Genomic DNA, 57,671 nt, shown 5'->3' on the forward strand with positions numbered 1-57,671 from the left:
TCTTATAGTTAATAGCTATATAAACGCCAGATATCCTGAAATCAAAGTATTTTTGTGTTATGTATTGTAGAATTCTATTTGCCACACGAAAGGATTCGTGCGGCAGCGGGGGAGGAGCTACTGGAAGTGAGACTGTCTCAGTAACAGGATTAGCTTCAACAACATTTGGCGGAAAAGAATTTAATGCAGGATTACGTGATGTTAAGTATAATAAGTCAGAAATAACACAATCAGGAACTAATGGTGCCTATGGTGAGATTATGATACCTGCTTCTAATATTTATTCTCTGCCAGGAATGAAGCATTTCCCAGGAGTTAACGTACAGGGAAATTGGATTAATGTTAAGTCTGATGGAAGTGGAGCAACTCCTCTTTCTCGGATGGGACTATATCCATTAAAATATAACCATAGTTATCCACCTTTCAGCCCTAAAACTAAATAAAGAATCATATGTTATATAAAAGAAAAGGAATATGTATACTGTTGTTTATTACATTTTTACTGAATGTTAAGTGTAAAGGGCAGGAGACAGAAGAGAAATTATGTAAGGAATCATTTTCAAATGCTGTAAAAAAAATAAATAGTTCGTATTTACCAGAAGAAAGTAGAGAGGGAAATCTATTAGAAGCTTTGAAATATTTAGAAATTTCAATTAAATGTTTGGATAGAAGGATTCAATCCGTTGATTTAAAAATTGAAATTTTATTAGGATTAGGAAAATATAAGGAAATATTTCTTTTTGTAAATAGTCTAGAAGAAAAGGATTTTAAAAGGACTTATACAAAAGAAATGTATTTAAACTTGGCTCAAGGTTTTTTATGCCATAACGATGTTAATTGTAGAGAGAAATACTTTTCAAAAAGTTTAGAAGCGATTGAAAAGTATCAAGAGCAAGAAAATGTTTTTAAAGAAGAGGTTTTCTATGATTTGTTTTTTATTAAATCTAAAGTGCTTTCTAAAGAAGAGTTTATGAAACAGGGAGGTATATATATGAAGAAATATCCACAGCATAAAGAGTTTTTCGAAATATTAGGCAATTCTTTTTTTGAAGATGTGCAGACAAGTTCTTCAATGTAAAAATAGTCCCCGCTCGCTCCAGCATCTTGCTAGTGCGCACAAATTGTTCCCCGCTACCGCGAGAAATGCAATGCGACGAAGTCAATCCCTTCGTGTGGTACGAATAAACAAAAAATCCCAACTTTTTACGGTTGGGATTTTTGTATTTATACCTATTTAGAATATGCTTTTCGGGTTTTGGCATCTCTGACTAATCCGTCTATAGTATAGAGTATATGTGCTTTATCTTCTTCAGGTAAATCTTCAATTTCATTGAGTCGATGTAGCATTTCGGGATTTTTGAGGATGTTAATTTGAGCGGTTTCTCCAAGTAAGTATCCTATGGTAGTACCTAATTCATCAACCAATCTTTTAACTACATCAATGGATGGTTTTCTTTTTTCAATTGGAAAAAAAGTTTATTTTTATAGAGAGGGAAATAGGTTCTTTGCAAATATGAAGTGACGCGCGAAGCAAAAATGGAGTAGAAGTGGTTCAACGTAGACCCGTTAGCGGAGCAAACCATGGATGGACACCCTACCATTATGTTCACAACAATCCAATCAATTTGATTGACCCGACGGGGATGAGTGCAGTTGATGGAGATTATTTTAATAAACAAGGGAATTATTTAGGAAGTGATGGTATAGATGATAATAAAATTTATATCTCTGAAGGAAATACATCGAATTATTTAAATGCAGATAAGAATGAAGTTCAAGGAGGGCTTAGTAGTCTTTCAGCAATAAGAACATCGTTAACGATGACAAATTCTCCTAGTAATCATAAATTTTCACCTGATACAAAAGGAGGTTTGCATGAAGTGAGATTTGATATACAATTAAATGGTAAAGGAACTAGATTTACAGAAGGGGGAGTAGCTAGTGTTAATAATGGTATCATGGAAGGGTCTATAACCCTGCTCGCGCACGAATCCAAAACCTCCTATTTATTGCGTTCGATCAATTGTTCTAATTTCTGCATCATCGCATCTTTTTCTTGAAGCATACGTTCGTAAAGCGCAATTTTTTGCTCGTGGATTTCAATGATTTTATCCACGGGATGAAAAGTAGGGTAGTTGCTTATAGCTGCTGAATTATCGTGAAAAATGTTGGAGATAATATTTATGGCCGATTCTTCATCAAAATTTTCAATAGCTTCTACGGGTATCTTCAGTATCTCAGACACCTGACGTAAAATACCAACTTCTATATCTTGTTTTTGTTCGAGTACCGATATTTTTTTCTGATTCCATTCTTCACCGAGTTCAAAGGCCAAAGCCTCTTGCTTGATACCGAGCATTTCACGGAAACGTTTTATATTTCGACCTTGATGTATTTTTGACTGTGACATAGTACGAGCTGTTATGCAATCAAATATAGTATTTTTAGTTTAAAAATACCAAGTAGGCTTGGGAATAAAATGCCATTTTAACAATCGATAGGTTATAATACGCCAAAACTTAGTAGGAAAAAGCTAGAGTGTTGGGAATTAAAGAAATATCCTTTTACCTTTGTATAGTGATAAAGATATTAGTAATAGAAGACGATACCCGCATGGCTGAATTGCTCAAGCGCGGTTTAGAGGAGCAGGCCTATGACGTTACCGTGGCCTATGATGGGTTTATGGGGCGCAAACTGGCTTTGCAGCATGCCTATGACTTGATTATAACCGATGTGATTCTACCACAGATCAACGGTATTGACTTGTGTAAAGAATTAAAGCAGCACTTGCCACAAACTCCGATCATCATGCTTACGGCATTGGGAACTACCGACGATAAGGTGGAGGGTTTCGATGCCGGAGCGGAAGACTATTTGGTCAAACCCTTTGAGTTGCGAGAATTGCACGTTCGCGTTCGCGCTTTACTGAAGCGTTTTGATACCAACCACAAACCCGTGTCCCACTTGTTGACCTATGCTGATTTGGAATTGGATCTCAACGCCAAACAATTGAAAAGGCAAGGAATTGAAATTCATCTGACACCCAAGGAGTTCAATCTGTTGCAATACATGATGGAACATGCCGAAAGAGTCTTAACGCGTACCGAAATTGCCGAGAAAGTTTGGGATACCCATTTTGATACCGGTACCAATTTTATAGATGTGTACATCAATTATTTGCGCAAAAAGGTAGACCGTGATTTTGATAAAAAACTAATCCATACCAAAGCCGGTATGGGCTTTATCTTGAAGGCCAATGAAGATTAAAATCCGTTTGACCATATTATTTACCGTATTGGCAGTGGCGATTTTGCTTGTCTTTGCTGCGGTGCTCTATTGGTCGTCGGAAAAGAGTCGCGAGAAAGAATTTTATCTGGTTTTACAAAAGGAAGCCATTACCAAGGCCAACCTTTTTTTAGGAGCACAAATCTCTCCCGAAACCCTACATCAAATTTACAGCAACAACAGACAAATACTACACGAAGTCGAAGTAGCGGTTTACGATACCTCATTTCACTTGCTGTATCACGATGCGGTTGAGATTGATATGGTTAAGGAAACGAAGGCTATGGTCGATGATATTTATGAAAAAGGATCTTTAAAATTTTATCAAGACCGTTGGCAGGTTATCGGTTTAAAATACCGTTTTAACGATCAGGACTATGTTGTCACCGCTACGGCTTTCGACGAATACGGCTATAAAAAACAAGAAAATCTATTAAAAAACATACTGTTGATGACTTTGGTATCGACGGTATTTATTTTTGCTGCGGGATATTTTCTGTCCAATCGCGCGCTAAAACCCGTTCAGGATATCATCGATGAGGTCAATAAAATTTCGGTGACCAATCTGGATTTACGCATCAAGCCACCGCGTTATAAAGACGAACTGTTTCGCTTGGGACAAACCTTTAATGCCATGCTCGACCGATTGGAAGATTCGTTCGACGCCCAAAAACAATTTGTTTCCAATATCTCTCATGAATTGAGAACGCCATTGGCAGCGATTATCGCCGAATTGGAATTGTCGCAACAGCGCGATCTCACGGTGGATGAATATGTCAGTACTATCAACAACGCCTTACTAGATGCCGAGCGTATTGTCAAATTGTCCAACAGCTTGTTGGACTTCGCCAAAGCGCATTACGACCGCTCCGAAATAGCCTTTAAAGAAATACGGGTTGATGAGGTTTTGCTAGACGCCTGTCAGCAATTACAACAATCTCAGGCGGACTATAAAATTCACTTGAATTTTCAAGAGGACTTGGAATTGGAACAATGGATATCGGCCTATGGCAATCCGTATTTACTTCAGGTCGCTTTTGTCAACTTATTGGAAAATGCCTGTAAATTTTCAGACGACCATCAATGTAGTGTGTTGATCGCGTCAGACGAATCGGATATGACGCTGACCTTTACCGACCGCGGTATCGGTATCGCTGCTGAAGAGTTGGAACATATATTTACGGCTTTTTACCGAGGCAGTACAGCCAATTCTTTTGCCGGAAACGGCATTGGACTTTCGCTGACCAAAAAAATCATTGAACTTCATCAGGGACAAATCAACGTGGTTTCTCAAAAAAATCACGGAACCACCTTTACCATAACCTTACCACATCTTTAATCTCTAATGAGATTCTAATTTTTTTCTAAGGGCTTTCTAACAGCTCCTTTTTTGTGTATCCTATACATTTGCAACATCAAAAAAAAAAACATGGAAGCAGATCCCAATAGGACGAAATTTAATTAGTAAATCAAAATCATGACGCAGTTGTGTTTTTGATGAAACACAAAAAAAGAGTTATGGTTATTACAGAATTTATTTTCCGATTAACATTGGCGTTTATATTGGGAACCTTGGTTGGAGCCGAACGCCAATTCAGACAAAAAAGTGCAGGACTTAGAACCAATACCTTGGTTGCTGTAGGTGCTGCGAGTTTTATACTGCTGTCCCTTTCCCTTACGGGTATAGAGGGCGATCCTTCTCGAGTAGCTGGACAAATTGTTACCGGTATCGGTTTTCTTGGAGCCGGGGTTATCATGAAATCCGGGATGAGCATCCGCGGACTCAACACCGCAGCAACCATTTGGTGTTCTGCTGCTGTGGGGTCATTATCCGGAGCCGGTTTATGGCAACAAGCTGTTTTTCTAACACTAATCATTGTATTTATTCACATCAGTATGCGTTCGTTGGGCAATCGCATCAATCGGATATCGTTTGCTAAGGTCGACAGTAATGAACCGCTATACCAATTGATTGTCGGTTGTAAAGAACAGGTTGAAAATCATGTTAGGGTATTGCTTCTCAGTGCTTTAAAAAGTGAGCCAAATCTACAACTTCGCTCGTTAAAGAGTAGTGATAATGGTAATCCGGCCTATTCCTTTCTAACCTCCGAAATTTTAGCCAATGGTAAAAACGACGAAATGATGGAGCAAATTGCACGTCGCTTGTCGCTGGAGTACGGTGTTTCCGAAGTGAGTTGGGAACTGATCAGTCATATAAATGAATAAAAACGGTTGTTATGAAAACGAACAAAACCACCCATACAACACCGTTTCCTTGGAAACAAGACTCAAGTCAAGTAAGTCATCTTTTTCAAATCATGCCGCTTTTAAAGAAAATGCCTGCACTAGCTGTTAGCGATGTATTGGCTGCGGTAGATAATGCCGTATTGCAGGAGTTGCTTCATGAATTTGAAATTGAATTTCAGCTGCGAATCTTTACCCTTTTTAGCCTTGAAAAGCAATTATCCTATTTTCAACACATCAGCAAAATACAATTTGCGCTTTTATTTGACAACATGAGTTCGGATCAGCGAATAAACTGGTTCCAGATGCTAACAGTACAGGAGCAAATCGATTTATGGCCACATATCATACCGAGAAAAGGGGAACAATTGATATTGTGGAGTTCTTATAAAAGGATAAAAAGAGGAAAGAAAACGGATACTCTTCAGAGGGTATCTTCAGAATTGTAATCGGACGAAATCCGTGTCATTAATAATAAATTCAAAACCATTATTTCACCAAAAACAGAGTTACCATGATTAAAAAAGTACTAGTTGGAGGATTATGTTTTTTGTTTGCCTTCTGCAAACAGAAACCAATTTTAGAAGAAGAAACACCCTTTGAAGTTTCCGATCAGGTTATAACACTTCGGGAGGGGTCCCATGTGAAAACAAGAATTAAAACGACTGTGGTTAGTCAAGAAGAATTTAGTTTTCATTTAGTTACGGCTGGAGTAGTCACCACTATTCCAAATAATTATGCCGAAATCGCTCCACCATTTGCTGGGAGAATTCAAAAATCGTTTGTTCGTGTTGGACAGAAGGTGCAAGTCGGTACCCCGCTTTTTGAAATTAGTTCACCGGATTATTTTGAAGCACAAAAAGATTACTTTGAAGCCAAGCAGGAGTTTAAACAGTCGGAACTCAATTTAAAGAGACAAAGAGACCTGTTAAGAAACGGGGTTGGTGTTCAGCAAGAAGTCGAAGAAGCTGAAACGGAATTTATAACTAAAAAAGCCACGATGACACAGGCAGGAGCGGCACTAAAAATTTTTAGTATTGATCCGGATCAGGTCGTTTTGGGTCAGCCGTTAATCGTCCGCGCACCTATTGCGGGTGAAGTGGTTAGTAATATGATTGTTCTGGGGCAATATATTAAAGAAGATGCCGAGCCTATTGCTATTATCGCCGCTTTGGAAAAAGTATGGATTGTTGCTAAGGTTAAGGAAAAGGATATCAAACATTTGTCCAAATTACATCAGGTTCACATTGAATTGTCGGCCTATCCTGACCAATCGATTGTAGGGACTATCTACCATATCAATGAAATTGTGGATGAAGAAACCCGAAGTGTTGAGGTGATGATTGAAGTGGAAAATCAAGATCGCAAGTTAAAGCCAGGTATGTATGTCAATGTCAACTTTATGGATAAACCCGAAGAGGTCATTTTTATTCCAACCAAGGCGTTGATGCAAGATGAGGACAGTTCGTTTGTTTATGTAAAAGTGGCGGAAGATAAATACCGTCGTCAAGATGTGGTCAGCGCGGGGAGTTCGGGAGAAAGAACCATAATTATAGAAGGCTTGACTACCGACGCTGAGGTCATTAGCGAAGGCGGAATATACCTATTACAAGCCAAATAAAAACGAAAAGCAAGCGATGAAAAATTTATTACAAACAATTATAGAAAAAAGAGGTTTGGTCATCTCCTTATTTCTTTTGTTGGGAATCTTCGGTTATTTTTCTTGGAAACAATTGTCGATTGAAGCTTATCCGGATATTGCCGATGTAACGTCACAAGTAGTGACTCAGGTGCCTGGACTAGCCGCAGAAGAGATGGAGCTGCAAATTACCATACCTATAGAACGAGCGTTAAACGGTATGCCCGGCATGCATGTTATGCGAAGTAACAGTACTTTCGGATTATCGATGATCACCATCGTTTTTAAAGATGGAGTGGACGATTACTTTGCCAGACAACGCATACAAGAACGACTCAATGATTTGGAGCTTCCCTATGATGCAGTTGCCGAATTGGACCCGTTGACCTCTCCCATTGGAGAAGTATATCGATACATCATCGAAGGAGACGGTTACAGCCTGCGCGAGTTAACCGATATTCAGAATTTTACCATTATTCCGAAGATCAATCAGGTTTCCGGAGTTGCCGAGGTAACTAATTTTGGAGGAATAACCACCCAATTTCAAATTGAACTGGATCCGCATAAATTAGAACAATATGGGCTTTCGCTAAGCGATGTTGTCGAAACCGTAGAAGATAATAATGTCAATGCGGGTGGAAGTGTTTTAACCCGAGGAGATTTAGGTTATGTTGTAAGGGGTATTGGACTGATTAAAAATTTGGAGGATCTCGGTCGAATTGTAGTCAAGGCGGAAGATGGAGTTCCTGTTTTTCTAAATGATTTGGGTAATCTCAAATACGGAAATTTGGAACGTAAGGGAGTCTTGGGATACACCGATCGCAAACGAAACTATTCCGATAGTATAGAGGGAATAGTGTTGCTGTTAAAAGGACAGAACCCATCAGAAGTACTTGAGGGAGTTCATCGGGCTGTAGCGGAACTCAATAACGGTATCTTGCCCGAAGGGGTGAATATCCATGTGTTCTTAGATCGCACCGATTTGGTCGACACTACTTTAAATACGGTATCCAGAACCTTGATTGAGGGAATCGCTTTGGTAATCATTGTCTTAATTGTCTTTTTAGGCAGTTGGCGTGGAGCGTTGCTAGTGGCAGTAACGATTCCTTTATCGCTTTTAATGGCTTTCATATTGATGCATTTCACCAATATTCCAGCGAATCTACTTTCTTTAGGAGCTATTGATTTCGGAATCATTGTAGATGGTGCGATAGTCATGATGGAAAGTATACTGAAAAAGCGGGAAGAGAAACCCGATGAGGTATTAAAAGAGAAATCCATAGCCGATCGAGCCAAGCAGGTAGCAAAACCGATATTCTTCGCTACTCTGATTATCATCACGGCCTATTTACCCCTATTTGCGTTTGAGCGTGTAGAGAAAAAATTATTTACACCGATGGCTTTTACCGTGGGTTATGCCTTATTAGGAGCTCTTGCAGTAGCTTTATTCCTGATACCGGGCTTGGCTTATATGGTTTATAAAAAACCTAAAAAAGTATATCACAACCGTTGGTTGGAAAAATTAACCGCACGTTATGCTAACCGTGTCCAAAAAATCGTAGCCAAACCCAAACAGGTTTTTTTACCCTTATTGATTATATTGATTGGAACTGTGGCCTTGACGATGAAGGTTGGGAAAGATTTTTTACCGCCCTTAGACGAAGGCTCCATTTGGTTGCAAGTACAGCTTCCTCCGGGAATCTCTATAGAGAAGTCCAAGGAAATGAGCGACACCCTGCGAGCGCGAACCATGAAATACGATGAGGTAACTTACATTATGGTTCAAGCTGGACGTAATGATGACGGAACCGATCCGTTTACACCATCACATTACGAATGCTCTGTCGGATTAAAACCGTATTCGGAATGGCCTAGTGGTAAAACTAAAAATGATTTAATCGAGGAGCTTTCAGCAGAATATGCCACTGTACCGGGTATGACTGTCGGTTTTGCTCAACCGATGATTGATGGGGTTATGGACAAAATTGCCGGTGCTCACAGTGAATTGGTAGTCAAAGTATATGGGGAGGATTTCCATGAAACCAGACGTATTGCTAATGATGTGATGAAAACGCTTAAGGGCGTTGAAGGTGCTGTGGATTTGGCGATCGATCAGGTGCCGCCTTTACCCCAACTCCAAATTCACGCCAACCGAGAGAAGATTGCACAATTTGGATTAAACGTTGCTGATGTAGCGGAATTGATCGAAGTAGCTATTGGAGGGAAAGCCATTTCTCAGGTCTTTATAGGAAATAAGGTTTATGAAATCAGTTGTCGTTATAGCGAAGAAAGCCGAGATACCCCAGAGAAGATTGCCAATCTGATGTTGACTTCAAGTACGGGTGCTAAGATTCCTTTGTCACAAGTGGCAGAAGTAATTACCAGTACAGGAGAAAGCACCATAACCAGAGAGATGAATCGACGTCATTTGACGGTAAAACTCAATGTGCGAAATCGCGATTTGGGCTCGCTACTGAAGGACGCTCAAAATCAAATAGAGCAAAAAGTACAATACGACCACGAGAAATTTAAAATCGAATGGGGTGGGCAATTTGAAAATCAAAATCGCGCTTATGACCGACTGATGATCATTGTACCGCTGACCTTGTGTCTGATGTTTGTACTGCTGTATGGGGCCTTTGGTAAATTTAGACAGGCGGGATTGTTGATGATTGTAGTGCCTTTAGCATTATTCGGAGGGATGTTGGCTTTGAATATTCGCGGAATGTCTTTAAACGTTTCCTCTGCTGTCGGATTTATTGCCTTGTTTGGAGTCGCTATTCAGAATGGAGTTATTATGATTTCTCATATCAACCAAAAGAGAAAGAAGCACACCAAGTTAAAAGATGCTGTTTTGTTGGGGGCTAAAGAACGTTTTAGACCGGTTTTAATGACGGCAACAGTAGCCGTTTTAGGATTATTCCCAGCTTCCTTAGCTACGGGTATCGGTTCGGATGTACAGCGGCCATTGGCAACAGTTATTGTTTATGGACTCTTGTTTGCAACCTTATTAACCCTGTTTGTTTTGCCGGCTCTGTATTACCTGGTTGAGAAGAAATGGGGTCATGAGAACGACTTTTTAAAAGCGGAAGATTTAGAAGAAAAATAGTTGTTGGAACCGCCTTTAGGCTATAAGGAGTTGAAAGCCCATTTTGTAGCATGAGGCGGTATCACAGCAACTTAAAAAAATACAAATAATAGCGACGTATGAAAAATAAATGGATTTCCCTGTTGGTAACTTGTTTTTTGCTGCTATGGGTTACACCGAAAGGCCTGGCTCAGGTGCAAAAGCCTCAGTTGGCAGCACAGAAAATTACATATCACGATTTCTTAAATCGAATAGGGACACAGAATTTAGGGTATTTAGCTGAGCGATACAATTTGGATATAGCCGATGCAGAAGTGGAAGCAGCTAAAATATTTCCAGACCCAGAGCTGAGTTTTGGATGGGTTGATAATGGAGAGCGAAGAATGGAAATGGGCTACGGTTTTGAAGCGGAATTAAGCTGGGATCTCGAACTTGGCGGAAAGAGAAAAGCGAGAAAAAATTTGGCAAATAGTCAAAAAGTCCTCGCTACGCTAGAATTACAGAATTTTTTTCACGAATTGAGAGCGGAGGCGACCATTGCTTTTTTAGAAACCTTACAGCACAAAATGCTGGTTGATGTCAAGCAGGATTCCTATGAATCGATGAAACAAATATCGAAATCCGATAGCATTCGCTTCTCGCTGGGTCAAATCAGTAAAGTCGATGCAGTACAAAGTCGATTGGAAACCAGAGCGATGAAAAACGAGGTAGCGGATGCAGAAAATGATTGGGAGAATAGTTTATTGGAACTCAAAAAAATGTTTGCTTCTCGCCAAACGGATTCACTGTATATACCCGAAGGAAATTTGGAGAAGTTTGATCGTCTTTTTAATTTGGAAGAATTAGTAAGTACGGCCAGGAATCAACGTACGGATTATCTGGTTGCCAAACAAAATCAAACGGTTTCTAGTAATGAAGTTAGATTGGCACAGGCAGAACGCGTAGTGGACTTGGGATTGAGTTTGGGAGTAGAAAACAACTCCTTTGTTCGAAATGCAGTAGCGCCAACTCCGGGACATACTGCTGTAAAAGCCGGTATATCTGTTCCACTGAAATTTTCCAACAAAAAAGATGCGGGACTGAAAACGGCCTTGTATGAGCAAAAGCAAGCCGAACTCGAATATCGTGATGTGGAACTCGAATTGGAAAAAGAAATCGCACAAGCCCTTCGGACCTATTGGACCAAGCAAAAGCAAATTCAGCAGTTTGAAAATAGCATGTTAGAAGAGGCCAAGGAGGTTTTAGATGGAATTACTTACAGTTACCAACGTGGTGCGAGTAGTCTTTTAGAGGTTTTAAATGCACAAAGAACCTATAATGAAACGCGAGAGGCTTATGTTGAAGCGCGATTTGACTATGCGGTGGCATTGGTAGAACTCGAAAAAGCAGTGGGTATTTGGGACATTGAATTTTAAAATATAAGGATGATGAAAAAAGAAATAGTAATCGGCTTTTTTTTATTGCTGACGCCTTTATTAGGTTTCGCACAAGATGGGAATCAAGCCAAGGGAAATACTTCATTCGGAATCAAAGCCGGATGGATCCAATCGGATTTATTTGGTAAACATTTAGATCAATGGGCCGTAGATGGTAAAACCGATAAACAAAATAGTTTTTTTGTCGGAATCAGCGTTTCCAATTTGGTGGGCAAACATTTCGCATTAAGGCATGAGCTCTTTTATCAGCAATATGGAGCCGGTTTTGATCGAGAGTTGGAAGAGGATGTTGTAATCGATGCCCAATTAAAAATGAAGGGATTAAGGATAAATCCCATTTCGCCAACTTTTAAATGGGGTGGATTGGAAATTTATGCGGGTCCTTATATCAACGTACTGCTCGAATCGTCAATCACGGCATTGGATGAAAACGGAAACAAATATAAGGATTACGAAATATTTGGCACAGGACCCGAAGACACGGAAGACTATAAATACTTACAGAAAATGGATTACGGTTTTGTAGCCGGGATTGATTACATTTTTAAAAAGCGATTTTCTATAGGAGCCTATTATTCTAGGGGGTTTGCACCGATATTTGACAATGCAAATTCCTATGGACTAGAAAGTACACCCGGGATAAAAACCCTAAAAATATACAATGAATCCTATGGTGTTTCTTTGGGGCTGCAATTCTAATAGCAGACGCAGTTTAAAACGCCAAATGAGATAAAAAACAGAAAAAGAAAGGAGCAATGAAAAAAGCCCCTATTACACGAGTAATAGGGGCTTTTTAATTGCTGTTTTTTCTAGCCGTATTTTAAAACTTTTCAATAATTTCAGACAACTTTTTTACGGTCGAAAAACGCGGATGAACAATCTCATGATCAATGCGTTCGTGTGCCCAGGTTGTGTGGAAAGGAACGTGTATAGCACTCGCGCCTATATTCAAAACGGGTAATACATCCGATTTTAAAGAATTTCCAATCATGATAAACTCTTCGGGTTTAACTTCCAAGCGCAATAATAATTTTTCGTAATCGATCTCCCGTTTGTCCGACATCACTTCGATATGGTGAAAATAACCACCTAAGCCGGAATGGTGGAGTTTTCGGTGTTGATCTTTTAAATCACCTTTGGTAGCAACAACCAATTTGTACTTTTGTTGTAGTTGCTGTAATATATCTTCAACATCGTCTAAAAGCTCTACGGGTTTGGTGAGCAGGTCTTTTCCGATTTGTATGATTTTTTCAATCACACGAATACTCGCTGTATTGTTAGATACGGCATAAGCCGTCTCTATCATCGATAAAACAAAACCTTTGATTCCGTATCCATATAACGGTAAATTGTCAATTTGAGTTTTAAACAAGGCTTGAGACAAACCCTGATGTGATAAATAGTCTTCTAATAAGATACAGAATTTTTTTTCCGCTTCGTTAAAAAAAGGTTCGTTGTTCCAAAGGGTATCGTCAGCATCAAAAGCGATAACTTTAATCTTGTTCATAGACTTTTTAATAGGTTACACACAAAGATATTCATTTTATGGCTTATTGATTTTCTTCAAGACGGCAAAAACAAATAAGGATATAACATTTAGCTAACAGCAAATAGTTTAAAATACTTTAATTTTGTCACTACCAAATGCTATTTTCAAATCGTACTTAACTGGGTTTAATTGGAGCGGTGTTTGGGAAGCACGACTATTATTGCTAATTTTATTGCCGATTAATCATAGGCTACGGCGCTCTATTTAGATGGGGTGATTTTACGGTAATTAACCTGATAATGATGTTGTTAAATCAAAAAATATAATACTAAGATATGAATTTAAAGTCCGGTTTTTTTGTAACGGTTTCACTATTTTTTTCCATCTCGCTTTTTGCACAAACTGCGCTGCCAAAACCTAAATTAGTAGTGGGTGTGGTCGTTGATCAAATGCGTTGGGATTATTTGTATCGATTTTATGATCGGTATGCGGATAATGGTTTTAAACGTCTTCTAGATGAGGGTTTTTCTTGTGAGAATACGTATATCAATTACGTTCCTACCTATACGGCTATTGGACACAGCTCGATTTACACAGGTAGTGTTCCGGCGATACATGGAATAGCTGGTAATGATTTTATAATACAAAACACGGGAGAAGAGCGTTATTGTACCCAAGATGATGGTGTTGTAGGAGTGGGAGTGACGGGAAAAGTAGGGATGCAATCACCTAAAAATCTATTGGCTTCTACGATTACCGATCAATTGAAATTGGCGACGAACTTTCAATCCAAAGTAATTGGTATTGCAATGAAAGATCGTGGGGGTATTTTACCTGCAGGTCATTTTGCCGATGCGGCGTACTGGTTTGACGGCGAATCGGGGAAGTGGATTACGAGTAGCTTTTATATGAAAGAATTACCGAAATGGGTTTTGGATTTCAATGCGGCAAAACCAACTGAAAAATACCTTAATCAAACTTGGAATACCCTATATCCTATAGAGACTTATACTTTAAGTACTGCAGATAATACGGTTTACGAAGGTAAATTTAAAGGAGAAGAAGCACCGGTTTTCCCTAGAGATTTAGAGAAACTCAAAAAAGATAACGGCCTGGATTTAATTAAGGGAACGCCATTTGGAAACACCTTGACTTTGGACTTGGCCAAAGCTGCTATAGAAAATGAAAGTTTAGGTAAAAATCCTGAAGGAGTAACCGATTTCTTAGCAGTGAGTTTGTCTTCAACGGATTATATCGGACATCAATTTGGTATTGATGCTATCGAAATTGAGGATACTTACTTGCGCTTGGACGCTGATTTAGCTGGTTTAATTACGTATTTGGACGAGCATGTGGGAAAGGATGAATACACTTTGTTCTTGTCTGCCGATCATGGCGCAGCACATAATCCGCGTTATTTTAAAGATAAAAAAGGAAATGCTGGATACTTTGATACTAAAAAACACAAGGCTGAAATCAATATGATGTTGGAATTGAAATTTGGTGAAAGGGAAATAGTCAATAGTTTGATGAATTACCAAGTGCATTTAAACAATGCATTGATTGCCAATGAAAAATTAGACGAATCGGATATCCGCGAGGCAGTGGTGGCTTATATGAAAAAAATTGAAGGGGTCGCGTTTGTGACTGATATGGACAAAACAGCAATGGCTTCTATTCCTGCGCGAATCAAAGAACGAATCATCAACGGTTATCACATCAAGAGAAGTGGCGTTATCCAGTATATCTTAGAACCACAATGGTTTAGTGGTAAAGAAAATGGCACGGGAACCACTCACGGAACTTGGGGGTCTTACGATGCACATATCCCTTTAGTTTTTATGGGTTGGGGAGTGAATAAAGGGAAAAGCAATCGAGAAACACATATGGTCGATATCGCTCCAACTTTAGCTGCAATTCTAAAAATTGAAGAGCCAAACGGAAATATTGGAATACCGATTGAAGAGGTTATTAAAAAATAAGCCACTCCGTCTTTTAGAATAAAAAAGCCCTTTTGATTTGATCAAAAGGGCTTTTTTTATAAATATTGTTTTGTAAACAACTGAAATATATGGCGTTATATTTTATGGCGAGGTGTTTTTTAGGAGTCGTTATGCCTATTTGGTATGTAATATGACGCTTAGAAACCCATACTGTATAATAGCAGGATTTTTGAATAAAACACCGACAAAATCTTTTAATTATGGGGCATTTTACCGCGCTTTGTTTGCCGATTTCTTTTTTTTGATGTCGATTTAGTAAAAATGATCGCAGCTAATATTTTTTTTTGCACAAAATATAGTTATAGCCTTAACTTTGTTGGCTGTAAAGAGAACCACATCAAATGAAAACAGATTTAATAAAACAGTTACCCTTAGTAGCGCTTGTTTTGTTTTTCCAAATCCCCTTAGGAAGTTATGCACAAGAGTTGCATTTGTCTATTTCCGAATTGTTTGCGCTGACTTCAAAGAACAGTGAGCGAATCAAATTAGCTCAATGGAGTGTTGAGCAGTCCAAAGAGAAGATCGGTCTGGCTAAATCCGCGCGATTACCGGAAATAGAAACGGATATTTCGTATTCGTATCTATCGGATATCACCATTTGGGATCCGCATTTCAACAACAGAGAAATTGCTGCAATGCCTCATAATGGAATGAAATTCGGTTTAGAGGCCAGTCAAATTATCTTTGCAGGGGGAAGAATTAATAAAAATATTGAAAGGGAGAGTCTAGCGAGTCAAGTGGCCTATCTTAATTTGGATAAAGACGAGGCTGATGTTAAATTATTATTGGTTGGGAAATATTTGGACTTGTATAAATTGATAAAACAAAGAGTGGTTTTTGAACAAAACATCAAATTGAGTTTGTTGCGTTTAAAAAACATTAAGAGTTTAAATGCAGAGGGAATGGTTACCCATAACGATATTACTCGAAGTCAATTGCAATTGTCAAGATTAGAGCTCAATCTAGAGGAAGTCGACAATTCGATTGAGATCATCAATCACGAGCTTTGTGTCACTTTGGGATTAGCTGAACACACACAAATCTCTCCAGAAGAAGTAGATGAGCGCTTAATTCAGTCCGAACGTACTTATGGTGATTGGATTGCAGAAGCGGTATCCAAGCTTCCAGAAAACAAAATTAGTGCACTTCAACTACAATTGGCTCAGAATGAGCTGGATTTGGTTAAGGCAGAACGATTACCCGTTTTAAATTTTTTCGCTGATAATCACCTACAACGACCATTGACCATAGTGGTACCGGCTCAAGATATCTTTTTAAATGAATATCAGATCGGATTTAAACTGAAATATGATATTTCCTCACTATATCATGTCAGGGAAAAAATCAGTTTGGCTAAACACGGTATTTCGTATTCAGAAACGGCTGCAAAACTACAGTTGCAAGAAATAGATCAACGGGTCCACCATGCTTACATCAAGTATAAGGAAGCTAATTCAAAAATGGATACCTATCGAAAAAATGTGGAGTTGGCTCAAGAAAACTATAATCAAATAGAAGTAAAATATTTTAATCAATTGGCCTTGCTTGTCGATATGATTGATGCGAGCAACGAAAAATTAAATGCGGAGTTACAGTTGCAAAACGGCCAGGCGGAGCGCATTTTTAATTTTTACAAACTCGAACGAACAACGGGTAATTTATAAACAGACGGACAGCAAATGGAGGCTAAAATAAAAAACAAAAAGCGAATCAAGATTATCGCAAACGGCTTAAGTATTTTAATTGTTGTAGTAGTGCTTATATGGGCGGTGGTATCTTTTTTTCAATTGGGAGAGAAGGGCTATACCAATGATGCTCAGGTGGAAGAATTTATCAATCCCGTCAGTAGTAGAATATCGGGTTATGTCAGTGAAATTCGTTACAGAGAACATCAAGCGGTGAAGAGAGGTGATACTTTGGTGATTTTGGACCGTCGGGAATTTACGATTCAGCGCGAACAGGCAGTGAGTAATTTGCTTGAGGCTCAGTCGGGTAGTGCTGTGGTTTCCGCGGGATTAAATACGGCACAAAACAATATTTTAGTTGCGAAATCCAATATAGCCGAACTCAAAGCGCGCTTGGATAATGCTGAAGACAATCTAAAGCGCTATGCGAACTTGTTAGAAAAAGATGCAGTGACCAAATATCAATACGATCAGGTAAAAACGGAGCAATTGGCCTTACAGGCCAAATACAACAGTTTGGTAGGTCAAGATAAAAGCAGTCAATTAACTTCGGCGGAGGCAGGACAGCGCGTCAGCGTCAGTGCCGCGACCCTAAAGCGTGCTCAAGCACAATTAGACATGGCGGAGTTAAACTTGTCTTATACCATTATTGTAGCGCCTTACGATGGTACTATGGGGCGTATGTTGTTGCAGGAGGGACAATTGATTCAGGCGTCACAAGCTATAGGAACCATTGTCAAAGGCGATGAAAAATGGATTACGGCCAATTATAAAGAAGGCGATGCGGCCAAACTGATTGTTGGAGACCGGGTCAACATTCGTGTTGATGCCTTGTCTGGATTGAAACTGTCGGGTACTATTACGGCTATTTCTGCTGCCACAGGAGCCAAGTACTCGAATATTCCCATCGACAATTCTGCGGGAAACTTTGTTAAGGTAGAGCAGCGAATACCGGTTAGAATCGATTTTGATAAGGACACTATAGTAGCGATAAAAAACCTGAGAGCAGGAATGAATGTCGAGGTAAACCTAATTCAATAAACATGTATAATACCGGTGTTTTTGAAGATTGGGTACCGCGTTGGTTGGTTGTCGTATTGGCTTTTGCGTTAAATATTCCGATTTGTATGGTTGTGGGAACCTATGCGGGTATTGCAACGGTCTTAACCAGCGAATCTGGGAATATTCAGGAGGTGTATACCTATGCATTTTACGCAACTTATATCGGTATGGCGGTAGTAGTGCCGTTGTTTTTTCAGCTCAAGAGGATGTTGAAAACCCGTACAATACTCTTGAGAACCTATTTAAGTGTAATCGTGTTATTGTATATCACAACGGTTGTCACAGCGCCCTATTTGATTGTTTTACTAAGCTTTCTAGCAGGAGCCATGCGGATGATAGCCGTACTTGAAATATTGGGCTTGCTAACACCTATTTTGGCGCCAAAGGGACAACCCTTTATCAAGTACAGTTTTTTATACCCAATTATAATCGCTTTTGGACAAATCGGAAATTATGTAGTGGGAGTATTGGCTTTTATGTATAATTGGAAATACGGATATTATGCGATACTGTTTCTACAGCTGATTCCGATTCTAATCGTCTTAATTTTTGTTCACAATAAACCCTATACTAGAAAAATCAAATTTCATATGTTTGATTGGTTTAGCCTGTTCCTAACCACGGCAATCTTAATGCTTGGAGCCTATGTCGCGACATTTGGAAAAATAAGAGATTGGTTAGACGCACCGGAGATTATTGTGGCAATCGGCTTACTGCCGCTATTGATTTACACGTTGCAAAATCGTTTAAGGAAATTAAAACACCCCTTTATTAAAATTGATTTGTTTTGGAACAAACATTTTAACTATGCACTGTGCTTTATGTTTTTGATTTGTATGTTTTACTCCAGTACCAGTTTGCAAACCGTGTTTTATAGCAATCTTTTACAATACAATATACAAACGCAGGCTGAACTGGGCATGGCTATGATACCCGGAATATTGATTGGGGCAGGAGTGAGTTTTTATTGGTTTAAAACCGGCAACAACTTTAAGGGGATTTATTTGATAGCGATTTGCGCTTATATGATATCCCATATTCAATTTTATTATTTGATGGATCCTTATATCGCAAAGGAACAATTGTTGGTTCCCATAGCATTTAGAGGAATGGGATTGGGTATTTCTTATATAGCTATTGCCACTTATGGAGCTCAAGGTTTTACCGTACGTGAGGGGTTGTCTTCTGTTTTTTGGTTGATTTTAGTGCGTTCTGTTATTGGTCCGGTGTTATTTGCGAGTATATACAGCAATTTGTTAAACTACAAATTGGTGGATTTTACGACTCGTTTGTCTTCAAAAGTCGATTTCACACAGCCACAAACCTACCATATATACTTACAAACCTTTAATAAGGCACTGAGCACCGGAGTAGATCGGGTACAAGCGCATCAATTGGGAATACAACAGCTTTATCTGTCGATTAAAACCGAAGCGACCATGTTGTCGTTGCAATATATTTTCGGAACGGTGATTTTAGCGGGATTTGTCTTAATTTTACTGACGCTCCTGATTAAAGTACCTCCAATCAATACCCGAAAAAAGGTTCGATGGAGACAGGCGCTAAGAGGAGATTTTATTCGAAACCATATTTAAACGTCGCAGACCATGGCCACCAAACAAAAGAGAAGTGTTTTTTCGGAGATTTTTGAAATGTCCAATTTAACCGGATCAGCTTATCGAATTTTAGTGCGTCGCAGATTTAAGGAAGCACAAATTGATTTGACCGTAGAGATGCTTCAGGTGTTGGGGTGCCTATGGCAGCAAGATAATCAGAGTCAACAAGAATTGGCAGACCGGTTGCTTAAAGACAAAGTGAGCATGACCTATTTGATCAATAATTTGAGTAAACGACAACTTGTGGTACGTTGTGATACGGAGTCGGACAAAAGGGTTAAATTGATTCAACTCACGCCAGAAGGAATGGCTATGGAAGAACAAGCACAGAAGATTTTGGCCGAATTGCGATCGTTGGTGATTGGAGATATACCTGCTGAAACCATGCGGGTGGTTTTGGATTATTACGATCAGTTTAACCGTAATATTCAAGAACAGTTGGCTAAATAGGTTTTCTTTTACTTAAGTTTAACCTATTTTTTTTGATGTTTTATTCAGAATTTCCTATATTTAAGAAACAAAAATAGCAGCGATGAGTGATAAAATAAAATTTGGAAAGTCGGACTTAATGGTCGCACGAGTGTCTTTTGGCGGTAACGTATTGGGTTGGACTTTAGATGAAAAGGAATCGTTTAGAATGTTGGATGCCTTAGTGGATAACGATTTGAATTTTATAGATACAGCCAATAATTATTCGTATTGGGTTCCTGGTCATCAAGGCGGGGAGTCGGAAGCCATTATTGGAAAATGGTTTAAAGAATCGGGTAAGCGCAACAAAATTATTTTGGCAACTAAAGTCGGTGGGCAGATGGGAGACGGCTCAAAAGGTTTAAAGGCCGATTATATACGGCATAGTGTTGAAGCCTCTTTAAAGCGCCTTCAAACCGATTATATTGACCTATATCAGTCTCATTATGACGATATGGAAACCGATCAGTCCGAAACCATGGGTATATACAATCAATTGATACAAGAAGGGAAGGTTCGTTTTATTGGAGCTTCCAATCTAGAACCCCAACGAATAACTACAGCCAATGAAATTGCACGGCAAAACCATTGGGCAAGCTACATCAGTGTACAGCCATTATATAATTTATACGATAGAGCAAAGTTCGAAAACGAATACTTACCCATAGTACAAGAAGGTGATTTGGCGGTAATGAGTTATTTCGCTTTAGCCAGTGGTTTTCTCAGTGGAAAATACAGAACAGCAGCAGATTTGGAAGGAAGCAAGCGAAAGGATATGGTCAAAGGATATCTCAATGAAAGAGGACTCCGTATTCTCGATGCTTTAGAGAAAATCGCTCGTGAACATCAAGTTTCTATGGCTACTTTGGCCACGGCTTGGCAGATCAATAAGCCAGAGATTACAACACCTATAGTCAGTGCTACAAACAGTACACAATTGCAAGATATCGTCAAAGCAATGGAGCTTAAGCTGACTTCTGAAGATAAGGATGCGTTAAATCACGCAAGTCGATATTGATAATTCTGACAAACCTTTTTTGTTAGGGGATTATAATTAAAAATCCATAAGTACAAGCTTTTACCAGCTCCTACCTATGGATTTTTATTGTATGGAAAGAGATGTTAAACTATTTGTTTTGAAGGTCCTTTGCTGCTTTCAATTTTTGTTCAATTTTATCTAGGGTTTTTTTGGTGTTATTATTGATCGCTTTTTGAATACCAGCCTGTAAATTCTCATAGTGAGGTGGTGTTTTCCAATCGTTTTTTATTTTTTCGGTGTTTAATTGTACTTCATTAAATATAACAGTATTATAATTTAGATCAACAACAGTTACAGTTACTTCAGAAAATGCATTTCTACCGATTTCGATGGCACCGTAGTAGTCTAGCGCTAAGCCATATTTGTTTTCTATCACGATGATTTCGTCCAAACCATATTTTGATTTTATCTTGCGCAAATCCAATTTGTAAAATCTTTTTTCGCTGGAATTTCGAATTTTATAGGCGGGGTATACTTCTGAAAATTTTTTAATAGGATAATTGGTTTCTAGATTAGTTACCGTTTTGTTTATAGCTTCAAATCGTTTGGTGATCTCGGCCGAAATGAGTTCAGAGCTCGAAAAATCAAGTTGGATGCTTTTTAATGGCTCTCTGTATTTTTTGCCAGATGAAATAGCCATGTCCAATAGCCCTTGAGCACCCGCTTTAGTGAGTGAAATGGAATCTACAACAGAAATAATACCCACCTTCGAATGCTTCTGGTAATATTCCTTACTCATTGGAATTGATTGACAGGAAGTAATTAGTGTTAAAAAGGCTAAGGCGATTAGAAAGTAGTGTTTTTTCATAATAATGATTTGAAATTTAGTTTGGAATGTAAAACAAAGTATAGCCTCTTGCGCTTTGTAGGTAATTGGCATTGCGTTAAGAGGCGTGTTTTCGTAGTGAAATTAACTGCGATTAAGGTGGAAACATCAAGACTGGCTTTTTGAAAGAATCCTTAACATCTATTCGAATTCAAAAAAGTTATATTGGTTGATTGTAGTATCGTAGTAGCCCAAATACATTTTTTGTTGAAATTGAAATACAATTTCCGATTTATAGCTAGACTTTTTTGAAAGGAGATGGGCGTTTATATTTTGATATACCGTTGGTTTAATAGTACCCGGGATGGATGTGAAATTTGGGTCTGTAAGCATGGTAGCCGTGATTCCTCGCGCTTGAGAAAAAGCCTGCAATTTTTGCATGGGCGGATTGCTAGGCCAGTTATAGTATATTTGGTAAATTAGTGTTTCTATCATATTACCGTTTAGAGCGGACGAAAGTTCAACATCTTTATTCTGAGGGTCGATCCCTCCAAAAGTGATATTGAAGCCCTCGTCATTTTTAGAACAAGTAACCGCAATAGAGTTGTTTTTGAGATAATTTAAAAGTACCGATGTCTTTTTTATCTCTCTTGTATTTCCATTTCTTTTATTGAATTGTAAAGTTGGCTTTTCAGCGATAAAAGGGATCTCTTCTCTTTTGTTTACACTGTATTCGGCAATCAAACCGCCTTCTAAATTTTTTATGGTTAAAAATAATTTGGATTCAGAAGTCTTGACTTGTACGAGATTTTTTTGGTATAAAAAGGAATTGCTATTAATTTCATATCTAGATTCGACTTTTATAGATGGTTTCTTAATGTGCAATTGATTGACTTTGTATGTGGCTAGGTCAATTTGGATTATTTCAGTGTAGTCCATATGATGATCAAAGGTGATCATCAGTGTATTATCCTCAATATAGAATTTTTTCTTATTTGTAGCTAAACCTAGTGGCGTAGGAGATGCATTGTCTATTTGCAGCAACTCATAGGACTCATATCCTGTTTTTTCGAGTGAAAATGAGTACTTTAGAAATTGATCAAGATTCTGTTTTTTGTAATCCTTATCGTAAAAAACAAGAGAATTCAGGTTTATTAGCTGTGATCTAACCGTTTTAGAGTCGGTAAACCTATACGCTTTAATTAAGTTGCTGTCGTCGAGTACTGTAAATATGAAAAGTTGGTTTGCTGCTGTAAATTGACACAACACCTTTTCCTTTTTTAGGTTTATTTCAAATTCATGAGTGTCGTATAGGTGATTTTTAAAATCAAATTTTTGAGAGATAAAGGCATTTTTGCTTTTTGTTGACCAAAATAATACAGGTTGCCCATTCTCTATAAGTGAACCGGAATTCACCTTATATTTTGAATCGATTTTGGTGTGAGGTATCGAGTCTTCAACCTGCATTTTAGCATTTAATTTATAAATGTTGGAGGTTGATTTGTTATTGATTAATAAGTAATTCAATAGTTGCTCTTGGTCAGAAAATTGGTTAACTACTGAGTTGCCTTTGATGTCTAAATTGAGATTGTTAATTTTTTTTTGACCAAAAACTTGGGATACCGATAAAAGTATCCCAAGGATTAAAAGAGTATATTTCATTTGAAGATATTAACTTATAGTAGAGCCATTACTAACTGCTTCAGCGTCTGGGTTGACAAAAACCAATTTGCCGTCTTTGTTTTCAGTCATTAAAATCATGCCTTCGCTTTCGATACCTCTTAGGTTTCTAGGCGCTAAATTAGCCAAAACAGTAACCTGTTTCCCAATGATTTCTTCTGGAGAGAAATGCTCTGCAATTCCTGAAACTATAGTTCTTATATCAATTCCGGTATCGACTTTTAAGATTAATAATTTGTTGGCTTTTGGCATTTTTGCAGCTTCAATAATAGTACCTACACGTAGGTCCAATTTGGCGAAATCTTCGAATTGGGCCACTTCTTTTTGAGGTTCAACTACCTTAGATTCTGCAATATTGTTCATTTTTATGTTCTCAAGCCTATCGATTTGTTTTTGAATTTCTTCATCTTCGATTTTAGCAAACAACAAAGTTGCTTGTCCAATGGTATGGTTGGTCGGTATTAAATCCGATTTTTCCGTAATCGATTTCCAAGTAAGTGCTGTTTGGAGATTTAAGATCGACTTTAGTTTTGTTGCTGTAAAAGGTAAAAACGGTTCTGCCAAAGTACTCAATGCAGCGGCTATCTGTAAGGCTACATACATTTGAGTTTTTACGCGTTCCGGATTTTCTTTAATCATTTTCCAAGGCTCTTCATCCGCTAAGTATTTATTACCCAATCGAGCTACATTCATCATTTCACCAAGCGCTTCTCTAAAACGGTAACGGTCAATAGAACTGGAAATCACATTTGGATAGGCTTTTAGTTCTGCTAAAGTGGCTAAATCAACTTCAGAAAATTCGTTGGGTTGAGGAACATTTCCCTCATAGTATTTATGAGTCAATACCACAACACGGTTGATGAAATTTCCGAAAATCGCTACTAATTCGTTGTTGTTACGAGCTTGAAAGTCTTTCCAAGTAAAATCGTTGTCTTTGGTTTCTGGAGCATTCGAGGTTAAGGCGTAGCGCAAAACATCTTGTTTCTCCGGAAAATCAACTAAATACTCGTGTAACCAAACCGCCCAATTCTTAGAGGTAGAAAGTTTATTGCCTTCTAAATTTAAAAACTCATTGGCCGGTACATTATCGGGTAAAATATAACTGCCTTCGGCTTTTAGCATAGCTGGAAAAATCACACAATGGAAAACGATATTATCCTTTCCGATGAAATGTACCAATTTGGTATCTGCTGATTTCCAATACGGCTCCCAGTCTTTTCCTTCACGTGCTGCCCATTCTTTTGTAGACGAAATATAACCAATAGGTGCATCAAACCATACATAAAGCACTTTGCCTTCGGCTCCCGGAACCGGAACGGGGATTCCCCAGTCCAAATCACGAGTCACCGCACGCGGTTTTAAACCGTCTTCTAGCCAAGAACGAACCTGTCCGTAAACATTCGGTTTCCAGTCGTTTTTGTGTCCTACCAAAATCCATTCTCTTAAGAATGCATCGTATTGGTCTAAGGGTAAAAACCAGTGTTTGGTCGATTTTAAAGTGGGTTTACTTCCCGATATAGCCGATTTGGGATTGATTAAATCGGTGGCATTTAGTGAAGTTCCACATTTCTCACATTGGTCACCATAGGCTTCCTCATTGCCGCATTTAGGGCAAGTACCAATAACAAAACGATCGGCCAAAAATTGCTGTGCTTTTTCGTCGTATAATTGATCGGTAACCTCTTCGATAAACTTCCCATCATCATATAGCTTTTTGAAAAATTCAGAAGCGGTATCGTGATGAATTTTTGAGGAAGTACGCGAGTAATTATCAAATGAAATTCCAAAATCCTCAAAGGATTGTTTGATGATTTGATTGTATTTGTCAATAACCTGTTGAGGACTAATGCCCTCTTTCTTGGCTTTCATTGAAATAGCTACTCCATGTTCATCACTTCCGCAGATAAAAGCGACATCTTTGTTTTGCAAACGCAAATAACGCGCATAGATATCTCCTGGTATGTAAACCCCAGCAAGATGACCGATGTGAATAGGGCCATTGGTATATGGCAAAGCCGCGGTTAGCGTATATCTTTTAGGATCTTGTATCATATAGAGTAGTATTTAACTTCGAATTGAACGCAAAAATAAGCAATCGCGAGCGAATGCTAAACTTTTTATTGATAAGACTAGCAAACAATAATTGTCTAAAACCAAAAAACCATCACGAAGGATGGTTTTAATGCGTTTTATTTGATGTTTTATGATAGCGGTTGTCCAACTGCAATATCACAGCGGTGTCCCGGTTGTCCATGAGCTGGATTTAGATTGCCAGTTGCGGCAGTGTTTGCTGCTTTAGCCGCATCGTTCACTAGGAAAGGCTGTGGAGCTGCTGCTGGTGCCGCAGTAGCTGTTGCTGCTGGTTGTGTGGCCACAGGAGTATTTAAGGGTTGACCAACTTGAATGTCACAACGGTGACCCGGTTGTCCGTGTTCTGGGTTCAAGCCCTCTGCTTGAGCAGTTGCAGCTGGTGCACTTGTTGAGTTTGCATCTATAGCTGCTGCTGCATTTTCTGTAGCAACCGCTTGTTCTTCAACTGCAGTTTCTTTTTTAGTGTCATTACATGAGGTCAAGAATGCCACTGAAGCTATTGCGATAAAAGCGTATTTTTTCATAATTCTGTTATTAGATGATGTAAACATACATATTATTATTCTTTTGGACAATGTTTTTATATGCAGTAAACGTGTTAAAATTGCTTTTTAGAGCTTGTCATTTTCTGTTGTTGCGCTGCTAGGAACGGTCAGATCTGCCAATACGAGTTTTGGCTTTTTGTTCCAAAACAAAAAGTAAATACAACTGATAATCCAACCCACCCAAAATAAATAGCCACCACTGTGAAAACTTCCTTTCATCATTTTATGTGAAGTAGTAGTGAAATCTATATAAGTGGCATAAGCACCTATAACGCCCAAAACCAAAAAAAGCACACTAACCATCTTAGTGGTTTTAACCGGACTAAAATAACGTACCAGCATCATGATAGCAATGAGGATTAATTGGATGCACAGTATCAGTAAAGCGGTTTTCCACCAAGTTTTAAAAATCAAATAATCGCGATGTAAAAATTGAATACCCATTCTGCCGACAAAAGACATTTTGGACATCAAAATACCACAAAGTAAAGCGATAACAGCTTGGATTAATATTAGTATAGAAGCGTTTTTCATGTGGTAATTTATTTAGAAACCTCCCAGCCGTATTGTTCGTTGTATTTGAGTTTGAATTTCCGAGTTATAAAATCCGAATTGGGATTCTTGTCTTCAGTCAAGATGGCAAAAGGCGTTTCTTTTTTAAACAACATCACTGTGATGGTGGCACTGCGTTTATTTTTGCTGTTGATTTGTAAGGGTTGGTCTTTGTCGAGTTCGTATTGAACCGCTCTCAAAATTACCTTCGTGGGTTTTTGACTGATGATGTACGGCTTTGCTTGGTCGGTTATGAGTATTTGAGTGTTCCAAATACTATCTTTCGACAACCATTTCTTCTTGGTGTTTTCCTCTTCAAAGGATAGTAAACCTTTTTTTTCTAAAGACTTGTAGTGTTCGATTTCTTCGGCATCTTTTGAAGTACGCAGTTTTATAGTTCCCAATTGTAATTCTGCGGTTTCGTAAATCGGCTTTTCAGTCAAGTAATTATCAATAATGTTTAAGGCTGTTGAAGTAGTTAAATTTTCATCAGAACAACTGGAAATCAAGGTGCTAATCAGAATTAGCACCCCTATTGATAAGCTTTTTAATAGGTTGGTTTTCATCTTCTCAATTTTTTATTAAAGGTATGAAAAAAACGAATCTGTTCGAAACTTCTATTCAAACTGCTGCTAGGGTCATTTTTTTAACAAAAAACAAAAAGGGAATCTTATCTTTAGTCGGTTAATAAATTTTTAAATGAAATCCTTGTACAATTATAGTTACTCGATAAAATAATAACGGCTTATGAGATGGATGGTATTACTGGTGTTGGTTTTTTCTTTTGCTTGTCAAAAAAAGGTAGAGGATCAAGTGGGTGTCCAAACAACAGCACCGCAGAAACTAGAGAGAGAACTGGCCGAACAAATCTTTGAACTGCCTGTACATTGCTTAACTCAGGAGTATCCCAATAAATTGGGACAGGTTCTGGCTAGTAATCTCGATTTAAAAACACCTCGCGAACTACGTCCGGTGTTTTATGGTTGCTTTGACTGGCATTCTTCAGTGCACGGATATTGGTCTATTGTTAAATTGCTAACGGTTTTTCCGGATTTAGATAAGGAAGGCGTTGTTCGTCAATTGCTCGATGAGCATATCACCCCAGCTAAAGTACAAGTTGAAAAATCATTTTTTTTAGAAAAGCACAATTCCAGTTTTGAACGGACCTATGGTTGGGCTTGGTTGTTGTTGTTGCAAAAAGAATTGAGTTTATCTCAAGATGTTCAATTTAATAAATGGGGAAAGAATTTACAACCGTTGACCGATTTGATTGTGGAGCGTTATCAAGTTTATCTGCCAAAATTAGTATATCCAATTCGGGCGGGACAACACGATAATTCTGCCTTTTCTTTGGTGTTGGCTTTAGATTATGCTCGAGCTGTAGGAGATAAGGAATTTGAAATGCTGCTGCAAAAAGAGAGCAAACGACTGTTTTTAAAAGATATACGTTGTGATTTGGCATATGAACCAAGCGGTTATGATTTCTTATCGCCTTGTTTGGAAGAAGCACTTTTGCTTAGTAAAATATTGCCGAGTTCGGAATACCGACTTTGGTTAAAGAAATTTTTGCCAGAGCTTTTTGATTCTAATTTTATATGGACTCCGGCCAAAGTAAGTGACCGATCAGATGGGAAATTGGTTCATTTGGACGGATTAAATTTTAGTAGAGCCAATGCGCTATTGGGAATAGCAAAGGTGTTGCCAGAACTGGCCCATTTACGGGTAATCGCCAAACAACATTTTGACTATTCCGTCAAAAATTTGGCAAATGATGATTATATGGGTAGTCATTGGTTGGGAACTTTTGCAATCTACGCTGTTTTAAATAATTAGGTCTGCCCGATTCTGTTTTTATAAATCCTTATTTTACTGTTTTTTATCGGTTTTATATGGCGTAATTGATTTATTTTGCTAATAATGGTTCATATTATTAGCTTTTTTCTGTATTTTTATTCTCATAATGTATTATAATTTCGTTTTGTGATTTTTATTCTCTGATATTAGATACTTTTTGATAAAGTTGGGATTTTTTTTTTAAATCAGTTATATTCACCTAAATTTGCGAACTTGTCTCTGTTTTTACCTGTTAAAGCAGTAGGAGTTCCCGTTATTTGACTAAAAGTTAAACGTTATGGCTATAAGGCTTTTGTTGACAGAATTTAGAAAACATGCTGTATTTCAATTTATTGGAGTTCTAAAAGTCGCATTTTGGCTGTTAGTCTTGCAATTGTTGATTCATTGTTTACAGTATAACGTGCAGGTAGATTTGTTTATGGGCCCGCTACTTTATTTGTATGTCGCTAAGCCCAAGGTTTTTTCAGAATCATTTAGCAAAACACAATTTCTTCATATATCTTTTTTTATCTTTTTGTTTTGGATGAGTCTGTATGCTAAAGACGATTTTTTTTTGTTGGTCAAATCGGCGTATTTGTTGGTGTATAGTTATCTAATTCACAGAAAATTTAAGGTTACTAGTAGAAGTTTTTCCATTCGGTCTGCAACTATGTTTTTTAGTTTTTGTACTTTTTACATGAGTGTGGTAGGGGTTTTGTTGTTGATTGATTTTATAGAGATTAATTCATTTACGCTGTTTTCTTTTAGCAATAAATTTCTGTTTGTGGGCATGTCAGTTACTACGATTAGTTTTTTGTTTTATCTTTTATATGAATATAAAAAGGGCGCTTCAGCTTTTGTAAGTCCTGTTCGAGAGGTGGATTTAAAGCAAAGTATCGATCTTGTAAAAGCAGATTCGTTCCGATTGGTGGTGGTAGATAAGATTTTGGTTTTCTTCGGAAATTCGGATTTGTATTTACAAGCGAATTTTACTTTAGAAGATTTGTCCCTGATTATCGATGTACCCCGAAGTGTATTATCCGATGTGATGAATAAGGAATTGAGTGCGGGATTTTATTTGCTTTTAGGTGAGTATCGGATTAACCACGCAAAAAAATTACTTTTAGCGAAGGAGAACTTTACGATTGAAGCCTTGGTTTATCAATGTGGTTTTCACTCTAAATCCACTTTTAATAAATATTTTAAACATTTTGTAGGACAAACTCCCTCGAGTTTCCGTGCTGAAAATATGCCTGTTGGCAAAATACTTTAATTGATTGTTTAAATGATGTTGTTTCAGTATGTGTATTTTGTAGTACTTACTGCGGTAGTGGTTTTATCGTTGGCGAGTTTATTTGTCAATTTTAATTTTTACCAACGTTCATCATTCGATAAAGTTATGGTGGGCTTTTTGGTTTTTTTAATTTTCCATAGCCTTTACGCCTGTGTCGCTCGATTCTTTTTTGTGCACATACCCTTTGTCGATGTTGGTGCTCCTTTTGGCTTGTTTTATGGTCCGTTTTTCTATTTATCCTTAGTGGCGTTAAAAAAAGAAGTAGGCATCAAGTGGAAACAGCTGTTTTCTCATTTTTTTTTAGCACTTATCTTTGTTGTAAGTTATGTGGTTTTATGGGTCAATTGGAGCTATTTAAAGGACTACAGTTCTATTTATCTCATAGTGTTATATATGCTTTCAGGCATACAGCTAATCGCCTATGCTTTATTCGGATTTGTAAAGTTTAACGAATCAGTAGTAGCAATCGAATCGAAGTTAGTAACCAATTATGCCATGAAAATAATGGTTTTGGTGGCTTTGATTTTTTTGGGTTTGAGTTTTGATCACGGTTTGTCAGACCAAAAGACTTATGTAAGTGGTGTACTGATTTATTTGTTTATGTTGATGTTGGCTGTGATCGTTTTTAGGTATCATATTCTGATTCTGATTTCCAGCAGCAGCGTAGTTGATAAGGTTGCGGTGACGATTACAAATACAGATAAAAATCGGGAGTCTCTCGTTAAGAAGCTACCAAATAAAAAGTACGAAAAATCACAGATTACAGAGGAGGAGGGACTGGTTTATTTGAACAGATTAAACAAAGCAATGCAGGAAGATAAACTGTATCTCAATCCCGAATTGACTATAGATTCCCTTTCAAAAACGCTTAAAATGACCAAACATCATTTAACGCAGGTTTTCACTATAGTTCTCGATTCGAATTTTAATAAACACATCAACCACTATAGGATAATTCATGCCTCTAGTCTCTTAAAGAAGGGGGTAGATGTGGCCTCTATTGGCGATATCGGAACCGAAAGCGGGTTTAATTCTCGCACTTCTTTTTTTAGAGCTTTTAAAAATCATTACGGCATTTCTCCTGCCGATTATAGAAAACAGCAGCTTTAATTTACAGCTGGCTTTTTATGCCATTTTTGAGTTTGAAACTCGGTTATTGTTCGGCTGTACAATTGCGATATTTTTTGTTTGGCCTCCCTTTTACTCACCGTTGGTGAGTCGCAATAGCTTTTAAATCTCTAAAATCAGGTGCTTTTTTGAAGCGTTTTATGGATGGTTTTTATTTTTTAGTCTCATTTTCTCTTCTCGCCGACTTTGTTTTCAGATAAAGAATTTGTAAAGCCACTTATAAGCTTGACAAAGTTATGTGGGTGGTATTTTACTATAACTCTCAGGTTTAAATCGATAAGACAAGGGCTCGTTAATACGAATCGCTCTATAGATATCATGTCGCTTTGCGGTGGATACGGTGTGGTTAAACAGTTTTAAATCAAGAAATCATTAAAAGTGTAATATTGCGAATTATTCACATTTTTTCGATTTTTGTTGCGATATATTTTGTTTGGTCAAATTTTGCTTGTTTCAGTCGTGTTTTCTTAAAAGACGTTATACAGCGATAGTTTTAACGAAAAAGCAGCTATATTTTTTAAGGTTTAATTTTTTTAAGAAATTTTAGTAAATTTATTATTACTGCTAATTATTATGTTAAATATGGTGTAATACATATATATTGTCTAGTATTTTTACGTTTTATGTAAGGTGTTTTTACTAATAAAACCTTGTAAATCGCAGAAAATCGAATGAAAGACCTAAAATGTCTAAAAAAAGCGCCCAAATATCATTGATTTTGTGTTTTTGCGATTTTTTTTTGTGTACAAGCTTTAGAAAAACAGTTGGTCCTTGTATCTCCCCTTTTTTAGCGCCCGTAAATACTGAGTTTTTTATATCCATAGCAGTATTTTTTTTATGTTTCAAAATATTGGCGCGTATTCCGTTTCAATTTTTTGAAACATTTTATTTAACTGATTGTTAGAATTTTGTAGTAATTATTGTAGTACAGGAATTTGGGACATTAGGTGTTAAGTGTTTTTTTTTAGGAGTTGCTTTTTATAAATTTTCCATAAAACAAAATTAAAATGTGAGTTTTATAACATTTGATGTAAATGGAGTAACAAGCAGAACAACGATGTCTTCGATAAACGTTAAAAAAAAAGTCACTTTTTCCCTAAGCTTGTTAAATACCTTGACTGCCGAAATAAACGCGAATTTTATTTTTGATAAATGTGTCAAAAAGCGAGTTTATATCCAATTGAATTAAGAAATGCGCTCTTTTCGCGAAGACATGGCTGGTGTTGATAAATAGAAATCATCTCGATTTTGTTTTTATACCGGTTGTGCTTAAAAAAAGGGACTAAAATCTTATAAAGCAGAAGTCTAACTATTAAAACACAGATATGAAAAACAGCTATTAACTAGAAATCAAAATTAATTGCAGAAAGAACGACTAATTCTGCAATGAGAATTTAATTAAGAACTAAAAAATTTTTTATGAATTACAAAATTACACTAATTCAACTTTTTGCGATTTTTAGAAATAGGACTTCCATTCCGATGGCTATCCTATTTTCTTTTATGTTGCTAATTGTAACTAGTGCTAGTGCTCAAACGTTAAAGACTGATAGCAATATACCGCTATTAAGTGTTTGCGGCGATTACCAACAATTAACGGTAAGAATCGCCAAGGGTAGTAGAGCGTGTAGTCAGGGTAAATTGAAGATTGAAATTCCCGTGGGATTTGAGCTTCAACTCGGCTCAGTGAAAGCGAATGGCAATACTGTAACTGTTACCGGAGAAACAAATCAAGGCACTACGGTTACTTTACCTAATATTACAGCAGGCCCTTCGTCAGAAGAAATGGTTATAACCTACAATGTGAAAGCGTTGTGCTCTGTTATTGGATCGATTGTTCCAGCAGATCAGCAAGTGGTTAGCTATGTTTTTTCGGGATGTACAACCAATCCACAAAGCGGTACTAGTGAGATCATCAATATTGATTTTGCCGTACTAAGGGTTACTGTTAATCCAGCGGTTAGTTCGGGAAATGTAGGAGATGAGATTAGCCGTACCGTAACGATTCGAAATCAGGGAAATGGAGCTATTTCTACCGTGGTTCTAGAACGTATTTTAGGAGGTGGTTTAAATCATGTTTCGTATGATTTTTCATCGGCTTTGGGATGGACTGCAGATGCTACTAATCCGAATAAAATCACATTCTCTGGGTCTTCTTTAGATACAGGAGGAACGATTTCATTTAAGGAAAAAGTAAAAATAAATAGCTGTAGTTTAACACCTACTATTTATGAAGTGTATTATGGATGTGGTACGAAATGTACTAACTCTAGTGTGTCTGGTACTGCTCAACACATTATAAATATCAACAATTCTTTTAAACCGGTTATAGAGGTTTCGGCTATTCCGCCGGTAATTACTTGTTTAAATCAGTCTTATACCAATACTTGGAATGTGAAAAATTCAGGTAATGCAGAAGCTTCTTCTGTTGGTTTAGAAATCGGAACTAACGATGCTAATGGATACATTAATATCAATACTGTAACCGTTGGTGGTGTGGCTGTGAATCCAGCTGATATAGAAATACTTCAAGGGACGGCTGCTAAGCCAACTTTAATTAAAGTAAAAATCAGCGCAGACAATACCTTAGATCCGAATCAAGTAGTAGTGGTGAAGTTTGATCAATATTATGCTGCGCCAGATGCTGCTTCTTGTGAAACGGCACCAACCACATTTACTACTAATGATAATTACTATAAGGTTGCTTATGATTTTACAGGAGGTTGTGGTGGTCCATATACTGATAGTAAAACTGTAAGTCCTGCTGTTACTTATAATTACGAAGGATTAAATATTGGCGAAATTGACATCGTGTCGGGGCAATCTTATGGTGCTGATTATTTGTTTACCAATTTCGTTATTCCTCATGCAGGTTTAAATGTTGGAGATAAATTTGAAATTACTATCGAGTTATCGGAGTTGTTGACTGTTGCTAATATCAACGATATTAAATTGTTTACTGGAGCAACTGCTATCAATGCCGTGTCTTCAGCAGATGGTGCTAATAAATATCGACTGACTTTTACTTACGGAACAGCTCCTTGGACTGTTGGCAATGATTTGAATTTATCAAACAGCCGTTTAAAGTTTCCTATAGACTTTTTGTGTGGTCCGGATACAAATACTGGAGAAGTACAAGATGTTTGGTATAAAATAGGTGGTGAATTGATAAAAACACCAGCATGTGATGCTATTGTTTTTAAATGTAATCAAGTCAATTTGCTTGGATATTGTGACGCTGGGCCATGTGCTGACGGACTTCACAATCGCTCTGCGGATTTAGAGAGAACTACTTTGGGGTTTGCAGTAACTGCAGCTGGTGTTCCAATGAATACACGTGTTAATAAAAACGATACCAATGTAAGAACTTTTATTACGGGTGATATACTTGAAATTCATCAAGATTCTGATGTGATTATAACAACTCCAGGAGCTTGGACAAAAGTTAAATTTCAAGTTGAAAAAGATGCAGACACCAATGTAGCTTTGATAACAAACAGTGGTAAGTTAGTGGTAACACGTGCTGCGACTGAAACGGAATTTGATGTGTTAACTGTAGTCGAAAACCCAACTAATTATGTATTGGAATTTGACTTATTAACGCAACCTAACGCATTGACAGTCTTTTTACAAGGTGATAAAGTTCGCTTTTCTATGAAGTTTAAAGCTTTAGACTCTCAAGTAGGACTAAAAAGATTCCCGACTAAATCGTATTTGATCGATTCTAATGGTGTGGAGAAAATCTGTGGAAGAGCTTATACAGCAACCGGTTTTTATGTAAATAATACCGTTGAAGTTAAAGGAAGTAAAACCGATTTCGCAACTTGTAGTAATAGCGATAATAAATTCGTGATCACCTCGTCAATCCTTGGTTTTTCAAGACAAGACGGTGTGTTTGAAGGCGAGTTTCGCGATTTATTGGAGCCGACAAAAGCTGTTTTAACAGTTCCTGCATTTTTGACATTAACTGGTGCTAAAGTGGAAGTTAAAAACCAACCTTGGTTGGGTATTAATAATACTGCTATTATCACCGGACTTAATGTAAATAACGGTACGTATATACTAGATTTAAATACGATTATTTCAGCTTTGACCGCTAATAAAAATCTTGATGAAGGTTTTGTGATCGAAATTACGCCAACGGTTTCTTTATTTGAGTGTGAGCCTTCGGCAACTGCTTTAGTACAAACAATAGGCGTTACTCTAGAAGGTGATGTGGTTGATGGAGCTGGTGATAAAACACCTTTTTCAAAAACACAACAGTTAGATTACAATACCGGATTTGGAAGTTTAACTCTTGAATTGTCTAACAACAATTTAAACGGAGAAATGAGTCCTGATGGGCAATTGGTTTCTTGGATTGTAAAAGTTGCAAATACTTCTAACTCCAGATCATTCCCTAATGTTTGGTTAGGCAAAAAAGCAGGTAACTTAGTGATTGAATCCGTTCAAAAGGTTGATAACTATGACGGTAGTAATCCATTGGTTGCGATCGTGCCAACTGGAGATGTGTATCAATTGGGTGATTTTGCAGCTTCGACTACTAATTTTTATTTGGTTAAAGCCAATCTTATTAATTGTAGCGTTGAATCCTTAACCATTCCAATAGGGTACAGCTGTACTGCTTATCCTGTAAATGTTAATTCGGGTGTTTGTGTTGTTACTGACAAGGTATTGACTTATGGTCAATTGAAAAATAATTTGCAGACCACGATTGCTTTTCAATCCAATGCAAATACGCAACACGGTTTCTGTGATGTTCTATCATATACCGTTCAGATTCACAATGCGGGAGATACCAATGTTAAGAACTTAAGTGTTCGTATTCCGTTGGCTTCGGCTCCAGGTTTAAAATACAACGGAAGTTTTGAATACAGTACTGTTTTTTCAGGAAATATTACACCATCAGTTGTTTTTTCAAATGGAAACCCAGCTAGTGCCGTTATTTCAGGTACTGATTTAATCATCACTTTAGATAATAGTATTTCTTTAAATACACTAGAGCGTGTTCAATTGAAAGTCAATTTCAAAATCGAAACTTGCGAATTTAAAAGTGGGCAGCGAATTTCATTTGTGCCGTCGGCTGTTAATATTTGTGGCTCGCCACTTCCTGGAGGAAGTATAACTTCGGCTAGTGGAAATAGAATTATCGTTGCGGGAGGCTCAACTGCTTTCCCTGAATTGGTTCTTGACTTAAACGAAGTAGTATTAGATCCAGTTATTGATTTGGGTGGTAATTTAAGAGCGAAATATAATTTCTCTACTACCAACTCGGGTAATTTCGGAAATACTGATGCCATTACTACCGACTATAGATTTGCTTTCAAATTCCCTGCAAATTGGGTAATTGTTGGTAATCCAAGTGATTATTTAGTTCCAGCAGGAGCGGCTGTTTTTGAAGGTATTGATCCTGTTCGCGGTTATATCTTTAAAGTAGTTAGAAATCTTCCAGTAGGTACAGTGGTTAAATTGGTGGACGTTCCGTTGAAATACACGGCCCATGACGATACTACTTTGTCTTGTGAACACTATTTTGGAGACGTACAAATTTCGGTTTACCAAAATATTGCGGTTCCAACCTGTATTAACCCGAATTTAAATTGTCCTAATGGTATTGATCAAGTTCTTTTAGAAGATCAAATACGTATGGTATTGCCTATCGACAATATGTTGATGATCAATCCACCACAACAAACTCGTGAGATTTGTAGCCCATTAGTTGGAGGAGGTCAACCGACTTTGGCTGATATCACTTTTTCAAATGGTTATTATTTATCTTGGTATGAAAATGAATTAGATGCGCAGGCAGAAGTAACTCCGTTACCTTTAACGACGCCATTAATTCACAACAGAACATACTATGTGGTTAATAGATTTATTGCTGGAGGATTGTGTAAGAGTAATCTTGCTGCAATTAAGGTTTTATTAAAAACCAACAACCTTCAAGCGACCAATATTGAATTCGCTTGTGCACCAGACCAAAGATCGTATAAGGTATTTGTTACCTTAAACGGTACAGCGCCATATACTGCAGTGGGAACTGGAGTTGGAGCTGAAAGTAGATTCGATGGAAATATTTGGACATCAGAAAGCATTCCAATCGGTACGCCTTATGACGTTACCTTTGAAAATGCGAGTATGTGTACTCCATTGACTATTACGGGAATCCCTCCTGTTTGTTGTACATTGCAAATCGCTTGTCCTGTAGATGTTGAAGTGGTTTGTGGTACTAGTTACGACCCTTCAGTTACGGGTATTCCAACAGCGATTACGGCTTGTGGAAACATTACTCAAACTTATACCGATTCAGCTATAACTGCTTGTGTTGGAGGTTTAAGAACATTTACTCGTACATTTACAGTAACTGATGGAAGTGGAAATGTGGAAACGTGTACACAACGAATCTCTATAAAAGATGTGGTTGCCCCTGTATTGGATGTGCCAGCTAAAAACCTAACGGTTGAATGCGGAACCAATACTACAGAAGCATTAAACAATTGGTTGTCCAGTCATGGTGGAGCCATTGCAACAGATGCTTGTGGAGCGGTAACTTGGACGCATAACTTTACGGCATTAACCGCCGGATTGTGTGCAGGGACTCAAAGTGCGACAGTAATATTTACAGCTACTGATGCGTGTGGAAATCGTGTTACTTCAACAGCTAAATTCACTATTGAAGATAAAACGCCTCCTGTAATCAGTATAGTAGCGGCAAATAAAACCGTAGAATGCGATGGAACTGGCAATACTGCTGCTTTAAATGATTGGTTAGCTAGTCATGGTGGTGCAGTGGCAACAGACGGATGTAGTGTAACTCCGGTTACTTGGACGCATAACTTTACGGTATTGACAGCAGGTACTTGTGCCGGTTCTCAAAATGCAGTAGTAACTTTCACAGCAACGGATGCTTGTGGTAATAAATCAACAACAACGGCAACGTTCGCTATTGTTGATACAACAGCGCCGGTAATTACGGTTGCACCACAAAATAAAACGGTAGAATGTGACGGATTAGGAAATCTTGACGAGTTTAACGAATGGTTAAGAATTTCTGGCGGTGCAGTTGCTAAAGATGGCTGTGGTGCAGTAACTTGGTCTTATTTAATTGAAGATACCAATACAACTTGTGGAAAAGCAGGAACGGTTATCGTTGATTTCTTTGCTAAAGATTCTTGTGGTAACACAGCCTTTAAACAAGCGGCTTTCATCATTGTAGATACCACCAAACCGATTATTTCAACTCCAGCAAAAGCGTTGAACATCGAATGTGGTGCTGAAGTTGATGCCTTAAACGCTTGGTTAAACAACCACGGTGGCGCGATCTCTTCAGATAATTGTGGAACAATCACTTGGACACATAATTACAATGGATTAACTGCGGCTTGTGGAAACACGGGAAGTGCAGTGGTAACTTTTAAAGCGACCGATTCATGTGGTAATTTTAGTGAAACTGTTGCAACAGTAACTATAGCTGACAAAACGCCTCCTGTAATTACTAAACAAGCACAAAACTTAACGGTTGCCTGCGGACCAAATGCAGAGCAAACTTTAAACAACTGGTTGTTGAATCGCGGTGGTGCTGAAGCTACAGATAATTGTGGAACGGTAACATGGACACATAATTATGTGGAATTAACAACGAGAACTTGTGGAGTAACTGGATTTGCTTTGGTAACTTTTACAGCTACTGATGCTTGTGGAAATACAGCAACTACTACAGCTACTTATAAAGTGGAAGATACAACCGCTCCTGTAATTACGCACCCAGCAGAAAACAAAATAGTAGAATGCGACGGTACAAATTACAGAACAGCGATGAATCTTTGGTTGTTAAGCCACGGTAGAGCTACAGTAGCTCAAGCTTGTAGCGATGTAACTTGGACGCACAACTTTACGGCTTTATCAGCAGGTGAAACCGGAAGTGCAGAAGTAACCTTTACTGCAACAGATGCTTGTGGAAACTGGGTTTCTACTACGGCTACGTATACAGTAGTGGATAGAACAGCTCCGGTAATCACGGTATTGCCTCAGAATAAAACAGTAGAATGCGACGGTAACGGTAACCTAGACGAGTTTAATGATTGGTTGGCTATTCATGCTGGAGCAGTTGCTACAGATAATTGTGGCGATGTAACTTGGTCTTATTTGATTGAAGATACCAATACTACATGTGGAAAAGCAGGTACGATAATCGTTGACTTTATCGTTAAGGATGCCTTTGGTAATTCGACATTCAAACAAGCAGCATTTATTATTAAAGACACTACTAAACCGGTAGTGAGTACAGTAGCAAAAGATTTAATTATCCAATGCGGTGCTGAAGTAGATGCTTTAAACGCTTGGTTAAACAATCATGGAGGAGCGGTAGCTTCAGACAATTGCGGAACCATCACTTGGACACATAATTACAACGGATTAACCGCTGCTTGTGGAAACACGGGAAGTGCAGTAGTAACTTTTACTGCTACAGATTCTTGTGGAAACTTCAGTGAAACCGTTGCGACTATTAGCCTTGTGGATACAGTAGCGCCAACACTAGTAAAAGCAGGACAAGACTTAACGGTTACTTGTGGAGCTAATACAGCTGAGGCATTGAACAATTGGTTGATCAGTCATGCTGGTGCAATAGCTAAAGATGCGTGTGGTGCAGTAACTTGGACTCACAACTATACTGGCTTAACCACTACGGCATGCGGAACAACGGGCAGTGCTTTAGTAACTTTTACAGCAACAGATGCTTGTGGAAATACAGTTACTACTTCGGCTACTTATACAGTAGAAGATAAAGCGGTACCGGTAATTACTAGAGCAGCACAAAACAAAACAGTTGAGTGTGATGGTTCGGGTAATGAAACGGAGTTAAATGCTTGGTTGGCAATTCAAGGTGGTGCAACAGCAACAGATAGTTGTAGTGCGGTAACTTGGACAAACGACTATACGGCCTTAACAGCGGCATGTGGAGCAACGGGAAGTGCTTTAGTAACTTTTACAGCAACAGATGCTTGTGGAAACACCGTTACTACAACAGCAACGTTTACCATTGCAGATACCAAAGCGCCAATCATGACTACAGTACCACAAAATGCGGTAGTAGAATGTGATGGAGCAGGTAATACAGCGGCTTTTGATACTTGGTTAAACAGTCATGCTGGGGCAATAGCATCAGATGCTTGTAGTACAACAGTAACTTGGAGTCACTCTATAGTAGATACGAGTAACCTTTGTGGAAAAACAAAAGTAATTACAGTAAATTTCGTAGCAACAGATGCTTGTGGAAACGCAGTAACTAAACAAGCTACATTTACTATAGCTGATACTGCGGGTCCTGTACTTACTACAGCAGCTACAGATTTAATCATGGAGTGTGGTACTAGCGGAAACGATCGTATTAATACTTGGTTAAACAGTCATGGTGGTGCTTCTGCAACAGAAGCTTGTGGATCGGTAACTTGGTCACACAATTACACCGGATTGACAGCGGCTTGTGGAGCAACAGGAAATGCAGTAGTAACGTTTACGGCTACGGACTCTTGTGGAAACACTACCGTAACTGTAGCGAATATTAGTATTGTAGATACAGTAGCACCAACCTTGGTAAAAGCGGCACAAGGCCTTACGGTTTCTTGTGGTACGAATACTACTGAGGCGTTAAATAACTGGTTGAGCAGTCATGGAGGAGCTAGAGCAACAGATACTTGTAGCTCGGTAACTTGGACAAACAACTATACTGCATTAACGGCGGCATGTGGAGCAACAGGAAGTGCTTTAGTAACTTTTACAGCAACAGATGCTTGTGGAAATACAGTTACAACGGCGGCTACTTTTACTATTGAAGACAAAACGGCACCGGTAATTACAAGAGCAGCACAAAACAAAACAGTGGAGTGTGACGGTTCTGGTAATGCAACGGAGTTAAATGCTTGGTTGGCAATTCAAGGTGGTGCAACAGCAACAGACAGTTGTAGTGCGGTAACTTGGACAAACGACTTTTCAGCTTTAACAGCGGCATGTGGAGCAACAGGAAGTGCTTTAGTAACTTTTACAGCAACAGATGCTTGTGGAAATACAGTTACAACAACAGCGACCTTTACTATTGTTGACACCAAAGCGCCAATCATAACTACAGCGCCTCAGAACGCGGTAGTAGAATGTGATGGAGCTGGAAACTTAACGGAATTCAACGCTTGGTTAGCAAACCAAGGAGCAGCAGTTGCAACAGATGCTTGTAGCGGTGTAACTTGGACCTATGCTATAGTCGATACCATTAAACTTTGTGGTAAAACACAAGCGATTACGGTTAACTTTACCGCGACGGATGCATGTGGTAATAGTGCGATGAAACAAGCGACATTTACAACAGTAAATACTACAGGACCTCAATTTGTTGTAGAAGCTCAAGACCTTACAGTTAACTGTGATGGAAATGGTAATGCAAACGATTTGATGGCATGGTTGAATACCCATGGTGGTGCAAATGCTGTAAATGCGTGTTCTTTAGACATGACTTGGACTAATGATTTCAAAGGATTGACTAAAGCATGTGGATCTACTGGAAGTACAGTAGTTACCTTTAAAGTGACGGATTCTTGTGGAAATGTAAGTGCTACTACAGCAACGTTTACAATCGTTGATGATATTGCACCGGTATTTACTACCAACCTTCCAAAGGATATTACTTTAGAGTGTTCAGCGCTTCTACCAGAAGCAGCGGTATTGAATGCAACGGATTTATGTGGAACTGCAGAAGTGAGCTTTAAAGAGGAACGCCTAAATGGTAATTGTGAAAACAACTATCAATTGGTGAGAACTTGGACAGCAACAGATGCTTGTGGAAACGCACAAGTTCACGTACAAACCATAACCATTCAAGACACTACAGCACCAGTATTTGTAGAGCCATTACCAGCAGCGGATGTTTTCATGAAATGTGAAGATTTGAAAGCGGCTCCAGTAATGACCGCAACAGATGCTTGTGGAAAAGCAACCGTAGCCTTTAAAGAAGAAAAAGTACAAGGAGACTGTGATAATAAATACAGTTTAGAGAGAACTTGGACTGCGACGGATACTTGTGGAAATGAGACGGTTTATACACAAACTGTACATTTGGCTTGCGAAATTGAAATTTACAACGCAATTTCTGCAAACGGAGATGGTAACAACGACGAGTTTGTATTGAAAGGAATTAATTGTTATCCTGGAAATACTGTTGAAATCTTTGATCGTTGGGGACGTTTAGTTTATAGTACTAGAAACTATAACTCGATTGGAAATGTATTTAAGGGGTATGCTAATGCTAAAGACGTGGTAAGTAAAGGAGATAAACTCCCAACAGGTACCTATTTCTATGTTGTACAATACGATTACAACTTCGGAAATGGTGAATCTCAAGCCATGAAGCAGTCAGGATACATTCATTTAGAATCTAATTAATTTGTAAGCGATGAAAATTCATAAAACAATAAAAAGGACGTTTTATGGAATCTTGTTAATGGGCAGTGCAGCAATGCACGCCCAACAAGATTCTCAATATACCCATTATATGTACAACACGATTAACGTGAACCCTGCTTATGCCGGATCACGTGGAGCGATGAGTATCTTCGGTTTGCACCGTGAGCAATGGGTTGGATTAGATGGAGCACCAAAAACAAATTCATTCTCGATAAACACACCTATCAACAACAGTAAGTTGGGAATTGGTTTGTCTTTTGTCAATGATCAAATCGGAGTTATGAAAGACAATACCATATCGGTTGACGTTTCTTATACCATTGATCTAGGCAGTAGAGAAGATAAGTTGTCATTTGGACTAAAGGGTTCTGTGAATTTACTAGATGTTCGCTATAGTGAACTGAAAGTTTACAATCCGGGTGATGTGATGTTTAGTCAAGATATCAGTGGTCAAGTTAGCCCTAATGTTGGTGCGGGTATTTATTACCACAACGACAGAAGTTATTTGGGTTTATCTGTTCCAAATTTCCTAGAAACGGAGCGCTATGACGACAATATGTATGCGACTATGCAACAGAAAATGCATTTCTACTTAATTGGAGGGCATGTATTTGATTTAAATCCAAACTTGAAATTCAAACCGGCATTTATGTTGAAAGCAGTTCAAGGAGCACCATTACAAGCAGATATCAGTGCTAATTTCTTATTTATAGAGAAGTTTACACTTGGAGGTGCTTACCGTTATGATGCGGCATGGAGTGTGTTGGCGGGTTTCCAAGTTACCGACGGATTGATGATTGGATATTCGTATGATGGAGAAACCACTAAATTGGCCCATTATAATTCAGGATCGCACGAAGTGTTTTTGCGATTTGAACTTTTCAATAAGTACAAACGTATTGTTTCACCAAGATTCTTTTAAAACGCAGACTTATGAAAAAAATTATCACCTCATTAAGCGTTTGTTTGTTAGTTTTAATGAATCATAACGCCCAAGCGCAAGTTGGTTTGTCACGTGCTGATAAAACCTATGATAAATTGGCGTATATCGATGCTATCAAAATTTATGAGAACATCGCTAAACGCGGACATGTGAGTACCGAAATTCTAAAGAATTTAGGAAACGCAAATTATTTCAATGCGCAATATGCAGAAGCAAATAAATGGTATAGCCAATTGTTTGCAGATTTTGCTAGTTCAGAAATAGAGTCGGAGTACTATTACCGTTACTCTCAAACTTTAAAAAATGTAGGACAAGATGCTCAGGCAGCGGTTTATTTAAAGCAATTTGCTGAAAAAAATAAAGAGTCTAAACGAGCGGATATCATCCGAGCAGATAAAGATTATCAAGCGGAAATAAAACGGAATTCTGGTCGTTACGACATTCAGGATGCGGGTATCAATACCGGTTATGCCGATTACGGAAGTAGTTTCTACAAGGATCAAGTGTTGTTTACAACGGCTCGAGATACCAGTAATTTCGCAAAGAAAGTACATACATGGACCGATCAATCTTTTACCAAAATCTATGTAGCCGATATTCAAGAAGACGGGACGCTAACTAAGGCTAAAAAATTTAGTCGCAAAATAGATACCAAATTCAATGAGGCTACACCGGTAGTGACTAAAGACGGTCAAACGATGTATTTTACACGTAATAACTATAACGGTTCTCGTGGAACTGATAGTAAAAAAACGACTTTGTTGAAAATTTACCGTGCAGAACTAAAAGGCGATAAATGGACCAATGTTACAGAATTGCCTTTTAATAGCAATCAGTTTAGTACAGCACATCCCGTATTAAATGCTAATGAAGACACCATGTATTTTGTTTCTGATCGTCCGGGTGGATTTGGACAGTCGGATCTTTGGAGTGTTGCCATTATGGAAAACGGATTCGGAACTCCTGTGAATTTGGGAGCATCGATCAATACAGATGGTAGAGAGTCGTTCCCTTTTGTTACTTCAGATGATGAATTGTATTTTGCTACAGACGGACGCCCAGGTATGGGTGGACTCGATGTATATGCAACCAAAATCAAAGCGGACGGTAGTTTTTCTGATGTGCAAAATATAGGTGCTTCAGTAAACAGTCCTTCAGACGATTTTGGATACATCATTAATAAGACGACCAAAAGAGGTTACTTTTCAAGCAATAGAGAATCGGGTATCGGAAACGACGATATCTATGCTTTTAAAGAAAACCGTGCCTTGGTTTTAGAGTGTGTTCAAGGACTTAAAGTTACCGTTGTTGATGCTAAAACTCGTAATATCATACCAAATGCAAACTTGAGTTTGTACCAAATGGATTTTACGGATAAGGCTAAATCAAACAAAATGGACGCTAATAGCCAATACTTATTCGATACGAATTACGACTGTGGAACCAGCTACCGCGTAAAAGCAGAAGCTCCAGAGTATACCGTAAAAGAAGAAGTTGTTTCATTGCCAAATGAAAGCGGTATAACAGAGATTACTATCGTCTTAGAACGCGCTAAAATCCCGTTAAAAGAAGGAGATGATTTGTTTAAAGTATTGAACTTAAATCCGATTTATTTCGATTTGGATAAAGACAATATCCGTCCAGATGCAGCCTTAGAATTGGCTAAAGTCTTTGCGGTAATGGAAGAATATCCAAGTATGAAAGTAGATGTACGTTCACATACAGATAGTCGTGCTTCACATAAATACAATGATGATTTATCTGAGCGTCGCGCCAAGTCAACGGCAGCATGGTTGATTTCTAATGGTATTTACAGCAACCGTTTAACATGGAAGGGGTATGGCGAACGCCAATTGACCAACAAATGTGCAGACGGAGTAAAATGTACTGAAGAAGAGCATCAAGCTAACCGTAGATCGGAATTTATTATCGTTAAAATGTAATAGCCGTTAAAAGGACTATGTGAATAGCATAGTGTTTTTTAATAAATAATTAGGGATCAGCTCTTTGGAGCTGGTCCCTTTTTTTATGAGAGCAAATCGTTTTCCAAGAATTTTTGGAATGTTTAGGATCAAAAAGTATCTTAAAGTGTTGTTTTTAAGCGTTGTGGTTTGTGGAAGAATAACCATGGACCCTGCTAGTAAATGCTAACTATTTTTAGTGGAGTGAGTTTCTATTATGGTTTCAGTAAAAAAAGTAAACATATCACATAGAATGTATTATATAATTGAAAAAAATTTATCGGAGTTAATTGTGTGATTGAACAACTAGTAAAAATTGAAGAAGTGATTTTATTGTTTTAACTTTGTATAGTAATAAAAAAACACTACAAATGAAAAAATACGCCACATATTTCATGCTTTTATTACTTATTATGAGTAATAAAATGTATTCTCAAGAAGCGCTTCGAATCGTAACTGGCAAAATTATTGACTTGGATTCTCAAGAACAATTGACAGATGTAAAGATAACGTTGTATAATGGTGCTCAAGACAGCATTGCAGCCTCGGTGGTAAACAGTCAAGGTTTTTATTTTTTCGAACTGGAAAAAATAGATAATACCTACCGTGTAAAAGCAGAAGCCAAAGGATATACGACAGCAGAGGTTGCGGTTAAATTTATTAGTGGAAATCCGACGAGTAGAATAAATTTCGGATTGAATAGATTCCAAAAACCCAAAACCATAACGGAGAAGAAGTCGATGAAATTGGATCCGATTTACTTTGATTCTAACAGTTCGTATTTAAATAACCAAAACAAGCAGGATTTAGCTAAAATCGCTTCTATTTTACAGGTGAATCCGACAATGCGTATTGAAGTACGTGCACATGCGGATACCCGTGGCGACAACGAATACAACAATTGGATGTCCGACCGCAGAGCAAGACGCGCTGCAGAATGGCTTATTAATGAGGGTAGAATAGACTCCAATCGCATTATAGTCAGGGATTTTGGAAAAGCCCTACCTGCAAAGGATTGCCCACCTGGTCAAAAATGCCCAGAAACGGTACATGAGGGAAATAGAAGATGTGAATTCATTGTACTCTAACGAATAATAATTTACGCCACTTATTATTACTGACTAAAAAAGACTTCCTTGAACCCCCAAAGGATCCGCTTGGTTTAGAAAGGGAAAAAGTTGTATGACTTCAAATTGTTTTTGAGATGCATTAAATTGCCGTAAGGCGACTGTATCACATAAGAAGGCAATCTCTGTAGGCTTTAGTATTTGATGAGCGATAATGATGTTCTCAGGGCTTAAGCGACGTGCAATCGTCAAATGTGGATTGGTGCCGCGGTGCGTATTTGGGGTAGGTACTGTTTTTTGTATCTGTTTCATCAGCGCCGTCAAGATTGTTGTACTTTCTCTATCCGGTTTTATGTAAAAGGCACCGTTGTTAAAATGGTCAAAAACATTGAATTTTACCGTTGTAGGCTGTAGACTGTTGCAACAGCGTTCCAATTGTTTTACAATCAATTTCAATTTACTTTCATCCACCATAAATTCTTGTATCGTAATGTGGGCTTTTGAGTTTCTACTAGGAAACCAACCTATAGTGGAGCCCAAATCTAATTTTAAGGCTTCGACCTGTTCAATAATTTCTAAAGGAGGATGAAAGACGATGGAATAACGCTCTAGCATAATTAAATTTATCAGTGATAAAGATAGTGAATTTGGAGGTTTCATCATTCTATGATCCACATTACTCCAACAGTTTATTGTTTTGAGTTTCTAGAAAAAAGCCCTTAATTGTATATTACCGGTATGTATAGTGGCGAAATTCTCATTGGTTCTACCTTGGTAATTAAGATTAAGGTCCAGATAGCTGGTAAGATTTCGTTGTACCATCAAACGCCAAGTAATATTTTTACCCGGTTGTAAACCTTCCAGCATTTGATAGGCTACAGGTGAAAGGGAATTGCCTTCAAATTCGTTCTTATAGTAAGATACTTCACCGTTCACTGTAAAATTACTATTGGAAGTGTACATAAAGGAAGTACCTAGTCGATGTTGTGTTAGCGTTTCAAAATCTGCTTTGATGTTTTCTTTTTTCTGAATCTCGTAAAACAAGTCCAAACTGGCATTACGTGAAAACAAATAAGATATTTTCGGTTCAATACTACGGTTTTTTATGTAGAAATTTTTGGATTCATAAGTGTCGGAATGGGTTTCTGAATCGGATGTTTTTCCGGATAGTGAAACCAACCAACTTTTGGCAATCAAGTGATTGTAGAACAATTGATGTCCTATTGTATTGTTTTCTTGTGCGCCAAACGAAAGCAAATTCTTGGTTCTGTTTTTTAAGTAGGTGTAAGTAAGGGAGTGTTTTTGACGCCCGCGGTTGTAAAATAAACTGTTTCTAAAGCTCTCGCTAAGACCAACCAACTGTTCGTCGTCTTTGGTAAAGGGATTAAAGTTAAAATCTTCCCCTTTTTTTAGGTCCCGACGATCGATTAAATAAGATGTTTGATTGTTGAAATGAGAAAGTATTCGTCGGTATCCCGCGCTGTTTTGCCACGCAATCGGATTTAAGGTCAAGGATTGGGAAAACTTATTTTGATGTGTTTTTACAAATATTTGATTAGGCAAATACAAACGCACGTATTTGGCTTGGTCGGGAAAAGGGGCTATTTCAAACTCTTCCAGTTCCTGTATGCCGTTGTTGTTGTAATCGATCCACATATAGATACCGCGTCCCGGTTCTACTTCTAGATAGGTAAATTCTTGTTGTGCTATAGTGCCCGAACTCGTTTCATATACGGTATTGCTTACTACCAATCCGTCCCAAAATCGGTCGTTATAAACCACTCGTGAATTCAGTGTTTTTTCGCGCTCCATCAAGGGATCTGTCCAACTTAATATTCGATAATTGGCATACAGACTTAAATCTCTATTTTGAGATTGAATTAGCTTGGATTTAAGGTAAAAGGTATTTGAGGACGATACTTTTTGTAAAATTCCCATTTGAATACTGTCGTTAATACGGTGTGTATAGCCTATTTCTGCATAAACAGAACTGCTGTCACCCCTTCCTATATAGGTCGTAATTTCTGAAAACCGATGACTTAGGGGCAATATGTCTTTTGAAGCATTTAATTCCGTCTCTCGTTGATCTTCCAATTCGAATCGAGCACCAACCCAGTTTTTATCAAAGTGAAAACGCCCGTCAGATGAACTGCGTATAAAACGTGTTTTTTTAACTTGAGATTCCGCATTTAAGATGCTGTTTCTCGTTTGAGCCTTCCAACCTAAAGTATTCCAGTTTCCGTTGAGGTGATGGCGCATACCCGAAAAAGCATTGCCGTAATCGAGTTTTTCAATCTGATACATCAATTGTCCTTTCTCAGGGAAGGTTGCTTGCAAACCGGCGGTTAGCAAACTCTGATTACCCGTCGCAAAATCCAAATTCCAATCCCGATCAAATTCAATAGAATACAATTGTTCTAAGGATTTGAAATCTTTATGAATAAACTGAAAATCTCCAAAGACATCTAATAGCAAGGAAGCCGTGTACAAACGCTGTTTTACTTGAGTTTTTGTTGCCCATCCTTTATTTGATTCGTCGTCTATAGATGAAAATAAATTTTCGTCGTTATTGCTAAAGGCTACTTCGGCTTTAATAATTGTTTTTTCGGAGGGATTATAACCTCCCATGATCGTAGCAATAGTGTTTCGTATCGGAGCAATCAATCGACTGACAGCGGCATAATTACCTTGTCTTACGCCATTTATGGGAGGAGTATATTGGTATATTTTCCCAATACTTTGACTGTTTTGAATGTGGTAATCTCCGTTGTTTTGTCCGACATTAGTAAACTGTACCGAAAACAACTCATCGTCGGCATTGTTAGAATAAACATAGAATTCCACACCGCTGTCATCCGTGGTTTTTTTATATAAAATTTTATTTTCAGAATAGGTATCCGGATAGGCCGATGGAGCGACCATTTTGCTTGGGTCGTTACCGGCTTGACGCAGTGTTTCAATCTGGTCTTTCGATAAATTTTGCTGTAAAGGTTGGTTTTTGATGTCGGTTTCGGTGAAGAAATAGCCGCCGATATTCCAGTTTTTACGTTCGTGCTGAATACCTCCATAGCCGACAAAACGAGTATAATTTCGGTCCGTATATTGGTATTCTATCGCAATACGCATATCTGAAGTAATCGGAAACAAGGTGGTAAATCGAATTTCGCCGGCATTGTAATCAATCACGTAATCGTTGTTCTCTCCTCGTTTTAGCGCAATTCCATTGACAAATACCCGTTCAGAACCCGAGATGATTAATATAAACAATTCTCCATTAGGTCCTTTTAATTTATATGGTCCCTGATTGCCTTCTTGCCCTATAAACGAACTTTTGGCATATTGACCCCGAGCCAAGGCTCCCGCTGCTTCTATATGTGTTTTGGAGTTTTCTCCTTTAAAGGTAAAGGAAGTAGATAAGCCTTGTACTTTTTTATTGAAATTTAAAAAGCGCGACTTCTTGTTTTCTAAAAAGAGATCTCCAGCCTTAATCGACCAATTGTCTGAAAATAACTCCATAAAAATTTGATCAAATTCGTCGATTTTCTGAGAATACCCCCCATCTTGTAAGGGGGCATTACTGTCTTGTATGGAAGCGCGTATATTGACTTTGTCCGAGAGCTTCCCTGTGATTTGCAAATCCAAATTGGAATTCATTACCCCATTTTGATTGTTTCCCATCGTAAAACCACGGCTAATGCTACCTGCTGTATTAAGTCCTTCAAACGGAACAAAGCCAGAACCCCGACTTTTTTCTTGATAAGAGAATAATTGCTGACCTGCTGCATTGGCAACCACGCGATCGGCTGGATAAAAGGTATAGGTTTTGGTCAGAAAAGAGGGCCATAGCAAATATTCAACAGTTAGGGAATCGTTTTTTAGTGCAGAATCTAACAAAATCAATTGCCCATTGTCAAAATTCATTCGATAAGATTGTTGGGGTACCGTGTCCTTATTAGGCTGTGAAACCTTGAAATATGAGGGGTTTAAGCTTCCTTTATAGATGCTCAAAGTATCCGTATCTGCCTTCCAACTCTCGGTTTTATAGAGCGATTCCCGCTCTTGAGCAACAAGAACGGTTACACACAAAAAACACCATAAGATTAAAAGGGGTCGAAGCATAATTACCTATAACTCATATTTATCAAAAGTAGTGTATCTGTAGGGAATTATTTTAAACGAATTAAATAAATAGATTTTTTGTATAAATTGACAATTACTGTTAAATTGTAAATTAAATATAAAAAATAGGTTGCTTTTTGATTTGTTTTCCTATTTTAGAGGCGTTGAATTGAAATGGATCATCAAATGATGGTAATTTCTTAGAGGGTCTATTATGCGAAATTGCTACTTTTTAGGATTGTTTTTTTTATTGTTTCTATATGCGTGTTCTGATACTAGAGATCGACAATACTTAAGTAAGGCGGAGGAATGTTATCACTCTTTTCCAGACTCGGCTCGATTTTATTTGGACATCATCGATTTTCCCGAAAAGATGAGCGACGAAAACCAGGCAAGATGGATTTTATTAAATGTGCGTTTGCATCAGAAAAGTAATATATCATTGCAGCATGATACTTTGATTTTAAAAGCCTTGGATTACTATACTTCAAAAAATATTGCAGAACAAGTGGGTAGAGCCAATCTCTATGCCGGCCGAGTATTTGAAGCGCGTCAAGAGCACGAAATGGCTAAAAAATATTTTAATGAAGCGATAATAGTTGGGAAAAATACGGCCAATTACAAATTGGCGGGTAGAAGCGCTAGTGAGTTGGCAGAGATTTATCAGGACGACAGAAGTTATGAACAAGCCATTGATTGGTTTACTCATTCGTATCATTGGGCTTTCCAGGCCAATGATATTTACTATCAAATAAACGCCCTTCGCAAGCGAGCAGATTGTTACTTAGAATCCCAGCAATTGCAGAAAGCTTTGGAAGATTATGATAAGGCTTTGGATGAAGTTCCAGATGATAAAGAGGAATTGCGCTCCGATATTTATAAAAATCGAGCCATTGCACATCTTAAACTTGAAGCGTTCGAAAAGGCAAAATCCGATATAAAAACGGCGATGAAATTTGCTGAAAATACTAAGCTAAAGACAGTTCATCTCTGGATATTGGCCGATATATTTGAAAGAGAAGATCAAATGGATTCCGCTTATTTCTACAATAATAAAGCCTTTTTAGAAGTTAAGCAAATTCGCAATTCAGCCGATGTACCTACATCTTTAGAGAGCTTATTGGATATCAATGCCTCCGACAAAATCCGAAAACCTCATTTAGAGAGCTACCAGCTTTATCGATCGGTTTCTGATTCGATTTATGAAAAGGAGCGCTTTAACGCAACCCTGATGTTCGAGAATAAATTCCACCAAGAAGTTATCAAAAATAAAAACAAAAACTTGGTTATTCGAAACCAGCAATACTTGCTTCTATTGGCTATTGCCTTGTTGGTGATTTTCTTTATTTTTTATATTTATCGCGTCAAATCTTTGACCAGTAAAGCCATGTTGGTAGAGAAAGACATAGCAATTGGTCGTCGCGATCAAACGATCAATACTTATAAAATATCTGCTTCTAAACGATTGGATATTTACCGTAGGATGGTCGGTTTGTCGTTAGCACCTAATTCCGAGCGCTATGTAAAACTGCTGGACGATTACAATCAAATCGTACACGGATCATCCAAGCCTTTTCGTTTTGAATGGAAAGATTTTGAAGAATTACTCCATTTGGTATATCCCGGTTTTAAAGATAAATTATCCAAGTTATACCCTGGTCTCCAATCGAAAGAATTACAAGTGATTTTACTGCAAAAAGGAGGATTAAGCATACAGGAAATTGCCGATTTACTCCATTTAAGCATACATACTATTTATAGGAGAAATTCGGAAATCCGAAAAAAAATGCAAATCCCCGAGAATCAATCCCTAATTTCTTTTTTAGGAAGAACCTGATTTCAGAAAAAAGCCACCTATTTTTCCACTAAAACACGGGTACTTGCTGTGCGTAAATAACAGCTGGTCTGTTTTGGATTGGTGGTCGATTTGGTTGTAGGAAAGCGAAATAATAAATAACTAATGGATGGGCATCCGTGTGTTTTTCAATTAAAAACACTTATCCCGTAACGCAACAACCTTTACAAATGCACATGGTTCGTTTGTATAAGTATAGACCATTGGAATTGTTGTGATAAATAGATATGAAATAAAAGATTACAAAGTATTGCTGTGCTTTGTATAAATAAATCTCATTTTTTATTTTGCAATCTCCTGATTATCAGTAATTTTTGTTTGACAATGTGCAAAGGAAATATAAAGCAATACAAACCGTTTGTATTTGGTTTAGGGTATTTTTACGGGGATAATTAGTACTAAATAAATTATGTATAAATAACCAATCTAATATGAAAACAAAATTACTTCTTGTCCTGTTTTTTTTAAGTATGCTAAACGTTCAGGCGCAGCAAACCCATTATCAATTTTCACACAATTCCGCGGACTATATACCTTTGGGTAATGGAGCAACAGTTTTAAATAACTTGGCCTGGCTAGATGATGAGTATGAAATTCCCTTAGCTTTTCCAATCTATTTGTTTGACGATGAGGTTAGGAATTTGGTATTGGTTGGAGGAAGCTTAAAAGCCACATCAAAGCGTGTTAATAATAAAATCTACTTATTTACAGCTCATGCAACAAACTTGGTAGATGCAGGGTTTCCAGTAGGTGAAGACGATGACGATGACGATGACGATGACGATGATGACGATGATGACATTGAAATAGTCACTCAATCTCCATTAAAGTATCAAGTAGAGGGAGCCGCTGGTGAGCGAATTTTAAAAATAGAAGTTAACAATGCAGCCAGTTTAAACGAAGTAGTTACTTCGCAAACGAATTTGATGCGTGTCAATTATCAAATATGGTTCTTCGAGCAGCATAAAAGTATTGAAGTTAGGTTTGGCTCGAATAGCATTACCAATTTTAATCTGTTTTTTGCTGACGAAGAGAATCCAGAAGAGCCAGCCGAGGCTGTTTTTACAACTGGTGTAGGGCAATACATTGTAGAAGGCGAGGAGATGGAAGCTGTAAAAATGGAATTGTTGGAAGGTATGGAAAGTAATCCTATTTTGATTTCGGATTTAGAATTTGAAACTACTGGATTGCGTTCTTATCCTGCAGCAGGGAGAGTTTACAGATTTGGAGGAACTCTCGGTGTGGCTGACTTTATGGAATTGGAATCAAAAATACAGTTGTATCCGAATCCTACTTCTGATTTCTTGATTATCACTTTCAATAGTGAAATAAGCCAAAATTTGGCATACAAGATAATTAATATGGCTGGGCAAAGCGTGCAATCGGGTTTCTTAAACAAGGAACAACCCATCGATGTTAGCGCTTTAAGTTTAGGAGCGTATTACGTGAAAGTGGACGGTTTTAAACCGACAAAATTTGTAAAAAAGTAAAATAAAAATTAACGCTGTCATTCAAACCCTTTGTGTATAGTATACAAAGGGTTTTGCTTTTTTAGAACCGCTAATTACTAAGACGCAATCAGGAAAAAACACCTTTAGAAGACAGAGCGCTTCGTTATAAGTCTAGATTTTATCTTTAAAGGTGGTGTGTCATCAAGAGATATTGCAATGTTATTCGTTATAGTATTTATAGTGTTGCACTCAGCAATTGGGTAAGAGCAATAAGAAAACAGAAAGTGTTTTTTTTATTTTTTATTTAGAAAGCAGAAGTACGCATTTTTAAAACGATATGTATAAAGTTCAAAAGTCGTATGACAAATAAATTTTATTTAAATAAATATAACATGTTGTTTTTAAATGTGTTATGATTGTCTGTTACAAACTGTGATTGTTTGTAATACACTTGTTTTGAGCGAGTTGTTTTTATTTTTACTACTCACTCAAATACATTATTATTATGAAAAGAAATGTTTATGCAGCCTTGTTAATTCTGTTGTCTTTAATGGCATGTCAGAATGATTTCGAAGACAAAAGCTACCCGTTGGACAATCGCGATTCCGAATCGATGATTAAAAAGCAAAGTAATTTAGTCGAGAATGTCGGTTTAATCGAAATCGACGGCACGCAAATGTTGGTTTTTCCGAGTTGGGAAAAGTATCATGAAACTATCGAATACTTAGATAGAAGGAGTGATGAGATTTATCGGGAATTCAACTACCGTTTACCTGAGAATATTAGTATGGAAGAATACGAGGAACGAGCTCGAGCAGTAGGTTTTGATGAGGACAATGTTTTGTTGGAGTTTGAACGTGATTTAGGCTTCAGTTCGCTCCGTAATGCTATCGAGAGATTGGAAGAGCAATGGCTGGAAGGTTTAGGTGATGAGGAATGGGATGCTAGCTCTGATCCTGACAATCATTTTATCGAAGACAATGCCGAGCGAGCGCTGTTAAGTACAAGTGCGGAAGTTGTCATCGATAATGAGGCAGAAGGATTGATTTATTATAAACTTCTAGACGATGAAGGAAGTTGGATTGAAGTCCATAACTGGGATGTAGAGGCGATTATCGGTGTTCGTAATGGTAGAATTAACTATAGTAACCCGTCAGTCAAACTGATTCAAAGTATTGAATCGCGCAATGGCGAATGCAAAAGTAAAGTGACCAATATTAGTTATCATACTGGAGGTCGAAATACAAGAGTCAAGCAAATTGCCAAACTAAGAAGAGAAACCGGACTATGGGATAGTAAAATTAAGTCTAAAACTAAAGGCTATGTAAAAAAACGAGGAAGCTGGAAGGCAGCTGTTTCGCCGATTAGTGCGGGGATTAATGGGCGTCAATTTGGCGCTATGGGTACGGTCTCAGTACATTGTGGGCAAGAATTTAATGTTAAGGAATTTAAGTATGCAAGAAAGAGAAGCGTTAAGGTAAAGCGTACTATTCCACAATGGATTGGTAAAGATTCGGATAGAAAATGGATTACAATTCGAAAATACGGTGTTTACAGTTCGCACGGTCAAAATAATATCTTGGCGGTTAATAGAGATTTTTTCGACAATCAATAAACGGATTGCCGGATTTAAGGGTTAAGGGAAAGCTATAGAGGCACCTTATGTATACTTACAACTCAGTTAAAAGATATTTGAGAAAGCATGCTTAAGTAGATGGAAGGTTCTTTGCTTTTAAGGTCGATACCTTTTTGATTCATATCTGAAAGAACAACAAGTGTAAAGCTAAAAAGCTATAGTTGGGATGGATATGTAAAAAATGACGGTCTTGAAGACTACATACAATGCAACTATGGAGTTTGTACAAACAAAAAAAGATTTTTAAACTATAACTTGCTTATTGTTAGGTTGTTTTAAATGCTGTGTACAAACTAAATATTAAACAATACAAACTGTTTGTTGTTAATTCCAGCTACTTTTACAATAGCGAAATGAAGCATTTTGAACAAAATTTATTTTTTTTAGATAAAACCTTTTGCTGTAATAAAAAGCATAGTGAAAATCAGATTAAAATCATCTGGTTGTTTAAAAAGAAGAATTTTTCATAGATTCGGCACAGTGGATATCAGTGTGTTTTATCTGAAAACCGGAGGTCGTAAAATATGAAATTTACGAAAAAATAGAAATTTAATACCTGTTACCTGTTTTATAAGCCTGTTTTTAGAAACCCCTTGTGTCTGTCAACATAAGGGGTTTCGCTTTTAGGTGTATCTCGTTCTCTATTCTTTAATAACCATTTGTATGGTTTCCCGATTGACCTGTTTTAGCAATAAAGTTTTGTCTTGTAAAACCAAATCTGCGGACTGACTTTCGAAATGCCGAATCGTATAGAGTGATACGGCTTCATTATAACTCACTTTAAACTGTTTGGACAACACCGTTCTCATGGCCTCAAAGTGATTGAATTTGTCTTCAACACAGACCGTAAAGCTGATGGCGGAATTTTGAATTACATTGACTTTGATATTGTATTGGTGTAAAAGCTTAAAAATTTCACTGATGTTTTCTTCCATGATAAAGGAAAAATCCAAAGCCGAAAGCGAGATTAATAATTGATTTTTTTTAACGATATAACAAGGTATTTGTGGTTTTAGAGCAACGCCTTTGGAAACCTTTGTGCCTTCTAATAACGGATTTATAAAGGACTTTACAAACAAAGGAATTTCCTTTTGTTGTAAGGGTTGTAGGGTTTTAGGATGAATGACAGAAGCGCCATAAAAAGCCAATTCTATAGCTTCTTGATAGGATATGTGTTCCAATAAGGTGGTCTCTTTAAAATAGCGAGGGTCCGCATTGAGTACGCCCGGAACGTCTTTCCATATGGTTACACTTTCGGCATTTAAAGCATAGGCAAAAATGGCAGCGCTATAATCGGAACCTTCTCGGCCTAAGGTCGTAGAAAATCCGTTGTCGTCAGAACCTATAAATCCCTGTGTAATATGCAGTGCATTAGCGCGAATTTCCGAGCCTATCTGCGCTTGGGTCAGTTCCCAGTTTACTTGAGCATCGCGATAAGTAGTGTCGGTTTTAATCAAGTTACGGGCATCGGTCCAAACGTTGGGCATGCCACAACTCTCAAGATAATGATGTAAAATTACCGTAGCAAGTAATTCGCCATAACTCACAATCTGATCGTAGACGAAATTGTAATTGGGCGATTTGTTTACACTTAAAAAGTTTGCTAATTTTTCAAACAACTGATGCAGTTCTGTGAATAAACCGGGCTTGGAATTGGGAAATAGGTCGTAAGCTATTTGAAAGTGATAGTCCTTTACTGTTTCTAGGGCCTCCTCAATATTGGAATCGGCACTAAAATAACGCGCAACTACAGCTTCTAAGGCATTGGTGGTTTTGCCCATGGCGGATACCACAATTAAACAGTCGGTATATCCTACGGCTTGCAAAACCTGTCCCACATTTCTAACATTGACTGCATCTCGAATCGAGGCGCCTCCGAATTTGTAAATTTTCATTTATAAACGATCGATAAAGTTTTTAATTCCTTGTTGGTCCATTTGAACCAAATGCCAATCTCTTAGTATTAGAGCGCCTGATTTCTCGTAAAACGCAATGGCGGGTTCATTCCAATCTAAAACGGCCCATTCAATACGGCGTACGCCTTCCTCGGCTCCCCGTTTGATAACCGCTGCATAGAGCGCCGTGCCTGCTCCAGTACCCCTGGATTTTTCTCGTACGATTAAATCTTCTAGATGGATCGTTTTTCCTTTCCAAGTAGAATATCTAAAATAGTAAAACGCCATTCCTAAAATTTCGTTTTCTACTTCGGCAACGATAATAGAAAATTGGGGTGCGTCTCCAAAAC

The 57,671-nt window shown here is 37.8% G+C and carries 40 protein-coding genes (1 of these 40 running past the window's edge); 27 read left to right on the top strand and 13 right to left on the bottom strand.

Annotation, left to right across the window (positions count from 1 at the left end; translation table 11 throughout):
- Positions 1-59: 59 nt before the first annotated feature.
- A complete protein-coding gene (locus KO524_RS04020) occupies positions 60-443 on the top strand; it encodes a hypothetical protein (protein WP_219290576.1) in 384 nt (127 codons plus the stop codon).
- A gap of 8 nt (positions 444-451) precedes the next feature.
- Complete coding sequence (locus KO524_RS04025) at positions 452-1,078, top strand: hypothetical protein (protein WP_219290579.1); 627 nt, start codon at positions 452-454, stop codon at positions 1,076-1,078.
- Positions 1,079-1,230: 152 nt separating this feature from the next.
- Here the strand turns inward: KO524_RS04025 and KO524_RS04030 are convergent, their stop codons facing one another.
- Positions 1,231-1,425 (bottom strand): hypothetical protein, encoded by a 195-nt coding sequence (locus tag KO524_RS04030; protein WP_219290582.1) that lies wholly within the window; start codon positions 1,423-1,425, stop codon positions 1,231-1,233.
- A gap of 122 nt (positions 1,426-1,547) precedes the next feature.
- Here KO524_RS04030 and KO524_RS04040 point away from each other — a divergent pair, with 122 nt between their 5' ends.
- Positions 1,548-2,060: a hypothetical protein gene (locus KO524_RS04040; protein ID WP_255555128.1), complete on the top strand. Its 513-nt coding sequence runs from the start codon at positions 1,548-1,550 to the stop codon at positions 2,058-2,060.
- Here the strand turns inward: KO524_RS04040 and KO524_RS04045 are convergent.
- Positions 2,003-2,410, bottom strand: a complete 408-nt coding sequence (locus tag KO524_RS04045; RefSeq protein ID WP_219290588.1) for a helix-turn-helix domain-containing protein — start codon at positions 2,408-2,410, stop codon at positions 2,003-2,005. The genes KO524_RS04040 and KO524_RS04045 overlap by 58 nt on opposite strands.
- A 167-nt stretch (positions 2,411-2,577) precedes the next feature.
- On the opposite strand from KO524_RS04045, the gene KO524_RS04050 reads away from it, so the two are divergent.
- The 8 genes from KO524_RS04050 to KO524_RS04085 all read left to right on the top strand — a co-directional run bounded on the left by KO524_RS04050 (position 2,578) and on the right by KO524_RS04085 (position 12,391).
- Positions 2,578-3,267 (top strand): response regulator transcription factor, encoded by a 690-nt coding sequence (locus KO524_RS04050; protein WP_219290590.1) that lies wholly within the window; start codon positions 2,578-2,580, stop codon positions 3,265-3,267.
- On the top strand, positions 3,257-4,624 hold the full coding sequence (locus tag KO524_RS04055; protein WP_219290608.1) for an ATP-binding protein: 1,368 nt from the start codon (positions 3,257-3,259) through the stop codon (positions 4,622-4,624). The genes KO524_RS04050 and KO524_RS04055 overlap by 11 nt, the downstream gene beginning before the upstream one ends.
- Positions 4,625-4,803: 179 nt before the next feature.
- Positions 4,804-5,511 (top strand): MgtC/SapB family protein, encoded by a 708-nt coding sequence (locus KO524_RS04060; RefSeq protein ID WP_219290611.1) that lies wholly within the window; start codon positions 4,804-4,806, stop codon positions 5,509-5,511.
- An 11-nt stretch (positions 5,512-5,522) separates the two neighbouring features.
- Positions 5,523-5,978 (top strand): hypothetical protein, encoded by a 456-nt coding sequence (locus tag KO524_RS04065; RefSeq protein ID WP_219290613.1) that lies wholly within the window; start codon positions 5,523-5,525, stop codon positions 5,976-5,978.
- A 65-nt stretch (positions 5,979-6,043) separates the two neighbouring features.
- The gene (locus tag KO524_RS04070; RefSeq protein WP_219290616.1) at positions 6,044-7,150 is read left to right on the top strand and encodes an efflux RND transporter periplasmic adaptor subunit; all 1,107 of its coding nucleotides are present in this window, start codon (positions 6,044-6,046) and stop codon (positions 7,148-7,150) included.
- 16 nt (positions 7,151-7,166) lie between these two features.
- Positions 7,167-10,277: an efflux RND transporter permease subunit gene (locus tag KO524_RS04075; RefSeq protein ID WP_219290619.1), complete on the top strand. Its 3,111-nt coding sequence runs from the start codon at positions 7,167-7,169 to the stop codon at positions 10,275-10,277.
- Between the two features lie 98 nt (positions 10,278-10,375).
- The gene (locus KO524_RS04080; RefSeq protein ID WP_219290622.1) at positions 10,376-11,671 is read left to right on the top strand and encodes a TolC family protein; all 1,296 of its coding nucleotides are present in this window, start codon (positions 10,376-10,378) and stop codon (positions 11,669-11,671) included.
- A 9-nt stretch (positions 11,672-11,680) separates the two neighbouring features.
- Entirely contained in the window at positions 11,681-12,391 is a 711-nt protein-coding gene (locus KO524_RS04085; protein WP_255555130.1) for an outer membrane beta-barrel protein, read from the top strand.
- A gap of 121 nt (positions 12,392-12,512) precedes the next feature.
- Here the strand turns inward: KO524_RS04085 and KO524_RS04090 are convergent, their stop codons facing one another.
- Positions 12,513-13,199, bottom strand: coding sequence for an HAD family hydrolase (locus KO524_RS04090; protein WP_219290625.1), 687 nt, complete (start codon positions 13,197-13,199; stop codon positions 12,513-12,515).
- Positions 13,200-13,516: 317 nt separating this feature from the next.
- Between KO524_RS04090 and pafA the strand changes: the two genes are divergently transcribed.
- The 6 genes from pafA to KO524_RS04120 all read left to right on the top strand — a co-directional run bounded on the left by pafA (position 13,517) and on the right by KO524_RS04120 (position 21,033).
- Positions 13,517-15,163 (top strand): alkaline phosphatase PafA, encoded by a 1,647-nt coding sequence (gene pafA, locus KO524_RS04095; RefSeq protein ID WP_219290628.1) that lies wholly within the window; start codon positions 13,517-13,519, stop codon positions 15,161-15,163.
- A 362-nt stretch (positions 15,164-15,525) separates the two neighbouring features.
- Positions 15,526-16,848, top strand: coding sequence for a TolC family protein (locus KO524_RS04100; RefSeq protein ID WP_219290646.1), 1,323 nt, complete (start codon positions 15,526-15,528; stop codon positions 16,846-16,848).
- A gap of 15 nt (positions 16,849-16,863) precedes the next feature.
- Positions 16,864-17,910 (top strand): HlyD family secretion protein, encoded by a 1,047-nt coding sequence (locus KO524_RS04105; protein ID WP_219290649.1) that lies wholly within the window; start codon positions 16,864-16,866, stop codon positions 17,908-17,910.
- Between the two features lie 2 nt (positions 17,911-17,912).
- Entirely contained in the window at positions 17,913-19,526 is a 1,614-nt protein-coding gene (locus KO524_RS04110; RefSeq protein ID WP_219290652.1) for a hypothetical protein, read from the top strand.
- A 12-nt stretch (positions 19,527-19,538) separates the two neighbouring features.
- The gene (locus KO524_RS04115; protein ID WP_219290655.1) at positions 19,539-19,997 is read left to right on the top strand and encodes a MarR family winged helix-turn-helix transcriptional regulator; all 459 of its coding nucleotides are present in this window, start codon (positions 19,539-19,541) and stop codon (positions 19,995-19,997) included.
- An 82-nt stretch (positions 19,998-20,079) separates the two neighbouring features.
- Positions 20,080-21,033, top strand: a complete 954-nt coding sequence (locus KO524_RS04120) for an aldo/keto reductase (protein WP_219290656.1) — start codon at positions 20,080-20,082, stop codon at positions 21,031-21,033.
- Between the two features lie 109 nt (positions 21,034-21,142).
- Here the strand turns inward: KO524_RS04120 and KO524_RS04125 are convergent, their stop codons facing one another.
- The 6 genes from KO524_RS04125 to KO524_RS04150 all read right to left on the bottom strand — a co-directional run bounded on the left by KO524_RS04125 (position 21,143) and on the right by KO524_RS04150 (position 27,254).
- Positions 21,143-21,862: a hypothetical protein gene (locus tag KO524_RS04125; RefSeq protein WP_219290659.1), complete on the bottom strand. Its 720-nt coding sequence runs from the start codon at positions 21,860-21,862 to the stop codon at positions 21,143-21,145.
- A 159-nt stretch (positions 21,863-22,021) separates the two neighbouring features.
- Positions 22,022-23,482: a hypothetical protein gene (locus KO524_RS04130; protein ID WP_219290662.1), complete on the bottom strand. Its 1,461-nt coding sequence runs from the start codon at positions 23,480-23,482 to the stop codon at positions 22,022-22,024.
- Positions 23,483-23,491: 9 nt separating this feature from the next.
- On the bottom strand, positions 23,492-25,552 hold the full coding sequence (gene metG / locus KO524_RS04135) for a methionine--tRNA ligase (RefSeq protein ID WP_219290677.1): 2,061 nt from the start codon (positions 25,550-25,552) through the stop codon (positions 23,492-23,494).
- Between the two features lie 149 nt (positions 25,553-25,701).
- Positions 25,702-26,115, bottom strand: coding sequence for a hypothetical protein (locus KO524_RS04140; RefSeq protein ID WP_219290680.1), 414 nt, complete (start codon positions 26,113-26,115; stop codon positions 25,702-25,704).
- 87 nt (positions 26,116-26,202) lie between these two features.
- Positions 26,203-26,670: a hypothetical protein gene (locus KO524_RS04145; RefSeq protein ID WP_219290683.1), complete on the bottom strand. Its 468-nt coding sequence runs from the start codon at positions 26,668-26,670 to the stop codon at positions 26,203-26,205.
- 8 nt (positions 26,671-26,678) lie between these two features.
- Positions 26,679-27,254 carry a hypothetical protein gene (locus KO524_RS04150; protein WP_255555131.1) on the bottom strand — a complete coding sequence of 192 codons (576 nt, stop codon included), beginning with the start codon at positions 27,252-27,254 and terminating at the stop codon, positions 26,679-26,681.
- Between the two features lie 181 nt (positions 27,255-27,435).
- Between KO524_RS04150 and KO524_RS04155 the strand changes: the two genes are divergently transcribed.
- From KO524_RS04155 to KO524_RS04185, 7 genes are all read left to right on the top strand, one after another.
- Positions 27,436-28,521 (top strand): DUF2891 domain-containing protein, encoded by a 1,086-nt coding sequence (locus KO524_RS04155; RefSeq protein ID WP_219290686.1) that lies wholly within the window; start codon positions 27,436-27,438, stop codon positions 28,519-28,521.
- Positions 28,522-28,819: 298 nt separating this feature from the next.
- A complete protein-coding gene (locus tag KO524_RS04160) occupies positions 28,820-29,794 on the top strand; it encodes an AraC family transcriptional regulator (RefSeq protein ID WP_219290687.1) in 975 nt (324 codons plus the stop codon).
- 12 nt (positions 29,795-29,806) lie between these two features.
- On the top strand, positions 29,807-30,925 hold the full coding sequence (locus tag KO524_RS04165; RefSeq protein WP_219290690.1) for an AraC family transcriptional regulator: 1,119 nt from the start codon (positions 29,807-29,809) through the stop codon (positions 30,923-30,925).
- Positions 30,926-32,362: 1,437 nt separating this feature from the next.
- Positions 32,363-42,373 carry a gliding motility-associated C-terminal domain-containing protein gene (locus KO524_RS04170; RefSeq protein WP_219290694.1) on the top strand — a complete coding sequence of 3,337 codons (10,011 nt, stop codon included), beginning with the start codon at positions 32,363-32,365 and terminating at the stop codon, positions 42,371-42,373.
- A gap of 10 nt (positions 42,374-42,383) precedes the next feature.
- Positions 42,384-43,316 (top strand): type IX secretion system membrane protein PorP/SprF, encoded by a 933-nt coding sequence (locus KO524_RS04175; RefSeq protein WP_219290697.1) that lies wholly within the window; start codon positions 42,384-42,386, stop codon positions 43,314-43,316.
- Positions 43,317-43,327: 11 nt separating this feature from the next.
- Complete coding sequence (locus KO524_RS04180) at positions 43,328-45,280, top strand: OmpA family protein (RefSeq protein ID WP_219290700.1); 1,953 nt, start codon at positions 43,328-43,330, stop codon at positions 45,278-45,280.
- A 389-nt stretch (positions 45,281-45,669) separates the two neighbouring features.
- On the top strand, positions 45,670-46,386 hold the full coding sequence (locus tag KO524_RS04185; protein ID WP_219290715.1) for an OmpA family protein: 717 nt from the start codon (positions 45,670-45,672) through the stop codon (positions 46,384-46,386).
- 33 nt (positions 46,387-46,419) lie between these two features.
- On the opposite strand, the gene KO524_RS04190 is transcribed toward KO524_RS04185, so the two are convergent.
- Entirely contained in the window at positions 46,420-47,028 is a 609-nt protein-coding gene (locus tag KO524_RS04190; protein ID WP_219290722.1) for a 2'-5' RNA ligase family protein, read from the bottom strand.
- 42 nt (positions 47,029-47,070) lie between these two features.
- On the bottom strand, positions 47,071-50,484 hold the full coding sequence (locus KO524_RS04195; protein WP_219290724.1) for a hypothetical protein: 3,414 nt from the start codon (positions 50,482-50,484) through the stop codon (positions 47,071-47,073).
- Between the two features lie 214 nt (positions 50,485-50,698).
- Between KO524_RS04195 and KO524_RS04200 the strand changes: the two genes are divergently transcribed.
- The 3 genes from KO524_RS04200 to KO524_RS04210 all read left to right on the top strand — a co-directional run bounded on the left by KO524_RS04200 (position 50,699) and on the right by KO524_RS04210 (position 55,405).
- On the top strand, positions 50,699-52,321 hold the full coding sequence (locus tag KO524_RS04200) for a tetratricopeptide repeat protein (RefSeq protein ID WP_219290726.1): 1,623 nt from the start codon (positions 50,699-50,701) through the stop codon (positions 52,319-52,321).
- Between the two features lie 449 nt (positions 52,322-52,770).
- Positions 52,771-53,829 (top strand): T9SS type A sorting domain-containing protein, encoded by a 1,059-nt coding sequence (locus tag KO524_RS04205; RefSeq protein WP_219290728.1) that lies wholly within the window; start codon positions 52,771-52,773, stop codon positions 53,827-53,829.
- Between the two features lie 466 nt (positions 53,830-54,295).
- Positions 54,296-55,405, top strand: a complete 1,110-nt coding sequence (locus KO524_RS04210) for a hypothetical protein (protein ID WP_219290731.1) — start codon at positions 54,296-54,298, stop codon at positions 55,403-55,405.
- 662 nt (positions 55,406-56,067) lie between these two features.
- Here KO524_RS04210 and KO524_RS04215 read toward each other — a convergent pair.
- Entirely contained in the window at positions 56,068-57,321 is a 1,254-nt protein-coding gene (locus KO524_RS04215; RefSeq protein WP_219290734.1) for an aspartate kinase, read from the bottom strand.
- On the bottom strand, positions 57,322-57,671 hold the 3' portion of the coding sequence (locus KO524_RS04220; RefSeq protein WP_219290737.1) for a GNAT family N-acetyltransferase. It continues 124 nt past the right edge of the window; the window shows 350 of its 474 coding nt (coding positions 125-474); its start codon lies off the right edge, out of view; the stop codon is at positions 57,322-57,324.

The sequence above is a fragment of the Flavobacterium sp. NKUCC04_CG genome, from assembly GCF_019345525.1.
Taxonomy (GTDB): domain Bacteria; phylum Bacteroidota; class Bacteroidia; order Flavobacteriales; family Flavobacteriaceae; genus Flavobacterium.

Excerpts from the sequence above, each read along its gene's own strand:
- KO524_RS04020 (WP_219290576.1), top strand. The coding sequence starts at position 60 with ATGTATTGTAGAATTCTATTTGCCACACGAAAGGATTCGTGCGGCAGC.
- KO524_RS04025 (WP_219290579.1), top strand. The coding sequence starts at position 452 with ATGTTATATAAAAGAAAAGGAATATGTATACTGTTGTTTATTACATTT.
- KO524_RS04045 (WP_219290588.1), bottom strand. The coding sequence starts at position 2,410 with ATGTCACAGTCAAAAATACATCAAGGTCGAAATATAAAACGTTTCCGT.
- KO524_RS04055 (WP_219290608.1), top strand. The coding sequence starts at position 3,257 with ATGAAGATTAAAATCCGTTTGACCATATTATTTACCGTATTGGCAGTG.
- KO524_RS04060 (WP_219290611.1), top strand. The coding sequence starts at position 4,804 with ATGGTTATTACAGAATTTATTTTCCGATTAACATTGGCGTTTATATTG.
- KO524_RS04065 (WP_219290613.1), top strand. The coding sequence starts at position 5,523 with ATGAAAACGAACAAAACCACCCATACAACACCGTTTCCTTGGAAACAA.
- KO524_RS04070 (WP_219290616.1), top strand. The coding sequence starts at position 6,044 with ATGATTAAAAAAGTACTAGTTGGAGGATTATGTTTTTTGTTTGCCTTC.
- KO524_RS04075 (WP_219290619.1), top strand. The coding sequence starts at position 7,167 with ATGAAAAATTTATTACAAACAATTATAGAAAAAAGAGGTTTGGTCATC.
- KO524_RS04080 (WP_219290622.1), top strand. The coding sequence starts at position 10,376 with ATGAAAAATAAATGGATTTCCCTGTTGGTAACTTGTTTTTTGCTGCTA.
- KO524_RS04085 (WP_255555130.1), top strand. The coding sequence starts at position 11,681 with ATGATGAAAAAAGAAATAGTAATCGGCTTTTTTTTATTGCTGACGCCT.
- KO524_RS04090 (WP_219290625.1), bottom strand. The coding sequence starts at position 13,199 with ATGAACAAGATTAAAGTTATCGCTTTTGATGCTGACGATACCCTTTGG.
- pafA (WP_219290628.1), top strand. The coding sequence starts at position 13,517 with ATGAATTTAAAGTCCGGTTTTTTTGTAACGGTTTCACTATTTTTTTCC.
- KO524_RS04100 (WP_219290646.1), top strand. The coding sequence starts at position 15,526 with ATGAAAACAGATTTAATAAAACAGTTACCCTTAGTAGCGCTTGTTTTG.
- KO524_RS04105 (WP_219290649.1), top strand. The coding sequence starts at position 16,864 with ATGGAGGCTAAAATAAAAAACAAAAAGCGAATCAAGATTATCGCAAAC.
- KO524_RS04110 (WP_219290652.1), top strand. The coding sequence starts at position 17,913 with ATGTATAATACCGGTGTTTTTGAAGATTGGGTACCGCGTTGGTTGGTT.
- KO524_RS04115 (WP_219290655.1), top strand. The coding sequence starts at position 19,539 with ATGGCCACCAAACAAAAGAGAAGTGTTTTTTCGGAGATTTTTGAAATG.
- KO524_RS04120 (WP_219290656.1), top strand. The coding sequence starts at position 20,080 with ATGAGTGATAAAATAAAATTTGGAAAGTCGGACTTAATGGTCGCACGA.
- KO524_RS04125 (WP_219290659.1), bottom strand. The coding sequence starts at position 21,862 with ATGAAAAAACACTACTTTCTAATCGCCTTAGCCTTTTTAACACTAATT.
- KO524_RS04130 (WP_219290662.1), bottom strand. The coding sequence starts at position 23,482 with ATGAAATATACTCTTTTAATCCTTGGGATACTTTTATCGGTATCCCAA.
- metG (WP_219290677.1), bottom strand. The coding sequence starts at position 25,552 with ATGATACAAGATCCTAAAAGATATACGCTAACCGCGGCTTTGCCATAT.
- KO524_RS04140 (WP_219290680.1), bottom strand. The coding sequence starts at position 26,115 with ATGAAAAAATACGCTTTTATCGCAATAGCTTCAGTGGCATTCTTGACC.
- KO524_RS04145 (WP_219290683.1), bottom strand. The coding sequence starts at position 26,670 with ATGAAAAACGCTTCTATACTAATATTAATCCAAGCTGTTATCGCTTTA.
- KO524_RS04150 (WP_255555131.1), bottom strand. The coding sequence starts at position 27,254 with ATGAAAACCAACCTATTAAAAAGCTTATCAATAGGGGTGCTAATTCTG.
- KO524_RS04155 (WP_219290686.1), top strand. The coding sequence starts at position 27,436 with ATGAGATGGATGGTATTACTGGTGTTGGTTTTTTCTTTTGCTTGTCAA.
- KO524_RS04160 (WP_219290687.1), top strand. The coding sequence starts at position 28,820 with ATGGCTATAAGGCTTTTGTTGACAGAATTTAGAAAACATGCTGTATTT.
- KO524_RS04165 (WP_219290690.1), top strand. The coding sequence starts at position 29,807 with ATGATGTTGTTTCAGTATGTGTATTTTGTAGTACTTACTGCGGTAGTG.
- KO524_RS04170 (WP_219290694.1), top strand. The coding sequence starts at position 32,363 with ATGAATTACAAAATTACACTAATTCAACTTTTTGCGATTTTTAGAAAT.
- KO524_RS04175 (WP_219290697.1), top strand. The coding sequence starts at position 42,384 with ATGAAAATTCATAAAACAATAAAAAGGACGTTTTATGGAATCTTGTTA.
- KO524_RS04180 (WP_219290700.1), top strand. The coding sequence starts at position 43,328 with ATGAAAAAAATTATCACCTCATTAAGCGTTTGTTTGTTAGTTTTAATG.
- KO524_RS04185 (WP_219290715.1), top strand. The coding sequence starts at position 45,670 with ATGAAAAAATACGCCACATATTTCATGCTTTTATTACTTATTATGAGT.
- KO524_RS04190 (WP_219290722.1), bottom strand. The coding sequence starts at position 47,028 with ATGATGAAACCTCCAAATTCACTATCTTTATCACTGATAAATTTAATT.
- KO524_RS04195 (WP_219290724.1), bottom strand. The coding sequence starts at position 50,484 with ATGCTTCGACCCCTTTTAATCTTATGGTGTTTTTTGTGTGTAACCGTT.
- KO524_RS04200 (WP_219290726.1), top strand. The coding sequence starts at position 50,699 with ATGCGAAATTGCTACTTTTTAGGATTGTTTTTTTTATTGTTTCTATAT.
- KO524_RS04205 (WP_219290728.1), top strand. The coding sequence starts at position 52,771 with ATGAAAACAAAATTACTTCTTGTCCTGTTTTTTTTAAGTATGCTAAAC.
- KO524_RS04210 (WP_219290731.1), top strand. The coding sequence starts at position 54,296 with ATGAAAAGAAATGTTTATGCAGCCTTGTTAATTCTGTTGTCTTTAATG.
- KO524_RS04215 (WP_219290734.1), bottom strand. The coding sequence starts at position 57,321 with ATGAAAATTTACAAATTCGGAGGCGCCTCGATTCGAGATGCAGTCAAT.